Origin of the sequence: Methylobacterium fujisawaense (assembly GCF_014138435.1) — a bacterium.
Classification (GTDB): Bacteria; Pseudomonadota; Alphaproteobacteria; order Rhizobiales; family Beijerinckiaceae; genus Methylobacterium; species Methylobacterium fujisawaense.
In genome coordinates this window covers 449,025-506,232 of the sequence record NZ_JACJIM010000004.1, presented here as the reverse complement: position 1 = coordinate 506,232, position 57,208 = coordinate 449,025, and the positions used below count along the sequence as shown (strand labels likewise).

Sequence of the window (57,208 nt, the reverse complement as noted above, 5' to 3'; positions counted from 1 at the left end):
GCGCACCTCCTGCCGGTCGAGAGACAGGAGGACGCGGCAGGAGAGGAAGGGTTGCATGCGTCCCGCCCGCCGCGGTGGACCTCACAGCGGCGGGAGTCCCGGTGCCGGCCGCTTGCGCACCTGGCCGTCGAAGCCGACATGGAGCTGCTGCTCGCGCCCGTCCCGGTCCTTGGCGGCCACCTCCAGATGACGCGGACCGCGGCCCGTGACCCGCACGTCGCTGTAGCCCGCCGCCTGGACCGATGCGGTCAGGGCGGCGGTGTCGAGCTTCGGCCCGAGACCGAGCCGGTCCTTGGCCCAGTCCAGGCTCCCCGTCGGCGGACCGCCCGCCGGCCCGAGCAGCAGCGTGCGCCCGTCCCCGTGGGTCAGGATCCGGGCATGCAGGAAGCCGGTCTCGAAACGGCCCTGCACCGTCACGGTCTCGCCCTTGGCGACGAGGCCGCCGTCCTCGCCCTCGCGACCCGTCTCCACGAGCGCGCGCCCGGTCCCGTCCTGCACCACGAACTTGTTGCCGAAGATCTCCGCGACCTCGCCCTTGATGGCCGTCGCGCCCGAGGGGGCCAGGGCCTGGATCGCCACCGGCGCGACCGGCGTCGGCTGGAACGGCGTTCCCTGCGCCAGGGACAGGCCGACGGCGCCGAGCGCCAGCGGCAGCGCCACCGCGCCGACCACCCAGGTCCGTCGCGGGATCGCCTTCGACGCCGGCGCGGCGGCTTCGGTCTCGCGGATCTCCCGCGCGGTCCCGTCGATGGTCTTGTCGTCGCTCATGATCTCATCCTCTGAAAGGGTCCGGATCCGCTCGATCCGATGCCCCTTCGTAAGGCGCCGCCGGCAATCCGATCTGAACCGCGCGGTTCAGGCCCGGTTAAACGCGCCGCCCTAGAGCGCCTCGTGTGGAACCCGTGCGCGTTCAAAGGCTTGGCAGCGGGCGCTGATGCGGGCCGGCAGCTCGGCGCCCGCGTGGCCGTCCCGGCGGCCCAGGTGAGACAACGGCCCTAAGTCCTGGCGGCGGCAGGGTTCGCGGCCGCGGCCGCGGGTGAAATCAGCCGGATGCCCGGCGCATCGCTCCGGCGGCGGTCGAAACCGGCCATCGGGGGCCAGACGGGGAGATCAGACGCGTGAAGATCCTGCTGGTGGAGGACGACGCGGCCCTCGCGGCGGAGGTCGCCAAGGTCCTGCGCGCCGAGAATTTCGTGCTCGACCACGCCGCCACCGGCGAGGACGCCCAGCATCTCGGCGAGACCGAGGGCTACGATGCCGTCGTGCTCGATCTCGGCCTGCCGAAGGGCGACGGCGTCTCGGTGCTGCGGGCCTGGCGCGGGGCCGGGCGGACCCTGCCGGTGCTGGTGCTCACCGCCCGGGACGGCTGGAGCGACAAGGTCGCGGCCTTCAAGGCGGGGGCGGACGATTACCTCGTCAAGCCGGTCCGGGTGGAGGAGCTGGTGATCCGCCTGCGCGCCCTCGTCCGCCGGTCCCAGGGCGGCGGGGCGAGCCGGATCACCTGCGGCCCCCTGAGCTTCGATCCGGGGCTCGGCGCCTTCGAGCACGAGGGCCTGCCGCTCAAGCTCACCGGCCTGGAATGGCGGGTCCTCTCCTGCCTGATGCTGAACCGCGAGACCGTGGTGCCGCGCCTGCACCTGATCGAGCGGGTCTACGAGGGCGACGCGGACGTGGACTCGAACTCCGTCGAGGTGATCATCACGCGGCTGCGCCGGAAGATCGCGCCGGCCCGGATCGAGAGCGTGCGCGGCCACGGCTACCGCCTGCACGCGGAACCCGCCTGATGGCGGAGGCGACGCAGCGGCGCTCGCTCCGCACACGCCTGCTGACCGCGGCCCTGGTGCTGGTGCTGGCCGCCCTGGTGGTGGCGGGCCTCGCCATCGGGGTCATCCTGCACCGGTTCGTGCGCGGGCAGCTCGACGGCCGCCTCGACGCGCAGATCGTGGCCCTGCGCGCGGGGCTCGAGGCCGGGATCCTCCCGCAGACGCTCGACGCACCGCCCTTCGACCGGCCCGGCCCCGGCTGGGCCTGGGAGGTGCGCCGGGGCCCCGAGACGATTCGCTCCGGCTCCCTGCGGGGCGGCGACATCCGCCTGTCCGACCCCGGTCCGGACGACGATCCGGGCCGGCCGCATCCGGCATCCGGCACGGGGCCGCACGGCGAGCCCCTCATCGCCCGGGTGCTGGTCGTGCCAGGGCCCGAGCCCGCGACGATCGTGGCGGCGGCGCCGGAGGGAGAACTGCGCGGGCCGCTGCGCGAGGCGCTGACCAGCCTCGCGGTGGCGCTGGGCATCCTCGGCCTGTGCCTGCTCGCCGGTCTGGCGGTCCAGGTACGCCTCGGCCTCGCGCCGCTGACGCGCCTGCGCGCGGACCTCGCGTCGGTCCGGGCGGGGCGGCGCGAGCGCGTGCCGGCGGACCAGCCCGCCGAGATCGCGCCGGTGGTGGCGGAACTCAACGCCCTCCTCGATCAGAACGCGCAGAACCTCGAACGCGCCCGCGGCCACGTCGCCAACCTCGCCCACGCCCTCAAGACGCCGCTCGCCACCCTGTCGATGGCGCTCGCGGAGCCCGCCCGCGACCCGGACGGGGCCCTGCGCCGGCAGGTGGACGACATGGACCGGCGGGTGCGGCACCACCTCCGGCGCGCCCGGGCCGCGGCCCTGGCGGGATCGGCCCGGGGCCGCACGGCCCTGGCGCCCCGGCTGTCGGACCTGCGGGCTGCGCTCACGCGCATCTATGCCGAGAAGGGCGTGGCGATCGACCTCGACGTCCCGGAGGCCCTGTCGGTCCCCTGCGAGGGCCAGGATCTCGACGAGATGCTCGGCAACCTCGTGGACAATGCCTGCCGCTGGTGCCGGAGCCGCGTGCGGGTCTCCGCGACGGCGCGCGACGGCGGTGTGTCCCTGTCGGTGGAGGATGACGGGCCCGGCCTCGACCCGGCGGCGGCCTCCGCCGTCATGGCGCGGGGCCGCCGCCTCGACGAGGGCGTGCCGGGCCACGGCTTCGGGCTGCCGATCACCCTGGAACTCGCCGAACTCTACGGCGGCGGCCTGAGCCTCGGACGGTCCGAACTCGGCGGCCTGCGGGCGGACCTGGTTCTCCCGGCCTGACCGGGAACGCTCAGCCCAGCGCCTCCCGCAGGATCGGGCGGATCCGCGGATCGGCGCAATGGGCGACGTTGAAGCGCATGTAGCCGTTCCAGGCATCCGACAGGCTGAACGAGGTTCCCGGCGCCAGCACCATGCCGCGGGCGAGCGCCCGGCGGGCGACATCGGCCCCGTCGCGCCCGTCCGGCAGGCGCATCCACAGGAAGAAGCCGCCCCGGGGCTGCGCCCAGGTCTCCAGGCCGCAGGCGCGCAGCTCCGCGGCGGCCTGCACCATCGCGCCGGCGAGCCGGCGGCGGGTCTCGGCGAGGTGCCGCCGGTAGGCGCCCTCGGTGATGAGCGCATGCACCAGCGCGGCCGTGATGTGTCCGTTGCCGAGGCTGAGGGCCAGCTTGAGGTCGACCAGCGGCTCGACCCAGTCGGCCCGGAGCGCGATCCAGCCGCAGCGCGCCGCCGCCGACAGGGTCTTGGAGAAGCTGCCGATCTGGATCACCCGCTCCAGCCCGTCGAAGCCCGCGAGCCGCGGGGCCGCCTCGGGTTCGAGGTCGCCGAAGATCTCGTCCTCCACGATCAGCGTGTCGTGGGCCTCGCACAGCTTCAGCAGGCGGTGCGCCACGGTGGGCGCGAGGCTCGCCCCCGTCGGGTTCTGAAGGGCGGCGTTGGTCAGGTAGAAGCGCGGCCGGTGCTGCTCCAGCAGGGTCGCGAGCGCCCGCAGGTCCGGCCCCTCCGGCGTGATCGGCACGCCGACCACCGCGACGCGCTGTGCGCGCAGCAGCGCCAGGAAGTTGAAATAGCAGGGATCGTCCACCAGCACGGTGTCGCCGGGCTGGAGCAGGAAGCGGCAGACGAGGTCCAGCGCCTGCGTGGCCGATTCGACCAGCACGATCTGGTCCGGCTCGGCGCCGACGCCCTTCTCGCCGATCTTGCGGGCGATCTGGTGGCGCAGGGGCGCGTAGCCCAGGGGCCGGTCGTAATTGGTCATCTCGGCGAGGTCGGCCCGGGCCACCCGGCGCAGGCCCCGGCGGATCGCCTCGTGGGGCATCCAGGAATCGGGCAACCAGCCGGCCCCGGGCTTCAGCTGATCCGAGCCGGCCTGCTGCGCCTGCCGGGTGATCCAGAGCGGGTCGACGATCCGGTCGAGCCGCGGCCCCATCGCCTGGAGCGAGAGCGGCCGCGTCTTGCCAGCGACGTAGAAGCCAGAGCCCGGCCGCGCCACCACGGCGCCCTCGGCGGCGAGGCGCTCGTAGGCTTCCACGACCGTGGATTTCGAGACGCCCATCGTCTCCGCAAAGGCCCGCACCGACGGGATCCGCACGCCCGGAACCAGCCGCCGCGCCGCGATCCGCTCCCGGATCTCGCCGACCACGGCCTCGACGCGCGTCCCGGGACTTCTGACTGCGACCGCCATCCGTACTGCTCTTTCGTCCGGACAATTCTTCTGAACCGTACCGAAGTGTTCCTGTCGCCGCCAGCCCCGCGGCGCCAGGATCGCCCCGCCCCAGAACGATGGAGGAGGGGATCCATGAACCCGTGCATGACCGAAACCGCCACCCTCGAGGCCCGGACCGGGCGGCTCGCCCGGATGGCCGGAACCGTCCTCGCCCTCGCCGCCGAGATCCGCGCCGGCCTGTCGCGGGCGGCCATGAACCGCCGCGTGCTCCACCGCCTGTCGACCCTGTCGGACCGGGAGCTGAAGGATATCGGGTTGACGCGCCAGGACGTGGCGGATGCCTGCGTCCCGGGCACCGGCGACGCGATCCATCGGCTGATCGGCCGCCGCGACGAGCGCCGCCAGGCACGGGGGGCGGCGCGGCGGTGGTGACGCGGCCGCGTGCGGCGTAGGATCCGCCCATGACGCTGCGCGACGGGCTCGCCGCAATCCTGGTGGTCACGATCCTCGGGCTGGCCTTCGTGGCCATCAAGGCCGGCCTCGAGACGGTGCCGCCGCTGATGCTGTGTGCCCTACGCTTCGGCTTCGCGGCCCTGCCGGCGGCGCTGGTAATCCGGCCGCCCCGGGCCCCCATGGCCCTGGTGGCCGGATTCGGGCTCGCCCTCGGGGTCGGCCAGTTCGGGCTGCTCATGACCGCCATCCGCTTCGGGATGCCGGCCGGGCTGTCGTCGCTGCTGATCCAGGTCCAAGTGCCGCTCACCGTGGCGCTCGCCTGGGCGGTGCAGAAGGAGCGCCCGCGCGGCCTTCAGGTGGTGGGGGGCGGGATCGCGCTCCTCGGCGTCGCCGCGGTGGCGCTCGAGCGGAGCGGGGGCGCCCCGCCGGGCCCATTGCTCCTGGTCGTCGGCGCGGCCCTGTCCTGGGCCTGCGCGAACGTCATCGTGAAGCGGATCGGCCGGGTCGACATGCTGGCGCTGATGGTCTGGGGCAGCCTCGCCACCACGCCGCCGCTGCTGATCCTGTCGCTGATCATCGAGGGACCGGGCGCCCTGGCGGCGCTGGCACATCCGAATTGGGCGGCGGTCGGATCGGTCGCGTTCCAGGCCTACCCGACGACGCTCCTCGCCTTCGGCCTCTGGAACGGGCTCCTGACCCGCTACCCGGCGGCCGCGGTGACGCCCTTCGCCCTGCTGGTGCCGGTGGCCGGCATCCTGAGCACACATCTCGTCCTGGGCGAGCCGCTGAGCGCCGACATCCTGGTCGGTGGCAGCCTCATCCTGGTCGGGATCGCGTTGAGTCTCAGGGGCGGCCGGTCCGCCGTCCGGTCCTCGGGGCGGGACGCCCTCGGCCCCGCGGCGGATGCTCCGCAGCCCTGACGCCAAAGTCCCGCCGCATGCGCCGCGCAGACCTGCCGCTCATGGCAGGCGTGCTCGCTCTTGCGAGATCGGACCGACAAATGTTGAAGAAGGGACGTGGCGCGGGCGACGGGGCTCGAACCCGCGACCTCCGGCGTGACAGGCCGGCACTCTAACCAACTGAGCTACGCCCGCACGGCGTGGTCGCTTCGGAGGGGGCGTTTTGCCCGGCGACGGGGCGGGGTTTATGGGGCGCTTCGGGCCCTGTCAAGCGCATCCGGCGCGGATTCGCATGCGCGTCGACTGAGGAACGCGGCGAGGCACCCCGACTCGGGGCCTGCGCGCTTCCGCCGTGTTGCGCCAGCGCCGCGCAAGCCCATCTTGGACATGACTGACAAGACGGCTGACAGCGCGCTTTGTGCGACGCGACAAGCCATTGTCACGGGCCGGCGGCTCGACTAAGCCTCCGGCCGCGCGCATCCTGGCATAAGAACAATTCCACGGGCGGATCCGGGTCGGCGTCGCACCGCGGTTTCACTCCTCTCGCGAGGCCCTGGCATGACCGGATTGTTGGCGGATTACCTGCCGCTCATCGTGTTCATCGGCGTGGCGCTGTTCATCGCCATCGCGCTGCTGGTCGTCCCCTTCCTGGTCGCCTTCAAGAGCCCCGATCCCGAGAAGCTTTCGGCCTACGAGTGCGGCTTCAACGCGTTCGACGACGCCCGCATGAAGTTCGACGTGCGCTTCTACCTTGTCGCCATCCTGTTCATCATCTTCGACCTCGAGGTCGCGTTCCTCTTCCCCTGGGCGATCACCTTCGGGGATCTGGGCTGGTTCGGCTTCTGGTCGATGATCGTCTTCCTGGGCGTGTTGACCGTCGGCTTCGTCTACGAGTGGCGCAAGGGCGCCCTCGAATGGGATTGATGCCCCGCCGCTCGCCGCCCGCACTGCATTCCTGAGTCGCCGATGGCCCTGATCACCGACACGAACCGCGCCCTGTCCCGCGCCCCCGCGATCGCGCCCCAGCCGAAGGGGATCATCGATCCCAACACCGGCCGTCCGATCGGCGCGGACGATCCGACCTTCCTGTCGATCAGCGACGAGTTGGCCGATCGGGGCTTCCTGCTGACCACCACGGACGAGCTGATCAACTGGGCCCGCACCGGCTCGCTGATGTGGATGACCTTCGGCCTCGCCTGCTGCGCGGTCGAGATGATGCAGATGTCGATGCCGCGCTACGATTGCGAGCGGTTCGGCTTCGCGCCCCGCGGCTCGCCCCGCCAGTCCGACGTGATGATCGTCGCCGGCACGCTGACCAACAAGATGGCCCCGGCGCTGCGCAAGGTCTACGACCAGATGCCGGAGCCCCGCTACGTCATCTCCATGGGTTCCTGCGCCAACGGCGGCGGCTACTACCACTATTCCTATTCGGTGGTGCGCGGCTGCGACCGGGTGGTGCCGGTGGACATCTACGTGCCCGGCTGCCCGCCCACCGCCGAGGCGCTGCTCTACGGCGTGCTGCTGCTGCAGAAGAAGATCCGCCGGACCGGCACGATCGAGCGCTGAGGAGCGGCCATGACGAACGGCATCTCGATCCTGCCCCATACCCAGCCGGCCTACGGCGCCGATGCCGTCGCGGCCTTGGCCGAGCGGGTCACCGGCGCCCTCGGGCCCGCGGTGGTGTCCCACACCATCGCGTTCGGCGAGCTGACGCTGGTGGTCCAGGCCTCCGACATCGTCTACGCGCTGACCTACCTGCGCGATGATCCGGCCTGCGCCTTCCGCAACTTCATCGACATTTGCGGCGTGGACTATCCGCAGCGCGAGAAGCGCTTCGACGTGGTCTATCACCTGCTCTCCCTGCGCCATAACCTGCGCATCCGGGTGAAGGTGCAGACCGACGAGGTGACCCCCGTCCCGTCGGTGATCGAGGTGTTCCCCGCCGCCAACTGGTACGAGCGCGAGACCTACGACCTCTACGGGATCCTGTTCTCGGGCCATCCCGACCTGCGCCGCCTGCTCACCGATTACGGCTTCGAGGGGCACCCCCTGCGCAAGGACTTCCCGCTGACCGGCTTCGTCGAGGTCCGCTACGACCAGGACCAGGCGCGGGTGGTCTACGAGCCGGTCCAGCTGACGCAGGAATTCCGGAACTTCGACTTCTTGTCCCCGTGGGAAGGCACCGACTACGTGCTGCCGGGCGACGAGAAGACGTCGGCATGAGCCGCGGAGACCGCCCGTGACCGAACACAACATCCGCAACTTTGCGATCAACTTCGGCCCGCAGCACCCGGCCGCGCACGGCGTGCTGCGCCTCGTGCTGGAACTCGACGGCGAGGTGGTCGAGCGGGTCGATCCGCATATCGGGCTGCTCCACCGCGGCACCGAGAAGCTCATCGAGTACAAGACCTACCTGCAGGCGACGCCCTATTTCGACCGGCTCGACTACGTGTCGCCGATGAACCAGGAGCACGCCTTCTGCCTGGCGATCGAGAGGCTCGCCGGGATCGAGGTGCCGCGCCGCGCGCAGCTGATCCGCGTGCTGTTCTGCGAGATCGGCCGCCTGCTGTCGCACCTCCTCAACGTCACCACGCAGGCGATGGATGTCGGCGCCCTCACGCCCCCGCTCTGGGGCTTCGAGGAGCGCGAGAAGCTGATGATCTTCTACGAGCGGGCCTCCGGCGCCCGGCTCCACGCCAACTACTTCCGGCCCGGCGGCGTCCACCAGGACCTGCCGCCGAAGCTGATCGACGACATCGACGCGTTCTGCGACCCGTTCCTGCAGGTCGTCCAGGATCTCGACGACCTCGTCATGGCCAACCGCATCTTCAAGCAGCGCAACGTCGATATCGGCATCGTGTCGGTGGACGAGGCGATGGAGTGGGGCTTTTCGGGCGTGATGGTGCGCGGCTCAGGGATTCCCTGGGACCTGCGCAAGGCGCAGCCCTACGAGTGCTACGAGGAGATGGAGTTCGACATCCCCGTCGGAAAGAACGGCGACACCTACGATCGCCAGGTGATCCGCATGGAGGAGATGCGCCAGTCCGTGCGCATCATGAAGCAATGCGTCGCCAAGCTGCGCCAGCCCGCCGGCCAGGGGCCGATCGCCTCGGTCGACGGCAAGTTCGCCCCGCCGCCGCGCCGGGAGATGAAGCGCTCGATGGAGGCGCTCATCCACCACTTCAAGCTCTACACCGAGGGCTTCCACGTGCCCGAGGGCGAGGTCTACGCCGCCGTGGAAGCGCCGAAGGGCGAGTTCGGCGTCTATCTCGTGTCGGATGGAACCAACAAGCCGTATCGCTGCAAGATCCGCGCGCCGGGCTTCGCGCATCTTCAGGCGATGGACTGGATGTGCCGCGGGCACCTGCTGGCCGACGTGTCCTGCGTGCTCGGCACGCTCGACATCGTGTTCGGCGAAGTGGATCGGTAAGTTAGAGCGATGGCAAACCGCAGACTCGCCCCCGCCTCGGAGCAGCCCGAGAGCTTCGCGTTCTCCCCCGAGAACGCCGAGTGGGCCAAGACCCAGATCGCCAAGTACCCGGAAGGCCGTCAGGCCTCCGCGGTGATCTCGCTCCTGTGGCGGGCGCAGGAGCAGAACGGCGGCTGGCTGCCGCGGGCGGCCATCGAGGCGGTGGCGGCCGAGCTCGGCATGCCGAACATCCGCGTGCTGGAGGTGGCCACCTTCTACACGATGTTCGCTCTCGAGCCCGTGGGTCGCTTCTGGATCCAGGTCTGCGGCACGGTGCCGTGCGATTCCTGCGGTGCGCGGGGTCTCAAGGAGATGCTGCAGGCCCGGCTCGGCCCCCCCGGCCACGTCTCGGCGGACGGCACCTTCTCGTGGCTCGAGGTCGAGTGCCTGGGTGCCTGCTGCAACGCGCCGATGGTGCAGATCAATCAGGACTACTACGAGGACCTGACGCCCGAATCCCTCGGCCAGCTGATGGACGACCTCGCCGCCGGACGGCCCGTGAAGGTCGGCTCGCAGACCGGGCGCGTCTCGTCCGAGCCCCAGGGCGCCGTGAACACGCTCACCGACCCGACCCTGTTCGACGGCTCGCGCGTCGGCGCGTGGCGCAAGCGCTTCGAGGAGGCCGGAAAGGTCGAGACGCCGGCCGCCCAGACCGGCGAGGCGGCCTCCGGAACGCAGCAGGCCGCCGAGAACCCGAAGCCGGCGCGGCCCGATGTCGGCCGGCCGATCGAGCGTCCGGCATCCGACGCGCCGGCCCAGCGCGCCGCCAACGGCGAGACGCCGGTCAAGGCGGAGGATCGCGCCGACGCGGCCGAGCGCGGCCGGTCCACCGCGAAGCACGGCTCCGCCCGGCCGGGCGACGCGGACGTGCTCGATTCGCCGGCCAAGCGTGTCGCCGAGGGCGAGCCCGCCGCCGGCGACCAGGGCCATCAGGACGTGCCGGCGCGCGACGCCGTCCCGCAGCAGCCGGAAGCGTCGGGCGCCAGCGCGGGCGAAGTCGCGGCCGAGGCCGAGGAAGCCCGCATCGCCGGCGCCCTCGCGGCCCTGCCGAAGGATGCGAGCCCGGAGCGGAAGGCCGACGCCGTGGGCAAGCGCCCGCCGGGCCTCGACGCCGCCCGCGTCGGGAAGCCGGACGATCTGACGCGCATCACGGGCGTCGGCCCGGGCAACAGCCAGCGCCTGAACGGGCTCGGCATCTACCATTTCGACCAGATCGCCGCGTGGTCCCGCGACGAGATCACCTGGGTCGGCACCTACCTCGCGTTCCCGGGTCGCATCGACCGGGAGAACTGGGTGGGGCAGGCCAAGGCCCTGTCGGCGCCGGCTCAGTGAGGACCTGACATGCTGTCGGATCAGGATCGCATCTTCACCAACCTCTACGGGCTCCACTCGCCGGGCCTGGACGCCGCCAAGAAGCGTGGCGCCTGGGACGGGACCAAGTTCCTGCTGGAACAGGGCCGCGACTGGATCATCGAGGAGATGAAGGCCTCGGGCCTGCGCGGCCGCGGCGGCGCGGGCTTCCCCACCGGCCTCAAATGGTCGTTCATGCCCAAGAAGTCCGACGGGCGCCCGCACTACCTCGTGGTCAATGCCGACGAGTCGGAGCCGGGCACCTGCAAGGACCGGGAGATCATGCGGCACGACCCGCATCTCCTGATCGAGGGCTGCATGCTGGCCTGCTTCGCGATGAACGCGCATGCCTGCTACGTCTACATCCGCGGCGAGTACGTCGCCGAGAAGCACGCCCTCCAAAAGGCCGTGGACGAGGCCTACGCGGCCCGCCTCGTCGGCCAGTCGAACGTGCACGACTACCCGTTCGACATCTACGTCCACCACGGCGCCGGCGCCTATATCTGCGGCGAGGAGACCGCGCTCATCGAGAGCCTGGAGGGCAAGAAGGGGATGCCGCGGCTGAAGCCGCCGTTCCCGGCCAATATGGGCCTCTACGGCTGCCCCACGACGGTGAACAACGTCGAGTCGATCGCGGTCGCCGGCACGATCCTGCGCCGGGGCGGCGCGTGGTTCGCGGGCCTGGGCGGCAAGAACAACACCGGCACCAAGCTCTTCTGCGTCTCCGGGCACGTCAACAAACCGTGCAACGTCGAGGAGGAGCTGGGCATCACCTTCCGGGAGCTGATCGACCGTCATTGCGGCGGCATGCGCGGCGGCTGGGACAATCTTTTGTGTTCCATCCCGGGCGGATCCTCAGTCCCCCTTGTTCTCGCGGAACAAATCATCGACGCGAAGATGGATTTCGACACCCTGCGCAACCTCGGCTCCGGCCTGGGCACGGCAGCGGTGATCGTGCTCGACAAGTCCACCGACATCGTCGCGGCGATCACCCGGATCTCGTACTTCTACAAGCACGAATCCTGCGGCCAGTGCACGCCGTGCCGGGAGGGCACGGGCTGGATGTGGCGGGTGATGCAGCGCATGACCGAGGGCCGCGCCCAGAAGCGCGAGATCGACATGCTGTTCGAGGTGACCAAGCAGATCGAGGGTCACACGATCTGTGCGCTCGGCGACGCGGCGGCCTGGCCGATCCAGGGCCTGATCCGGCACTTCCGCCCCGAGATCGAGAAGCGCATCGACCGCTACACCGCGAACCCGCACAGCGAGCCTGTGCCGATGGCTGCGGAGTAAAGGCGCTATGCCGGTGTCCAACCCACAGCCTCAGCCTGAGATGCCCGCGTCGGCGGGCCTCGCGGGAGGCCTCCCGAGATCGCGAGGCGGGCTGGACATCTCCTTCGAGGCTCGGCTGCGCCTCGCACCTCAGGATGAGGGTGCGGGTGGGATCCGGCCTCGTGCGTTTGGGCCAGTTTACGAGACGATCCGATGACAAAAATCCTCGTCGACGGCACCGAGGTTGACGTCCCCGCCGATTACACGCTGCTCCAGGCCTGCGAGGCCGCGGGGGCCGAGATCCCGCGCTTCTGCTTCCACGAGCGCCTGTCGATCGCCGGCAATTGCCGCATGTGCCTCGTCGAGCTGAAGGGCGCGCCCAAGCCCGTGGCCTCTTGCGCCTACGCGGTGAAGGATTGCCGCCCCGGCCCGAACGGCGAGCCGCCGGAGGTGCTGACCCGCTCGCAGGGGACCAAGAAGGCCCGCGAGGGGGTGATGGAGTTCCTCCTCATCAACCACCCCCTCGACTGCCCGATCTGCGACCAGGGCGGCCATTGCGACCTGCAGGACCAGGCCATGGCCTACGGGGTCGATTCGACCCGCTACACGGAGAACAAGCGGGCGGTCGAGGAGAAGCATATCGGCCCGCTGGTGCGGACCGCGATGAACCGCTGCATCCACTGCACCCGCTGCGTGCGCTTCCTCGCCGAGGTGGCGGGCGTGCCCGACCTCGGCGCCATCGGCCGCGGCGAGGACATGGAGATCACGAGTTACCTCGAGCAGTCGATGGCCTCGGAGCTTCAGGGCAACGTCGCCGATCTCTGCCCGGTGGGCGCGCTCGTGCACCGGCCGCAGAGCTACAACGTCCGGCCGTGGGAGCTGAACAAGACCGAGTCGGTCGACGTGATGGACGCGGTCGGCTCGGCGATCCGCATCGACACCCGCGGCCGCGAGGTCATGCAGATCGAGCCGCGGATCAGCGAGGAGATCAACGAGGAGTGGATCTCCGACAAGACCCGCTACCACATCGACGGGCTGCGGATGCAGCGCCTCGACCGGCCGTACCTGCGCGAGAACGGCCGGCTGCGGCCCGCCTCCTGGGGTGAGGCGTTCCAGGCCATCGCCGCCAAGGTGAAGGGCGCGGATCCGAAGCGCATCGGCGCCGTGGTCGGCGATCTCGCGGGCGTCGAGGAGATGTTCGCGCTCCGCGAGCTGATCAAGAGCCTCGGCACGCCGAATCTCGATTGCCGCCAGACCGATGCCGGGCTCGACCCGGCGCTCGGCCGCGCCTCCTACATCTTCAACCCGACCATTCCGGGCATCGAGGCGGCGGACGCGATCCTGATCGTCGATGCCAACCCGCGCACCGAGGCCTCGCTGCTCAATGTCCGCATCCGCAAGCGCTGGCGCATGGCGCCGCTGGCGGTGGGCGTGATCGGGGAGCCGGTCGATCTGACCTATCCGAGCCATTATATCGGCGCCGGCCCCGACTCGCTGGCGGCGCTGTCCCGGGGCGAGCACAGCTTCCTCGACGTCCTCAAGGAAGCCAAGGCGCCGCTCGTCCTCGTCGGCGCCCATGCCGAGCCGGGCGTCCTGGCCGCGGCGGCGTCGCTGGCGAAGTCGATCGGCGCGATCTCGGCCGAGTGGAACGGCTTCGGCGTGCTGCACACGGCCGCGGCCCGCGTCGGCGCGCTCGATCTCGGCTTCGTGCCGGGGGAGGGCGGCCTGACCTTCGCGCAGATGCTGGAGCCGGGCGCGCTGGACGTCCTGTTCAACCTCGGCGCCGACGAGCGCGACGTCGCCCCGGGCGCCTTCGTGATCTACCAGGGCAGCCATGGCGACCGCGGCGCCTCCCGCGCCGACGTGATCCTGCCGGGGGCCGCCTACAGCGAGAAGTCGGCGACCTGGGTGAACACGGAAGGCCGGGTCCAGATGGGCAACCGCGCCGCGTTCCCGCCGGGCGACGCCCGCGAGGACTGGGCGATCCTGCGCGCCCTGTCGGACGTCCTCGGCAAGCGCCTGCCCTTCGATTCGCTCACCGCGCTCCGCCGGGCGCTCTATGCCGCCCACCCGCATTTCGCGGCGATCGGCGCCGTGGAGCCGGGCGACGTCGTGGAGGCGGCGGAGAAGCTGATCCGTCTCGGCACCGCGACCGGCGGGCCGGCCTTCGCTTCGCCCGTGACCGACTTCTACCTCACCAACCCGATCGCCCGCGCCTCGCGGATCCTCGCCGAGTGCTCGCGCCTTGCCCGGGAGCGCGCCGCCGAGGCGCAGCCCCTCGCAGCGGCCGAGTAGGAGCCCACCGATGACGTCGCTCGAAATCCTCGGGACCGTGCTCCTGATCGTGCTGAAGAGCTTCGTGCTGCTCTCGGCGCTCCTCGTCTTCATCGCCTATGCGCTGCTCGCCGACCGGAAGATCTGGGCGGCGGTGCAGCTTCGGCGCGGGCCGAACGTGGTCGGACCCTTCGGCCTGTTTCAGTCCTTCGCCGACCTGATCAAGTTCGTGCTCAAGGAGCCGGTGATCCCGGCCGGGGCCAACAAGGCGATCTACCTGCTGGCGCCGCTGGTCTTCGCGATGCTCGCCCTGTCGAGCTGGGCGGTGATTCCGCTCGCCGACGGCTGGGCGATCGCCGACATCAATGTCGGCATCACCTACATCTTCGCGATCTCGTCGCTCGGGGTCTACGGCGTCATCATGGGCGGCTGGGCGTCGAACTCGAAATACGCCTTCCTCGGGGCGCTCCGCTCGGCGGCGCAGATGATCTCCTACGAGGTCTCCCTCGGCTTCGTGATCATCTGCGTGCTGCTCTGCGCCGGCTCGCTCAACCTCTCCCGCATCGTGATGGCGCAGGACACGAGCCTCGGGATCCTCGGCTGGTACTGGCTGTGGCTGTTCCCGATGTTCGTGGTGTTCTTCATCTCGGCGCTCGCCGAGACGAACCGCCCGCCCTTCGACCTGCCGGAGGCCGAATCGGAACTCGTGGCCGGCTACATGGTCGAGTATTCCTCGACCCCGTACCTGCTGTTCATGCTGGGCGAGTACGTCGCCATCATGAGCATGTGCGCGCTCGGAACCATCCTGTTCCTGGGCGGCTGGCTCTCGCCGATCCCCTTCGCGCCCTTCACCTGGGTTCCCGGCGTGATCTGGTTCGTCCTGAAGGCGAGCTTCCTGTTCTTTCTGTTCGCGATGGTGAAATCCATCGTCCCCCGCTACCGCTACGATCAGCTCATGCGCCTCGGCTGGAAGGTCTTCCTGCCGATATCGCTGGTCTCGGTCGTCGTCGTCGCCTTCGTGCTCAAGCTGACCGGCCTCGCGCCGGGCGCCTGAGCCCACCCGCCGAATCGGAGATCCGGGCATGAAGCTCGATCAGGTCGCCAAGAGCCTTCTGCTGAAAGAGTTCGTGTCGGGGATGGTCCTCGGCATGCGCTACTTCTTCAAGCCGAAGGCCACGATCAACTACCCCTTCGAGATGGGCCATCGCGGCCCGCGCTTCCGGGGTGAGCATGCCCTGCGCCGCTATCCCAACGGCGAGGAGCGCTGCATCGCCTGCAAGCTCTGCGAGGCGATCTGCCCGGCGCAGGCCATCACCATCGAGGCGGGCCCCCGCCGGAACGACGGCACCCGCCGCACGACGCGCTACGACATCGATATGGTGAAGTGCATCTATTGCGGCATGTGCCAGGAGGCCTGCCCGGTGGATGCGATCGTCGAGGGGCCGAATTTCGAGTTCTCGGTCGAGACCCGTGAGGAACTGCTCTACGACAAGCAGAAGCTCCTGCTGAACGGTGACCGTTGGGAACGCGAGATCGCCCGCAACATCGCGATGGACGCACCGTATCGCTGACGCATCGTCCCGAAAGGCGGCCACCTGCTTTCGGAAGAAGGCGGTGAGTCGCAAGGGGATGGCGCAACGTCCCGGTCCCGTTGTCCATGACGATGCGCGAGACATGACGGAGGCGCTGTTGTGCCCCCGCCGACCGGGTTCTATAGACGGGCCGCCCGCTGCGGACCGTTTCAACGCACGGCAGAAGGGGCCGCTCCGGCGGCCGATCCCGATCAGCGCATGACCGCAGCAGCCGCCTTCTTCTACCTGTTCGCGAGCGTCACGGTCGCGTCGGGCTTCATGGTGATCGCCTCGCGCAATCCCGTAGCCTCGGTGCTGTTCCTGATCCTCGCCTTCGTGAACGCCGCCGGGCTGTTCGTCCTGATGGGCGCCGAGTTCCTCGCGATGATCCTCGTAGTCGTCTACGTGGGCGCGGTGGCGGTGCTGTTCCTGTTCGTGGTGATGATGCTCGACGTCGATTTCGCCGAGCTGCGCCAGGGCTTCCAGCAATACCTGCCGATCGGCGGCCTGATCGGGGCGATCTTCCTCGTGGAGCTGTTGCTGGTGGTGGGCTCCTGGAGCATCGATCCGGGCCTCGTCCAGGCGCCCCTCGGCAACGTCGCGTCGGCCGAGAACCTCACCAACGCCCAGGCGCTCGGCCGGGTGCTCTACACCGACTACGCCTACTTCTTTCAGCTCGCCGGCCTGATCCTGCTGGTGGCGATGATCGGCGCCATCGTGCTGACGCTCCGCGACCGGCCGGGCGTGAAGCGCCAGGACATCGCGGTCCAGAACGCCCGCACCCAGGCCATGGCTGTGGAGACCCGCAAGGTCCCGTCGCGCCAGGGTGTCGAGGTCTGATGTCCGCCGGAGGTTTCGAACGATGATCGGCCTGAGCCACTACCTCACCGTCGCGGCGATCCTGTTCACGCTCGGCGTGCTCGGCATCTTCATCAACCGCAAGAACATCATCGTCATCCTGATGTCGATCGAGCTGATCCTGCTCTCGGTCAACATCAACCTCGTCGCCTTCTCGACGCAGCTCAACGACATCACCGGACAGGTCTTCGCCCTGTTCGTGCTGACCGTGGCGGCCGCCGAATCGGCGATCGGCCTCGCCATCCTCGTGGTGTTCTTCCGCAACCGCGGGTCGATCGCGGTGGAAGACGTCAGCATGATGAAGGGCTAGGGCCTTCTTCTTCGCGCGCCCCGAGTGACATCCGGACGCCGCCGCCCCGCGGTCGGCCCGGAGGACGGACTGCAAGAGAGCGATGTATCACGCGATCGTCTTCTTCCCGCTCATCGGCTTCCTGATCGCCGGCCTGTTCGGCCGGTACATCGGGGCGCGGGCCTGTGAGTACATCACCACGTCCTTCCTCGCCTTCACGGCGCTGATCGCCTGGGGCGTGTTCATCGACGGCGGTCCGGCCGAGCGCGTGCAGGTCGCCTCCTGGTTCGCGGCCGGCGACCTCCAGGTCGACTGGGCCTTCAAGGTCGACACCCTGACGCGGGTGATGCTGGTGGTGGTCACCACCGTCTCGACCCTCGTGCACCTCTACTCCGTGGGCTACATGGAGGAGGACCCGCACCGGCCGCGCTTCTTCGCCTACCTGTCGCTGTTCACCTTCGCCATGCTGATGCTGGTGACGGCCGACAACCTCGTGCAGATGTTCTTCGGCTGGGAGGGCGTGGGCCTCGCCTCCTACCTGCTGATCGGCTTCTGGTACGAGAAGCCCTCGGCCAACGCCGCCGCCATGAAGGCGTTCATCGTCAACCGCGTGGGCGATTTCGGCTTCTCGCTGGGCATCTTCCTGACCTTCGTCCTCACCGGCTCGGTGGCGTTCGACGCGATCTTCGACAAGGTCGACGCGATCAAGACGCTCTCCTTCCACTTCCTCGGCTACGACTGGAACGCCCTGACGCTCGCCTGCCTGCTCCTGTTCATGGGCGCCATGGGCAAGTCGGCGCAGTTCCTGCTCCACACGTGGCTGCCCGACGCCATGGAGGGCCCGACCCCGGTCTCGGCGCTGATCCATGCCGCCACCATGGTCACCGCCGGCGTCTTCATGGTCGCCCGCCTGTCGCCGCTCTTCGAGGAAGCGCCGAACGCGCTCATCGTCGTGACGGTGATCGGCGGCATCACGGCGTTCTTCGCGGCAACGATCGGCCTCGTGCAGAACGACATCAAGCGGGTGATCGCCTACTCGACCTGCTCGCAGCTCGGCTACATGTTCGTGGCGCTCGGCGTCGGCGCCTATTCGGCCGGCGTGTTCCACCTGTTCACCCACGCCTTCTTCAAGGCGCTGCTGTTCCTCGGGGCCGGCTCGGTCATCCACGCGATGCACCACGAGCAGGACATGCGGAACATGGGCGGCCTGCGCCGTTACATCCCCTATACCAGCGCCATGATGGCGATCGGCTCCCTCGCGCTGATCGGCTTCCCCTACACGGCCGGCTACTACTCGAAGGACGCGATCATCGAGGCCGCCTACGCCTCGACCCGGCCGGGCCACACGCTCGCCTTCCTGTGCGTCGTGGTGGCGGCGTTCTTCACCTCGTTCTACTCCTGGCGCCTGTTCTTCATGACATTCGAGGGACCGGCCCGCTGGGGTGCGCATGCCGCGCACGACCATCACGACGCTCCCGCGGTGGCGCATTCCACCCTGGCGCACGAGGCCGACGGCCTGCCCGGTCACACCGAGGGCGCGGCCCACGACGACCACGGCCACGACATCGAGCCGGCCCACAGGAGCGACCTCGTCGCCGACGACCATCACGGGCACGGCCACCACGGTGACCACACGCCCCACGAGAGCCCGCTGGTGATGACGATCCCGCTGGCGATCCTCGCCTTCGGCGCGCTGTTCGCCGGGATCATCTTCCACGACCGCTTCATCGGCGAGGGGATGGACGCGTTCTGGGGCCACGCCCTGGCGCACGGGCCGAACAACCACATCATGCACGAGATCCACGAGGTTCCGGCGCTGGTCTCCTACTCCCCGTTGATCATGCTGATCCTCGGCTTCGTCCTGGCCTACTGGATGTACATCCGCCGGCCGGAGCTGCCCGGCGAGCTCGCCGCGCAGCAGCCGTCGCTGTACCGGTTCCTGCTCAACAAGTGGTACTTCGACGAGATCTACGACCGGATCTTCGTCCGCCCGGCCAAGGATTTCGGCCTGTTCCTCTGGAAGCAGGGCGACGGTCGGATCATCGACGGCCTCGGGCCGAACGGCATCGCGGCGCGCGTCGTGGACGTGACCCGCGGCGTGGTCCGGCTCCAGACCGGCTACGTCTACCACTACGCCTTCGTGATGCTCATCGGCGTCGCCGGCCTGATCAGCTGGTACCTGATGTCCGGCCTGCCCAAGGGGGCTCACTGACATGCTCGGCCTCGGCATCCTCTCCGGCCTGCTGATCGTCCCGCTCTGCGGCGCGGCCTTCATCCTGACGCTGAACGGCGACGAGGAATCGGTCGCGCGCAACAGCCGCTGGGCCGCCCTCGCGACGACAATCGTCACCTTCCTGCTCTCCCTGGTGGCCTGGAACCGCTACGACGCCGCCTCGTCGAGCTTCCAGCTGGTGGAGAGCCACGCGTGGCTCACCGAGACGATCCGGTTCAAGCTCGGCGTCGACGGCTTCTCGATGCCGCTGATCCTGCTGACCACCTTCCTGATGCCGTTCTGCATCGGCGCGTCGTGGCACTCGATCCACTTCCGGGTGAAGGAGTACTTCGTCGCCTTCCTCGTCCTCGAGACGACGATGATCGGCGTGTTCGCCTCTCTCGACCTGCTGCTGTTCTACCTGTTCTTCGAGGCCGGCCTGATCCCGATGTTCCTGATCATCGGCATCTGGGGCGGCGCGCGCCGGATCTACGCGAGCTTCAAGTTCTTCCTCTACACCCTGCTCGGCTCGGTGCTGATGCTGCTGGCCGTGATGGCGATGTACTGGCAGGCCGGCACCACCGACATCCCGACCCTGCTGCAGTACCGCTTCCCGGTGCAGATGCAGACATGGCTGTGGCTCGCCTTCTTCGCCTCCTTCGCGGTGAAGATGCCGATGTGGCCGGTCCATACCTGGCTGCCCGACGCCCACGTGGAGGCGCCCACGGCCGGCTCGGTCATCCTGGCCGGCATCCTCCTGAAGATGGGCGGCTACGGCTTCATCCGGATCTCCCTCCCGATGCTGCCGGTGGCGAGCCACGACTTCGCACCCTTCGTCTTCGCCCTGTCGGTGATCGCGATCATCTTCACCTCGCTCACCGCGATGATGCAGACCGACATCAAGAAGCTGATCGCCTATTCGTCGGTGGCGCATATGGGCTTCGTGACGCTCGGCCTGTTCACCCTGAACGAGCAGGGCATCCAGGGCGCGCTGTTCCTGATGATCTCGCACGGCATCGTGTCGGGGGCGCTCTTCCTATGCGTCGGCGTGGTCTACGACCGGATGCACACCCGCGAGATCGCCGCCTATGGCGGCCTCGTGAAGCGGATGCCGCTCTACGCGGTGGCCATGCTGATCTTCACCATGGCCAATGTCGGCCTGCCCGGCACCTCCGGCTTCGTGGGCGAGTTCCTGGCGATGCTCGGCGCCTTCAAGGCGAACCCGAATGTGGCCTTCTTCTCGACCTTCGGCATCATCCTGTCGGCGGCCTATGCCCTGTGGCTCTACGCCCGGGTGGTCTACGGCAAGCTGGAGAAGCCCAACCTCCAGGGCATCCTGGATCTGGATACCCGCGAAAAGATCATCCTGGCGCCGCTGGTGGTGCTGACGATCTACTATGGGGTGCACCCGGCTCCCGTGCTCGACGTGTTCGCGCCCTCCACGGATGCGCTGATGGCGAGCATGAAGGCCGCCCTCTCGAACACCCAGACGGCCGCCGCGGCGCTGCCGATCCCGCGCTGAGGCGGACACCATGACAACCGTCCACTCCGTCCTGCCCTCACTGGCGCCGCTCCTGCCCGAGCTGATCCTCGGCGTCGGCGTCATGGTCCTGATCCTCTACGGCGCCTGGCGCGGCGAACGCTCCGCCGAGACCGTGAGCATCGGCGCCCTGGTCCTGCTCCTCGTCGCCCTGTCGGTGGTGATCTCCCAGCCGGCCCAAGGTCGGGTGACCACCCTGTCGGGCGCGTTCGTGTCGGATGCCTTCTCCAAGGTGATGAAGTCGCTGGTGCTGCTCGGCTCCTCGGCGACGATCCTGCTGGCGCACGACTTCTTCAAGCGCGAGCGCATCGACCGGTTCGAGTTCCCCGTGCTGATCGTGCTCTGCACCATCGGCATGATGGTGATGGTCTCGGCCAACGACCTGATCGCGCTGTATCTCGGCCTCGAGCTTCAGTCGCTCGCCGCCTACGTGATCGCCGCCTTCCACCGGGACGACGTCAAGTCCACCGAGGCTGGCCTCAAGTACTTCGTGCTCGGCGCGCTCTCCTCCGGCATGCTGCTCTACGGCGCCTCGCTGGTCTACGGCTTCACCGGCACCGTCTCGTTCCCCGGCATCGTCTCGGCGCTCACCGAGAATGCCGGCTTCGGCATCGTGCTGGGTATCGTGTTCCTGGCGGCCGGCGTGTGCTTCAAGCTGGCGGCCGTGCCGTTCCACATGTGGACGCCCGACGTCTACGAGGGCTCGCCGACCCCGGTGACGGCCTTCTTCGCCTCGGCGCCCAAGATGGCCGCCGTGGCGATGACCGTGCGGGTGTTCATCGGCGCCATGCCGGACGTGACGGCGATCTGGCAGCAGATCTTCATCTTCGTCTCGATCGCGTCGATGGCGCTCGGCTCCTTCGCGGCCATCGGCCAGACGTCGATCAAGCGCCTGATGGCCTACTCGTCGATCGCCAATATCGGCTACGCGCTGATCGGGCTCGCCTCCGGCTCGGAGGAGGGGATCAGCGGGCTCGTCATATACATGATCATCTACCTCGCGATGACCCTCGGCACCTTCGCGATCATCCTGTCGCTCCGGCGCAGGGAGGTGATGTTCGAGAAGATCGACGATCTGTCGGGTCTGTCGCGGACGCATCCGTGGCTGGCCTTCTGCCTCGCCGCGATGATGTTCTCGCTGGCCGGCATCCCGCCGCTGGCCGGGTTCTTCGCGAAGTTCTACGTCTTCGCCGCCGCGATCAAGGCGGGCCTGGTCACCCTGGCGGTGATCGGCGTCGTCACCAGCGTCGTCGGCGCCTACTACTACCTGCGGCTGGTCAAGATCATGTATTTCGACGAGCCCCGGGAGCCCTACGAGACGATGGCGCCGGGCCTGCGCGTGGTGCTCGCCCTCTCGAGCGTCGTGGTGGTGCTGTTCTTCCTCCTGCCCGGGCCGCTGGTCGGCGCCGCAGGCCGGGCCGCCCGGTCTCTGTTCTAGGACAGCCTTGCCCTACCGACTGGGGTCCGCGGCGCGCGCTGAGGGCCATCGCCTGCATGTCCACGAGACCCTCGGCTCCACCAACACGGAGGCGATGGCTCGGGCGCGCGCGGGCGAGACCGGCCCCCTCTGGGTGGTGACCCACCGTCAGGAGGCGGGCCGCGGCCGGCGCGGCAACAGCTGGGCCTCGCTGCCGGGCAACCTCGCGGCGAGCGTGCTGTGGCCCATCGCCGGGGTAGCGCCAGACCACCTCGCCGAACTCGGCTTCGTGGCCGGCCTCGCGCTGATCGAGGCGCTGGAGGCGACCTGCGGCACCCTGCCGGATACCGGATCCGGCAGCGCCGCCCGATCTCTGCAGCTCAAGTGGCCGAACGACGTCCTGCTCGGCGGCGCCAAGCTCGCCGGCCTGCTTCTGGAGGCCGAGACGCTGCCGGGCGGCCGGCGCGCCGCGGTGATCGGCTTCGGCGTCAACGTCGCGGCGGCCCCGGACGGGCTCGCCGCAATGAGCTTGGCGGCGGCGGGTTACGCCGGGGGCGCCGAGGCGCTACTGGAACATCTCTCGGACCGGATGGCCGCGCAGGCGCGCGCCTGGGACCGGGGACGGAATTTCGCTGACCTGCGCGCGGCTTGGCTCGCGCGGGCCGCGGGTCTCGGAACCGAGATCGCGGTGCGCAGCGGCGGGCACATCCTGCGGGGCGTGTTCGAGACGATCGACGAGGGGGGGCGGCTCGTGATCCTCGCCCCCGATGGGAATCGGCATACCGTGACGGCGGGCGAGGTGCATTTCGGAACGGCCGCGACGGCGGCCTGAGTTTGGACGACGACAGATGGCAATGGGACAGGAGGAGCTGGTCTTCCTGCCGCTCGGCGGCGTGGGCGAGATCGGAATGAATGCGGCGCTCTACGGGTTCGGCCCGGAGAAGGGCCGGAAATGGATCATGGTCGATTGCGGCATGGGCTTCGCCGGCGAAGAGCAGATGCCGGGGGTGGACCTGATGTTCCCCGACCTCTCCTTCATCGAGGAGCGGCGCAAGGACCTGCTGGGGATCTTCATCACCCACGCGCACGAGGACCATATCGGGGCGATCTCGGAGCTGTGGCCCCGGCTCAAGGTCCCGGTCTACGCGACCCGTTTCGCCAAGAACCTGCTGGAGACCCGGCGCCTCTCCGAGCCCGGCGCCCCGAAGGTCGAGCTGCGTGAGGTCAAGCCCGGCCGGCGTGTGACCGTCGGACCGTTCGAGCTCGAGTATGTGCCGGTCTCGCACTCGATCCCGGAATCGAACGCCATCGCGATCCGCACCGCCGCGGGCCTCGTGCTCCACACCGGCGACTGGAAGATCGACCCGACCCCGGTGGCCGGCTCGGTCACCTCGCCGGAGGCGTTCACGGCGCTCGGCGACGAGGGTATCCTCGCCATCGTCTGCGACTCGACCAACGTCGTGCGCGAGGGCTTCTCGCCCAGCGAGAAGACCGTGGCCGAGACCCTCAAGACGCTGATCGCGGACGCCCCCCACCGGGTCGCGGTGACCACCTTCGCGTCGAACGTCGCCCGCATCCGCGCGGTCGCCGAAGCCGCCGTCGCCTGCGGCCGCGAGGTCATCGCAGTCGGCCGCGCCATGGACCGGGTGATCGATGTGGCCCGCGAATGCGGCTACCTCGACGGCCTGCCGGAATTCCGCCGCGCCGATTCCTGGAAGAGCCTGCCGCGGGAGCGGGTCGTGGCCCTGCTCACCGGATCGCAGGGCGAGCCGCGGGCGGCGTTGGCCCGGGTCTCCCGCCGGGACCATCCGGATATCAGCCTCACCGCCGGTGATCAGGTGATCTTCTCCTCGCGCGCCATTCCCGGCAACGAGCGCGATGTCGGATCGATCATCAACGACCTGATCGAGCAGGGCGTCGAGGTGATCACCGACCGCACCGACCTCGTCCACGTCTCCGGCCACCCGCGCCGGGACGAGATGGTCGAGATGTACAAGTGGACCCGTCCCGGCACGGCGATCCCGGTCCACGGCGAGGCCCTGCACCTCGACGAGCATGCCCGCTTCGCCCGGGCGCAGGGCGTGCAGAACGTGGTCAAGGCCCGCAACGGCAGCCTGATCCGCCTGAGCCCCGGCACGCCGGCGGTGGTCGACCACGTGAAGGCCGGCCGGCTGTTCAAGGACGGCGACGTCCTGATCGACGAGAAGGACCGGGCGATCCCGGAACGGCGCAAGCTCATGCAGGCCGGCCTGGTCTCGGTGGCGATCGCCATCGACGAGGACGGCGTGGTTCTCGGCGAGCCGGCGGTGGACATCATCGGCCTGCCGAACCGCGGCCGGTCCGGCGAGCCGTTGATCGAAACAGTCGTGGATGCGGTCTCCCGCACCCTGTCGGGGATGTCGCGGGGCAAGCTGAAGGACTCGGAGAGCGTCGAGAAGACGGTCGACCGGGCGGTGCGCACCGCGGTCAACGAGGTCTGGGGCAAGAAGCCCGCCTGCCACGTGCAGGTGGTCGAAGTTTAAGTTACGACAACAGACGAACGGACCACGGCAGGTCCGGTCCAGACCCTCATCCTGAGACCCCTGCACAGGGGGTCTCAGGGGCGCCCTCCAGCGGGACGCGCGATCCTTGGCGCGTTCCTCGGGGCCTTCCTCGGGGCGTTCCTTGGCGGGCGCCTTCGCGGCGGCCCGCGCAGGCCCCGAGGATGAGGGTGCGCCTGGAAGCAGCGGCCTGCCGATCGGTACGCGAACGGGGAGGAAGCAACATGATCGGCCGTCTCAATCACGTGGCCATCGCCGTACAGGATCTCGACGCCGCCTGCGCGGTCTATCGCGACACGCTCGGCGCCACGATCACCCCGCCGCTCCCGCAGCCGGAGCACGGTGTCACGGTCGTGTTCGTCGAGTTGCCGAACAGCAAGATCGAGCTGATGTCCCCCCTCGGGGAGGGCTCGCCGATCGAAGCCTTCGTGGCCCGCAACCCGGGCGGTGGAATCCACCACGTCTGCTACGAGGTCGACGACATCCTGGCCGCCCGCGACAAGCTCAAGGCCCAGGGCGCCCGGGTCCTCGGCACCGGCGAGCCGCGGATCGGAGCCCACGGCAAGCCGGTCCTGTTCCTTCACCCCAAGGACTTCCTGGGAACCCTGGTCGAGCTGGAGCAGGTGTGAGCCGGATGATGCACAGCCTGGCCCGCTCGACGCCGGTAACCCTGGCGGTGATCACCGTGCTGATCGCCGCCTTCGTGGCCGCGGCGGTGAGCCTGTTCAAGCTGACGGTGGGCGGCGCGATCGCCCTCTACTTCGTGGTCTGGTGGACGCTGCTCTTCGCGGTCCTGCCCCTGCGCAACCAGCCCGAGACGCGGCCCACCCACGTGGTCCCGGGCCAGGATCCCGGCGCTCCGGCGGCGCCGCGGCTGCGCGAGAAGGCCATCTGGACGACGCTGGTCGCAGGGGCCGCCTTCCTGATCGCCCTGGCGGTGTTCCCCCTGGCCGGGCTGTAGGACGGCTCAGAGCCGGGGTTTCTCCGAGCTCGCCGTAAGACAGGCCCATGCCCGGGCTCACGTCTCCGGGCGATGCGTGCGGGACGTCATCGGAGGGATAGGCCCGCCGCACGCAGCGGTCTGACGGCGACCATTTGTCTCCCGGGGGTCGAAGGGTCGGGACCCGCCCGGCTCTCGGTGCTGAACGGATCGCCTCCGGCGGCCTTCAGCGCTGTCCCTCGACAAGCGCCCGGTGGACGGGGCAACGCAGCCCGCCGCCAAGAATAAAAAAAGCAAGGCCCGAGGCCTTGCTTTCAAGCTTCAATGGCTCGACCTTTGAATATCCCACGCATTGGCTGCGGAGCGGTCGCTTTTCCTCCCGAGACTCGGACCTTGCGCCACCTCTTCCGGGCGTCGCAAACATCGCCGGACGCTTATAGGAACAACAATTCGTGTTGTCACCGGGTCTGCGAGAAAAATCTGCGCTTTCTTGCCGGCAAATGGGCATACCGCTTTCCGCCTAGGCAGCGGCCCAACCGCGGCCGGGCCGCCGCCTCCGGTTCGCCGCGATTACGCCCCGCCGTGGTCGCGCAGTGCTTGTAATTTGCGTCTCCGGCGTGTTGTGTGCCGGCGCGCCGCGGCTCCTCCCGGCCGATCCTCTTCCAAGACTCTGACGACATGCGTCTCTCCCGCTATTTCATGCCGACCTTGCGCGAGACGCCCAAGGAAGCCGAGATCGTCTCGCATCGGCTGATGCTGCGCGCCGGCCTGGTGCGTCAGGAGTCGGCCGGCATCTACGCGTGGCTGCCGCTCGGCCTGCGGGTGCTGGAGCGGGTCTGCGCGGTGATCCGGCGGGAGCAGGACCGTTCCGGCGCCATCGAGATCCTGATGCCGACGGTGCAATCCGCCGAGCTGTGGCGGGAATCCGGCCGCTACGACGCCTACGGCAAGGAGATGCTGCGCCTGAAGGACCGGCACGAGCGCGAGATGCTCTACGGCCCCACCGCCGAGGAGATGGTCACCGAGATCTTCCGGGCGAGCGTGCGCTCGTACAAGGACCTGCCCAAGAACCTCTACCAGATCTCGTGGAAGTTCCGCGACGAGGTGCGGCCGCGCTTCGGCACGATGCGCTCCCGCGAGTTCCTGATGAAGGACGCCTACTCGTTCGATTTCGACCAGGCCGGCGCCCGCCACGCCTACAACCGGATGTTCGTCGCCTACCTGCGCACCTTCGCCGGGCTCGGCCTCAAGGCGATCCCGATGCGCGCCGATACCGGCCCCATCGGCGGCGACCTGTCCCACGAATTCATCATCCTGGCCAAGACCGGCGAGAGCGAGGTCTTCTGCGACAAGGCCTATCTCGACTTCGACATTCCGCCGGAGACCGTGGATTTCGACGACGTCGCCGCCCTCCAGGGCATCGTCGATGCCTGGACCTCGCACTACGCGGCCACCGAGGAGATGCACGAGCCGGAGGCCTTTGCGGAGGTTGCGGAGGACAGCCGCCTCGCGGCACGCGGCATCGAGGTCGGGCACATCTTCTATTTCGGCACCAAGTATTCCGAGCCGATGGGCGCCAAGGTCGCCGGGCCGGACGGGATCGAGCGGCCGGTCCATATGGGCTCCTACGGCATCGGTCCGAGCCGGCTGGTGGCGGCGATCATCGAGGCGAGCCACGACGAGGCCGGCATCATCTGGCCGGATTCGGTCGCGCCGTTCGACGTGGCCCTGATCAATCTGAAGGTCGGCGATGCCGGCACCGATGCCGCCTGCGCGCAGATCCAGTCGGATCTCGAGACCGCCGGCCTGTCGGTGCTCTACGACGACCGCGACGAGCGCCCCGGCGCCAAGTTTGCCACCGCGGACCTGATCGGCCTGCCCTGGCAGGTGATCGTCGGGCCGAAGGGCTTGGCGGAGGGCAAGGTCGAGCTGAAGCGGCGTGCCGGGGGCGAGCGCGAGAGCCTCGCCATCGTCGATCTGCTGGCACGCATCCGGCGCGTCTGAGGCGTGCCGATGGCGGCATCAGCGGCGCTGGACCGGGTCAGGACCTTCGCGGCGTCGTTCCGTGCGGGCACCACTGCCCCGTTCGCACCGTTCGAGTGGATCCTCGCCGGCCGCTACCTGCGCGCCCGCCGACGGGGCGGCGGCGTCTCGGTGGTGGCGTTCTTCTCGGTACTGGGCATCGCGCTAGGTGTCGCCACGCTGATCATCGTCCTGTCGGTGATGAACGGCTTCCGGGCGGAGCTGCTCTCGAAGATCGTGGGCATCAACGGTCACCTGTTCGCCACCCCGATCGACCGGCCGTTCAACGATTGGACCGACCTGTCGGAGCGCCTGTCGAAGGTCGCGGGCGTGCGCGCCGCGGTGCCGCTGGTGGAGGGCCAGGCCTTCGCGTCGTCGCAATATGGCGGCTCCGGCGTGATCATCCGCGGCGTGCGGGCCGCCGACCTCGACGCCCTGGCGGCGGTATCCTCGGCGATCCGCGGGGGCACCCTGGAGGGCTTCGACGACGGCACGGGCGTGCTGATCGGCCGGCGGCTCGCCGACACCCTCGGCCTGCAGGCCGGAGATACGATCACGCTGGTGACGCCCAAGGGCTCTTCGACGCCCTTCGGAACGGCGCCACGGACCAAGAGCTACACGGTCAAGGCGGTGTTCGAGGTCGGCATGACCGAGTTCGACCAGACCTTCGTGTTCATGCCCCTGGCCGAGGCGCAGGCGTTCTTCAACAGGGACGGCGACGTCAGCATGATCGAGATCTATGTCGACGATCCCGATCATGTCGGCGACATGCGCGAGCCCCTGGAGATGGCGGCCGAGCGCCCGATCCTGCTCACCGACTGGCGCCAGCGCAACCGGACCTTCTTCGGGGCCCTGGAGGTGGAGCGGAACGTGATGTTCCTGATCCTCAGCCTGATCGTCGTGGTGGCGACGCTCAACATCGTCTCCGGCCTGATCCTGCTGGTGCGCGACAAATCGAGCGACATCGCGATTCTGCGGACCATGGGGGCGACGCCCGGCACGATCATGCGGGTGTTCCTCATCAACGGCGCCCTGATCGGCGTCGTCGGAACGCTGAGCGGGCTGGCGCTGGGCGTCCTGATCACCCTGAACATCAAGCCGATCCAGCACGTGCTGTTTCCCGGCGCCTGGGATCCGACCGTGCGATTCCTCGCCGAGATCCCGGCCCAGATGAATCCGAAGGAGATCACCGCCGTGGTGATCACGTCCCTGCTGCTGTCGCTCGCGGCGACGCTGTATCCCTCCTGGCGCGCCGCCCGGCTCGATCCGGTGCAGGCCCTCCGCTACGGCTGACGGGCCGCATCCGATGAGTGAGTCGAGCCAGACAACCGGCGACCAGCCGGTCCCGGCCCTGTTCTTTTCCCGCGTCGAGCGGCGCTATCCCCAGGCCGAAGGTGCCCTGGAGATCCTGCGCGGGGCTGACCTCGCGATCTGGCCGGGGGAACTGGTGGCGCTGGTGGCGCCGTCGGGCGCCGGCAAATCGACCCTGCTGCATCTGGCCGGCCTTCTGGAGCGGCCGGATGGGGGCGAGATCTTTATCGGCGGCCATCCCACCGCGGCGATGGCCGATGCCGAGCGCACCCGTCTGCGGCGCGAGGAGATGGGCTTCGTCTACCAGTTCCATCATCTCCTGCCGGAATTCTCCGCCCTGGAGAACGTGGTGATGCCGCAGCTCATCCGCGGTCTGAAGGGTCCGGAGGCGAAGGCCCGCGCCACGGAACTCCTGAGCTTCCTGGGCCTCAAGGAACGGCTCCCACACCGCCCGGCCGAGCTGTCGGGCGGCGAGCAGCAGCGCGTCGCCATCGCGCGGGCGGTGGCCAACGGCCCGCGCCTCCTGCTGGCCGACGAGCCCACCGGCAATCTCGACCCCGGGACGGCAGGCCATGTCTTCTCGGTCCTGATGGCGCTGGTCCGCGCCTCGGGCCTCGCCGCTCTGGTCGCAACCCACAACCTCGAGCTGGCCGCCCGGATGGACCGGCGGGTGACCATCCGCGACGGGCTGATCACGCAGCTCGACTGAGTCCGGCGACGCGTCCGCACGGACCGTCCCGTGTGTCCGCGGATCGGCGCGCGCGGCGCCGCGCGCATCGACGCGGACGGGCTCGGCTCAAGATCGCTTCCGGTCAAGGCGGCGGCGGACTTCGTGCGCCCGGACGTCACCCCCAACGCGCCATGCGGGCGGTCCTTCAACCCCGCGGTTCGCCCCGCCCGCGCCGTCGGCGAAGTCCATGCCTGGCTTCACGCGTCCATAAATGCACACGATTTTTAATCCGTCCCGTCGCGTGCGGCGAGTCACGTCACGGAAGACACCGGCTCCCTATCTTATCATCACGCTAGATAAAACAGAGCCGAACAACCGGCCTGTACTGCGTGATCTCTGGAGCCCTGCCATGAAGACCCGTATCGCCGCCGCCGTCACTGCTCTTGTTCTTGGTGCCGCTCCGATCTCGTCCGCTCTGGCGGAGAACGGCGCGCGCTGGACCGGCTTCGCTCCCTACGAGGTTGAGACGACCGGCTCCCTCGGCCTCGGTGTCCACGACAATCCCAACTACGTGGGCTGCCCGATGAGCTCGGCCGCCGAAGGCAACGCCGATCAGCAGACCCGGCCGGTGAAGCAGTACGGCCAGACCGCCGGCGGTTACCGCTGCTGATCCGACGCGAGGACAGATGAAGCTGAAGGCTCTCTCCTACGTCATGATCGGTGCCTTCGTGAGCGGCCTGCTCATGACGCTCGTCGGCTCGGCCACGACTCTGCTCGGCCAGTAACCGGACGGCGCCGCCCCCCCCCCGGGGCGGCGCCGCTCGCGTTCGGGCCGCCCCGCGCGACCGGTGCGGTCAGGGAGCGACGGAGGGGCCGGAACCGGCCTCGGTCGGCATCAGCCTCTCGACGTAGTCGCAGGCGTCGATGATGGCGTCGGAGCTCCCCGCCATCCGTGCCCGGGCCGCCGCGCAGGCCCGCGCCACGGCGGGATCGGCGAGCAGCCGGCCCAGCACCCGCGCCGCCCGTGCGGGACGGAAGGCGCGGCGGCTCAAGGTGGCGCCGAGATCGCGGTCCTTCAGCCGCCGCCCCTCGTCGAAATGGTCGAAAGCCACGGGCACCACGAGCTGCGGGATCCCCGCGGCCAAAGCCTGCGCCACCGTGCCGACGCCCCCGTGATGGACCAGGGCCGCGCTGCGCGGCAACAGGGCGCTCAGGGGCGCGTAGGGCAGGTGGATGATCCCGGCCGGAAGCGGCTTCGGGATCTGGCCGCCCTGGGGAGCGAGCAGGACGCCGCGCCGGTTCATCCGCCGGCACAGCCGCACCGCGGTGGCAAAGAAGCCGGCCCCCTGGCGCATGGCCGAGCCGTAGGTGAACACGATCGGCGGGTCGCCCGCCGCGAGGAACGCCTCCAGCTCCGGCGGCATGGCCGCCACGTCGCCGAACCGGTCGACCAGCGGGAAGCCGAGCTGCACCGCCTGACCCGGCCAGTCGGCCTGCGGCTCCGCGTACCAGTCGGGGAACATGAGGAGCATGCCGGTCGGGCTGTTCCACCAGTGACGCAGCCGGTAGACCGGATCGAGGCCGAGGCGGGCCCGCAGGGCGTTGAGCGGCGGCAGCGTGAACGGGCCGACCGCCACCTTGTCGACGCCGAGATTCACGTAGGCCCGCAGGGAGGCCGGCAGGACGCGCGGCAGCGGCAGGCCCGGCAGACGCGGCGGATCGTACCGGCTCTCGATCAGGAACGGCATGACGTGCAGCGTCGCGGTCGGGAGATCGTACAGATCCTGCGCGAGCCGGGCGCCCCAACCCAGCGGCGAGGCGACCACCCGCAGGTCGATCCCCCGGGCGCGGGTCGCACCGAGCCACAGGCAGGCCGGCTCGGCCACCTGCAGGGCGTAATCGAACATCGGGCGGAAGCCCTGCTGCGGGTGCCACAGATCCGGCTGGCGGATCACCGCCTCGTAATCCGCGACCGTACCCAGGGGCTGGAAGGCGAGTCCGGCCCGGCGGGCCATCGCCTCGAAGGGCGCCGGGGCCGCCAGCGAGACGCCGTGACCGCGCTTCAGGAGTTCGTGACCCAGCGCGATGAACGGCAGCACGTCACCGTGCGTGCCGACGGCCACGAGGGCGACGTCGAACCGTTCGACCGTCCGGTGCGCGGGAATGGCTTACTCCTTCGAACCCCCCAAGCGGTGACGAGCTCGTCTCGAAGGCGGGGCATGCCAGCCCGCCCGATCCGCATCAAGACACTTTTTACTGTACCGATAAGCGGGCGCCGGTTTGTGGCCCGCACGCCCTTTCATTGGAACAAAACATGAACATACTAGGACCGGAACACGGGAGGCAGGTCGATGCTGAAGCGGTTGGTCCTGACCGGGATGGTCGAGTTCATGGCGTTCGGGCTGTTGTTCGCGGCGGTCGGCGCCTGGGCGATAGCCTTGGCACCGGTTCGTTAGCCGGATTTTTCCAAGGCGCCCCCGGTTCCTGCGATGGGCGGGTTATGCACAGGCGATCCGCCCGGCGCGGCCGATAATCCACAGGCTTGGCCCGAACTGGTGCTTCCGGGGCACGACCGGTGGATATCGCCTCTCGTCGGCCCGGCACACGTCGACTTGGAGCCGGCGAGCGGGGATGCTGGCCGACCCCGGAACAAGGTCGGCCATGCCACGCCAGCTCAAGGAGGTCGGATTCGTCCACCTCCACGTCCACTCGTCCTATTCCCTGCTCGAAGGGGCGCTGAAGGTCGGCTCCCTGGTCAAGGCCGCGGTCGCCGACCGGCAGCCCGCCCTGGCGCTGACCGACACCAACAACCTGTTCGGGGCGCTCGAATTCTCCGAGAAGGCGGCCGGCGAGGGCGTCCAGCCGATCGCCGGCATCCAGCTCTCGGTGGCGTTCGAGGCCGCTGATCCGCACCAGCGCCAGGCGCCGACGCACCATGGCATCGTGCTCCTGGCCCAGGACGAGGCCGGCTACGCCAACCTGCTGCGGCTGGCGAGCCGCGCCTATTTCGACACGGCGCTCGGCGAAGCGCCGCGCCTGGACGCCGCGGCCCTCGTCGGAGCCTCGGAGGGACTGATCGCCCTCACCGGCGGCCTGTCGGGGCCCCTCGATGCCGCCTTCCGGGCCGGGCGGCCGGAACTGGCCCTCGGCCGCCTGCAGCGGCTCAAGGAGGCATTCGGCGAGGACCGGCTCTACGTCGAGTTGCAGCGCCACGGCCTGCCCGAAGAGGGACGGGTCGAGACCGCACTTCTCGACCTTGCCGGCCGCCACGGCCTCGGGATCGTCGCCACCAACGAGCCCTACTTCGCCAAGCCCGACGATTACGACGCCCACGATGCCCTGCTGGCCATCGCGGAGGGTCGCGTCGTCTCCGACGAGCGCCGCCGCCGGCTGACGCCGAGCCACGCCTTCAAGACCCGCGCCGAGATGGCCGCGCTGTTCCGCGACCTGCCGGACGCGCTCCAGGCCACCGTCGAGATCGCCATGCGCTGCGCCGTGCGGGCGCGGACCCGCAAGCCGATCCTGCCGAATTTCGGCGCCGTGGCGGCGGGCGAGACGCCCCCCATGGCGGAGGCCCTGGCGGAGGCGGCGGACACGGGCGTGCAGGCGGTCTCGGCCGACGAGCCGACCGAGTTGCGCCGGCAGGCCGAGGCCGGGCTGGAGCTGCGCCTGAAGCAGCACGGCACGGCGCCGGGCTTCTCGGAGGAGGATTACCGCAAGCGCCTCGCCTTCGAACTCGACGTCATCGTGTCGATGAAGTTCCCGGGCTACTTCCTGATCGTCTCGGACTTCATCAAGTGGGCCAAGGACCACGACATCCCCGTCGGTCCGGGCCGCGGCTCCGGCGCCGGCTCGCTGGTGGCGTGGTCGCTGCTGATCACCGACCTCGACCCGCTGCGCTTCGGCCTGCTGTTCGAGCGCTTCCTCAACCCCGAGCGCGTCTCGATGCCGGATTTCGACATCGACTTCTGCGTCGAGGGCCGCGAGCGGGTGATCCGCTACGTGCAGCAGCGCTACGGCGAGGGGCAGGTCGGGCAGATCATCACCTTCGGCACCCTGCTCGCCCGCGGCGTGCTGCGCGATGTCGGCCGCGTGCTGGAGATGCCCTACGGGCAGGTCGACAAGCTGACCAAGCTGGTGCCGCAGAACCCCGCCAACCCGGTGACCCTCGCCCAGGCGATCGAGGGCGAGCCCAAGCTCCAGCAGGCCATGGAGGAGGAGCCCATCGTCGGCCGGCTCATCGACATCGCCAAGAAGCTGGAGGGCCTGCACCGGCACGCCTCGACCCACGCGGCCGGCGTGGTGATCGGCGACCGGCCCCTGGAGGAGCTGGTCCCGCTCTACCGAGACCCCAAGACCGGGATGCGGGTGACCCAGTTCAACATGAAGTGGGTCGAGCAGGCCGGGCTGGTGAAGTTCGACTTCCTGGGCCTCAAAACCCTGACCATGCTGCGCTGCTGCACCGATCTCCTGAAGCAGCGCGGCATCGAGATCGACCTCGCGTCGCTGCCGCTCGACGATCCGAACACCTACGGGCCGATGGGTCGGGGCGAGACGGTCGGCGTGTTCCAGGTGGAATCGGCCGGCATGCGCAAGGCGCTCTGCGAGATGCAGGCCGACCGGCTGGAGGACATCATCGCGCTGGTGGCCCTCTACCGCCCGGGCCCAATGGCCAACATCCCGGTCTATTGCGAGCGCAAGCTCGGCCGCGACGCCGGCAACGAGGCGTCCTGGTACCCGGATCCGAAGCTGGAGCCGATGCTGAAGGAGACCTTCGGCATCATCGTCTACCAGGAACAGGTGATGGAGATCGCCAAGGTCCTGGCGGGCTACTCGCTCGGCGAGGCCGACATGCTCCGGCGCGCCATGGGCAAGAAGATCCGCGCCGAGATGGACGCGCAGCGCGACCGGTTCCTGAAGGGCTGCACCGAGCGCGGGCTGACCAAGGCCAAGGCCAACGAGATCTTCGACCTTCTGGCGAAGTTCGCCGATTACGGCTTCAACAAGAGCCACGCGGCGGCCTACGCGCTGCTGACCTACCAGACCGCCTATCTCAAGGCGAACTTCCCGGTCGAGTTCCTGGCCGCCGCCATGACCCTCGACATCGACAACACCGACAAGCTCGCCGAATTCCGCCAGGACGCCCAGCGCCTCAAGATCACGGTGGAGCCGCCCTCGATCAACACCTCCGGCGAGGTGTTCGAGGTGCGCGACGGCAAGATCTTCTACGCGCTCGCCGCCATCAAGGGCGTCGGCCGGGAGGCGGTGCGGGCGCTGGTGGAGGCCCGCGGCGACCGGCCGTTCAAGGACCTGGCCTGCCTCGCCCGCCGCCTCAACCCGCGGCAGATCAACAAGCGCACCCTGGAGAGCCTCGTCCAGGCCGGGGCGCTCGACTGCATCGAGCCGGACCGGGCGCGCGCCTTCGCGGCGGTGGAGCCGATGATGAAGCTCGCCGCCAGCGCGGCGGAGGCGGAATCGGCCGGCGTCACCGACATGTTCGGCGGCGTGGTGGCGGACGACGTGTCCCTGCGAATCCCGCCCCACGAGATCTGGCCGATGGCCGACACGTTGAAGCGGGAATACGCGGCGATCGGGTTCTTCATCTCCGGTCATCCGCTGGATGAGTACGGCGACCTGCTCGACAAGCTGCGGGTGCAGAGCTGGACCGATTTCTGCCGCGCGGTGCGGGCTGGGACCTCCAGCGTCGGCCGGGTGGCGGCCTCCGTGCTCGACCGGGCGGAGCGGCGCACCAAGACCGGCAACAAGATGGGCATCGTCACGCTCTCGGACCGGACCGCGCATTTCGAGGCGATCATCTTCTCCGAGGGGCTCGGCCAGTACCGCGACATCCTGGAGCCGGGCCGCCCGCTGGTGCTGCAGCTCCAGGCGAATTTGGAGGGCGAGGATGTCCGCGCCCGGATCCTCACCGCGGAGCCCCTCGACCAGGCGGTGGCCCGCCACCAGAAGGGGATCCGCATCCACCTGAGCGACCCGCGCGGCGTCGCCCCCGTGCAGCAGCGCCTGTCGATGCGCGGCGAGAGCGAGGTGTCGCTGATCCTCAAGCTCGATGGCGGCAGCCGCGAGGTGGAGATCCGGCTGCCCGGCAAATTCCAGGCGACGCCGACGCTCGCCGGCCAGCTCCGGACCGTGCCGGGGGTGGTGCAGGTGGAGGTGAGCTAGAACGGGGCCGCCAGGCAGCCGGTGAGGGCGCCCTTCAGCGCGGCGGCGTCGCTCTCCGCCACCGTGAACACCGCCGTCAGGGCCGGATCGCCGGAGCGCGGGCTCGCCTGCGTCCAGGTGAGCTTGGTGCCGGGCTGGGTGAGCGCCACGGCGAGGCCGCGCAGCGGATCCTCGCCGCGGCGGGCGCCCGTCACCGTCAGGGTGAAGCCCGAATCCGCCCCGGTCGCCGCGCCCTGCACGGGCATCCGCATGGAGCGCACGCTGCCGGCACTGGAGACGAGGATGCCGGTGAGCGGCGTCGCGCTGCCGGAGCCTTCGAGCCCGGCGAAGTCGAAGCGCGGCGCCAGCTCGGCGAAGCGCGGCACCGTCAGCGCCGCCGACAGGCCGGTCCCGCCCGGATCACAGGCGAGGTAAAGGGTCGCCGGACGCTGATCCGTCCCCAGGTCGGCGGTGCCGGTGAGGTTCGCGCCGCCACCGGGCGCCCGGGTGCCGCCGGCGAGCAGCGGCGTCCGCCCGGTGAGGATGTCGGACAGCCTGTCGCCGCGGCTCAGCGGCCCCGCCAGGAGAGCCACGGCGGCGATGCCGACGACCGCCAGGGCTACGCCGATCCGGAGCCGCATCTCATCCTCCACCTGTGGACATCCCGGGCCGGCGGCATAGACGATCGCGGCCGGCCCGCAACCCTTCCTTCACCACGTCCGCAGGAACCGGGCCGCGATCCCGTCCGTGTGCACCGCAGCAACTCCTTAAAAAGCGATCGATCCTATGCACCGGCGCTCAAGCCTGAGCGTCGCCATGCGCACGAAGATCCTGCTCGCCCTCACCCTGCTGGTCTACGTCACCACCGGCCGCGCCCCCGGGATCCGGGAGCCGCGCAATCCGGATGCCGAGCATGCGGGCGGACGTGTCGCCGTGGTGATGAAGCGGGCCTGGACCTGAACCTCACGCCCCCGGAGCACAGGCCCTGAGCCGCGCGGCCACAAGGGCCTGGAGATTCCAGAGATGGCGGTCGCGGATGCCGAGGCGCTCGCAGGCGTCCACGGTCCGGAACAGGTATTCGGCGCTCGGTCCCTTGTGCCCGCAGGCGGCGGCGATCTTTTCCGCGATTTCGGCGTCCGAGAGGCGGCCGGCGTAGCGGTCGCTGGCGCGGTTGGCCAGGAAGGTCAGCGCCGACACGGTTCCGGTCTCGGTGGCGACCGGCAGCCAGCGGGCGACGTAGCCCCGGCCCCGCATCTCCCGGCGCCAGACCGGCATCAGCGCCTCGCGGATCTCCATCCCGGGCAGGCGGAACACGACGCCCCGGCAGAGGCCGCCGCGGTCCAGCGCCAGGACGAAGCCCGGCCGCTCCGGCGTGCCGCGGAACCGGCGCTGCAGCAGGCAGAACCGGCGGTGGAAGCCGCGCACCGTTCCGATCCGGCGCTCGGCGACCTCGAATTCCGGATTCCACATCAGCGAGCCGTAGGCGAAGACCCAGAGATCGCAGCCCTCGCGCCCGGCGACGATCGCCTCCAGGCCCGGGCGCAACTCCGAATCCGACAGCACGTCGAGGGCGCTCGGGTCGTCGGGGACCGGGACGGAATGCGCGCGGGCGATCAGGTCGAGGCTGAGGTCGAGGGTGCGGGCGGGCGCGCAGGGCATGGCCCTCAACGCAGCGGCCTCACGGCTTGTTGCCCAGCGCGTCGAGTTCGGGGAAGGGCCGGGTGCGGTGGCCGGTGCAGACCTCGTCGTCGTCGAGCACCGTGAGTCGGTCGGCCTCGTAGAGCAACGTCACCTTCGGGCGCTCGGGCTTGCCGAAGGTCCGGCCGTACATCCGGCCCGACACGCAGTAGATCACTCGGCCGCCCTCCGCGATCGGCCCGGCGATCCGGCTGCCCTCGAACCGCACCGGCAGCAGCGAGACCGAACCGAAGGCGACCTGCTTGAGCGCCAGGGCGGCGATCCGCTGGAGGAGGGCCGGGGAGGGCACGTCCTCGGCCGCGGGCTTCGGTTTGCGCGGCCCGGCCTGCGCGCCGGCGGAGGCGAGGGCGAAGATGATGGCAAGAGCGGCGCGGGGCGGCATCGGCCCTCGCTAACCGGCCAAGGCTGCCTGAGGCTGGACAGCGCCGAAGGCTGCGGGTCCCTATATGAGGAGAACGAGCGGCACGCGCCCGTCGCGCGCCGCGCCCCTTTCACCTCACGACGCGACGTTCGATGCAATGGACCGACGACGCCCTGGTGCTCGGCCTGCGCCGGCACGGGGAGACCGGCGTCATCCTGGAGGCGATGACCGAGGCCCATGGACGCCATCTCGGCCTCGTCCATGGCGGACGCTCGCGGCGGATGCAGCCGGTGCTCCAGCCCGGCAACCGGGTCCGGCTGACCTGGCGGGCGCGCCTCGACGAGGGCCTCGGCGCCTACGTGGTGGAGCCCCTCGAGTCGCAGGTCTCCCGGCTGATCGGATCGAGCCTGGCCCTATACGGCATCGGACACCTCGCGGCGCTGCTGCGCCTCCTCCCCGAGCGCGACCCGCATCCGGCGCTCTACGCGGCGGCGGGGATCCTCGTCGAGCACCTCGACGACCCCGCCATCGCGCCGCCCCTGATGGTGCGGTTCGAGTTGGCCATCCTGTCGGAGCTCGGTTTCGGCCTGGACCTGACAGCCTGCGCCGCCACCGGCGGCAACGACGCCCTCGCCTACGTCTCGCCGAAGAGCGGCCGGGCGGTCAGCGCCTCGGCGGGCGAGCCCTATCGGGACCGTCTTCTCGCGCTTCCAACCTTCCTGCTCGCCGGCGGATCCCCGGGTCCGGACGGCGTTGCCCAAGGGTTTACCTTGACGGGGTACTTCCTCGACCGGCACGTCTGGGGCCCGCGGGGCCTCGCGCCGTCCGAGGAGCGGGCGCGATTCGTTGCGCTCGGCCGCGAGGCCGGGTAATGTTCGCGCTATGTTCTAATCGCGCCCGGGTCTGAGCGCGGCTCAACCCGGGCTGTGTCATCCCGTCGTTTCGGGGCCGCGAAGCGGAGCCCGGAATCCAGAATCGCTCGGCCCGCAAGGTTCGTCCGCCTCCTCGGACAGGGTCGGTGGTTCTGGATTCCGGGCTCGCCTTCGGTGCCCCGGACTGACGAACCATCCGGAAAGGCGGCGCTGCCGGTCGGCGGCCCCGCCCTGAGACAGGAGCCGTCATGGGCCAGCCCTTCGAGCCGCCGTCCGGCGACGGGATCGAGAGCGTCGAGCTGAAATCCGCGCTGGAAGAGCGCTACCTCGCCTATGCGCTGTCCACGATCATGCACCGGGCGCTGCCGGATGCCCGCGACGGGCTGAAGCCCGTGCATCGGCGCATCCTCTACGGGATGCGGCTGCTGCGCCTCGACCCCAACACCGCGCACAAGAAATGCGCCAAGATCGTCGGCGACGTGATGGGTGACTTCCACCCGCACGGCGACCAGGCGATCTACGACGCCCTGGTGCGGCTTTCCCAGGACTTCGCCCAGCGCTACCCGCTGGTCGACGGGCAGGGCAATTTCGGCAACATCGACGGCGACGGTCCGGCCGCCTATCGCTACACCGAGGCGCGGCTCACCGAGGTCGCCCGCCTCCTGCTCGACGGGATCGACGAGGACACCGTCGATTTCCGGCCGTCCTACAACGGCGAGAAGGAGGAGCCGATCGTCCTGCCGGCGGCCTTCCCGAACCTGCTCGCCAACGGCAGCCAGGGCATCGCGGTCGGCATGGCGACCTCGATCCCGCCGCACAACGCCGCCGAGCTGTGCGACGCGGCGCTCTACCTGATCAACCATCCCGAGGCGACGTCCGGGCAGCTCGCGAAGTTCGTGCAGGGGCCGGACTTCCCGACCGGCGGCATCCTGGTGGATTCGGCCGAGTCGATCGCCGAGGCCTACCGCACCGGCCGCGGTGCCTTCCGGGTCCGCGCCCGCTGGACCAAGGAGGATCTCGGCCGCGGCACCTGGAACATCGTCGTCACCGAGATCCCCTACGGCATCCCGAAGGGCCGGCTGATCGAGAAGATGGCCGAGCTGCTGCAGGAGAAGAAGCTGCCGCTGCTCGCCGACGTGCGCGATGAATCCGCCGAGGACGTGCGTGTCGTGCTGGAGCCGCGCTCGCGCACGGTGGATCCGGTGATCCTGATGGAATCGCTGTTCCGGCTCACCGAGCTGGAGGCGCGGATCCCGCTCAACCTCAACGTCCTGGTCGGCGGCCTCGTGCCGAAGGTGATCGGGCTCGCCGAGTGCCTGCGGGAATGGGTCGACCACCGCCGCGTCGTCCTGCAGCGCCGCTCGCGCTACCGCCTCGGCCAGATCGACCGCCGCCTGGAGATCCTGGGCGGGTTGCTCATCGTCTATCTCGACCTCGACGAGGTGATCCGCATCATCCGCGAGGAGGACGAGCCGAAGGCCGCCCTCATGGCCCGGTTCGAGCTGACCGAGATCCAGGCCAACGCGATCCTCGACACCCGCCTGCGGTCCTTGCGCAAGCTGGAGGAGATGGAGCTGAAGCGCGAGTTCGACGCGCTCACCGCCGAGAAGGCCGAAATCGATGCCCTGCTGGCCTCCGAGCCGGCACAATGGAAGGCGATCCAGGCGCAGATCCGCGCCGTGAAGAAGACGTTTGGGCCCGAGACGAAGCTGGGCAAGCGCCGCACGACGCTAGCGAGCCCGCCGGATGTCGGCGGCATCGACTTCACCGCGGCCCTGGTCGAGCGCGAGCCGATCACCGTGATCGTCTCCACCAAGGGCTGGATCCGGGCGCTCAAAGGCCACGTCGCCGACCTCTCGGGCGTTGCGTTCAAGGGCGACGACACCCTGAAGATCGCCTTCCCCACCGAGACCACCCAGAAGATCCTGCTGCTCGCCACGAACGGCAAGGTGTTCACGCTGGAAGCCTCGAAGCTACCGGGCGGGCGCGGCTTCGGCGACCCGGTGCGGCTGATGGCCGACCTCGACGACGGCACCGAGATCGTGGCGGCGCTGCCCTACCGGCCCGAGACCAAGCTGCTGATCGCGGGCTCGGACGGGCGCGGCTTCGTGGCGCCCGCCGACGCGCTGGTGGCCAACACCCGCAAGGGCAAGAACGTTCTGGGCCTCGACGGCGACGCCACCGCGGCGGTGCTGGTGCCGGCCGAGGGCGACCACGTCGCGGTGGTCAACACGGAAAAGCTGCTGCTGATCTTCCCGATCTCCGAGGTGGCCGAACTCGCCCGCGGCAAGGGCGTGCGCCTCCAGCGCTGCCGCAGCGGCGGGCTGCTCGACGCGCACGTGTTCAAGCTGGCGGACGGCCTGCCCTGGCAGGACGGCTCACCGGAGGGCCGGCTCGCCAACGCGTCGGTGCTGGAGAAGTGGCTCGGCCACCGCGCCGAGGTCGGGCTGATGATGGCGCGCAGCTTCCCGAAATTCGAGCGGTTCGGGCGCTGAAGGGGGGCCGACTGAAAGAGGACGGCCATACGCACGTCCGTTCATGTAGGCGCGACAGGCTCCCTCTCCCGTTCGGGAGAGGGTTGGGGTGAGGGTCGAAAAGGATCAGAATAGAGCCCGCCATCGACGCGCGTTTGGGTCGCGCCTCCTCCGGATCGTTCTCATCCCTCACCCTGTCCCTCTCCCGCTCGGGAGAGGGGACCCGCACCTCGTTCGGAGACGGTCTCAGCGCGAACGCTGATCGAGCCAGAGCGCGCCAAGGGCCACCACGCCGCCGATCGGAACCGCCAGAAGAAAGAGCTGGGCTGTCGTCACGGGCAAAGGGTCCGTGGTGCGTGCCACCCGCCCCCTGTAGGGCGCCATCCATGGCCCCACAACGACCATGGGGGCACCGGGTCGACCAGCCCCTCCGTCATCGCGAGCACAGCGAAGTGACTCAGGGCCAGCGGCATACGTTAGCGTGGTGCCGACTGGATTGCTTCGCTCCGCTCGCAAGGACGGCGGCGCCGAAGCGACGGGTTAGCACCCCTATCACCGCGCCTTCACAGCCGCCTCGTCCGCCGCCCAGAGGTGCTGCGCCGCGTAAGCCCGGAACGGGCGCCACGCCTCGGCCCGGGCCAGGAGCGCCGCCGGGCTCGGACGCCCGGTGCGGCTCTCCAGCGCCCGCAGCAGGCCGACATCGCCCACCGGCAGGGCGTCGGGCAGCTTGAGCGCCCGCATGGCGATGTACTGCGCCGTCCAGGGACCGATCCCGCGGATCGCCGTGAAGCGGAGCACCGCGGCCTCCAGCGACTCCGCCGGGGCGAACAGGTCCGGATCGGCCAAAGCCGCCGCGGCCAGCGCCCGGATCGCCGCGCCGCGGGCCCGCGGCATGTTGAGCGCCAGGGCGATATCCGCCTCGACCAGATCCGCCGGCGTGGGAAAGACGTGGGTCAGCCCGCCCATCGGCTCCGCGAGGGGCTTCCCGAACGCCGCCACCAGCTTGCCCGCGAGCCCGATCGCGGCCGCCACAGAGACCTGCTGACCGAGGATCGCCCGGCAGCCGGTCTCGAACGGGTCCCAGGCCCCGGGGAGGCGCAATCCCGGCCGCGCGGCGACGAGCGGGGCCAGGACCGGATCGCCGACAAGGCAGGCCGCGATGGCGCCGGGATCGGCGTCGCAGTCGAAGAGGCGGCGCAGGCGCCCCGCGACCGCCTCGGCGTGCCCGGCCTCGACACCGCGCAGCGCGACGTGCAGGCAATCCGCGCCGGGCGCCACCGTCAGGAGCCCGTGCCGCCCCGCGATGCTGATCGTGCGGGCGTAGGCCGCCGCGGGATCGGCCGCCTCGACGCCCGGGATCGCCCGCTTGGCGAGGAACGCGCGGATCGCCGCCCAGTCGTAGGGCGGCCGGACGGGCAGGCGGCGTTCGATCGCCCCCGCAAACACGAAGGGCGGCCTCTCGGCCGCCCCGTCGCTCGCGTCACAGGACAGGTGGTCCTGCCTCAGCCGCGCTGGTCGACCGGCACGTAGTCGCGCTGGGTCGGACCGACGTAGAGCTGGCGGGGACGGCCGATCTTCTGCGACGGATCCTCGATCATCTCGGCCCACTGGGCGATCCAGCCGACCGTGCGGGCCACGGCGAACAGCACCGTGAACATGTCGGTCGGGAAGCCCATCGCCTTGAGGGTGATGCCCGAATAGAAATCGATGTTCGGGTAGAGCTTCTTCTCGATGAAGTACTCGTCCTTGAGGGCGATCTGCTCCAGCTCCATGGCGACGTGGAGCAGCGGATCGTCGGTCTTGCCGAGCTCCTTCAGCACCTGATGGGTGGTGCTCTGCATGATCCGGGCGCGCGGGTCGTAGTTCTTGTAGACCCGGTGGCCGAAGCCCATCAGGCGGAACGGGTCGTTCTTGTCCTTGGCCTTGGCGACGTACTTGCCGACGTTCTCCGGGGTGCCGATCTCCATCAGCATCTTGAGCGCCGCCTCGTTGGCGCCGCCATGGGCCGGGCCCCACAGGCAGGCGATGCCGGCCGCGATGCAGGCGAAGGGGTTGGCGCCCGAGGAGCCGGCGAGCCGCACCGTCGAGGTCGAGGCGTTCTGCTCGTGGTCGGCGTGCAGGATGAAGATCTTGTCGAGCGCCCGGGCGAAGACCGGGTTCACCTCGTATTCCTCGCACGGCACCGCGTAGCACATGCGCAGGAAGTTCGAGGTATAGTCGAGGTCGTTCTTCGGGTACACGAACGGCTGGCCGATCGAGTACTTGTAAGCCATCGCGGCGAGCGTCGGCATCTTGGCGATCATGCGGATCGACGCGATCAGCCGCTGGCTCTCGTCCGTGATGTCGGTCGAGTCGTGGTAGAAGGCCGAGAGGGCGCCCACCGAGGCGACCATCACGGCCATCGGGTGCGCGTCGCGGCGGAAGCCGGTGAAGAACCGGTTCATCTGGTCGTGCACCATGGTGTGGCGCGTGACCCGGTACTCGAAATCGGCCCGCTGGGCGGCGGTCGGCAGGGCGCCGAACAGCATCAGGTAGCAGGTCTCGAGGAAGTCGCCCTTCTCGGCGAGCTGCTCGATCGGGTAGCCGCGATAGAGCAGCACGCCCTCGTCGCCGTCGATATAGGTGATCTTCGATTCGCAGGACGCCGTCGAGGTGAAGCCCGGGTCGAAGGTGAAGGCGCCGGTCTGGGCGTAGAGCTTGCCGATATCGATCACGTCCGGCCCGATCGTGCCGGATTTCACCGGCAGCTCGATCGACTTGCCGTCCACGGTGATGGTGCTGGGTGCGCTCATGGATCGTGGACCCTTCTCTGGCGACGTGGCGGATGCCGGGCTCGGGCTGCCCGAGTCGGTCCCGGGGGCCTGAGCACACGCATTATGCTGCGGGTGCTCACAGGCATGGGTTACCCAAACGGCACTGCAGCAGCAACGGGGTCGGTGACAACCCGACCCCGACGCCAAGCAAATTCCACCAAGCGCAATTCGAGCCGGGGCCGGCAGTTCCCCGGCTACGCCCGGTGGCTTCAGACCTGCGGCACCTGATCGCTCAGGCGGGCGAGGGTTTCCTCCCGACCGAGCACCGCCATCACGTCGAACAGGGGCGGGGAGGTGGTGCGGCCGGTCAGCGCCGCGCGCAGGGGCTGGGCCACCTGTCCGAGCTTGCAGCCGGCGTCCTCCGCGTACTGGCGGACAGCCCCCTCGGTCGAGGCCGCATTCCAGTCCGGCAGCGCCTCGAGCACCGGCCGCACCCCGGCGAGGCGGGCGCGGCCCTCGTCGGAGAGGAGGGCGCGGGCCTTGTCGTCCAGCGCCAGCGGCCGCTGGGCGTAGAGGTAATAGGCGCTGTCGAGGAGCTCGATCAGCGTCTTGGCCCGCTCCTTCAGGCCCGGCATGGCCTGGGTGAGCTTGTCCTTGAGGTCGGGCTGCAGCGGCGCCGACAGGCCGCGCCCGGGACCGACATTGGGCAGGATCGTCTCGATCGCCGCGACGAGATCGGCATCGGCGCTCGTGCGGATGTAGAGGCCGTTGAGGTTGGCGAGCTTGGCGAAGTCGAACCGCGCCGCGGAGCGCCCCACCGCGCCGAGGTCGAAGGCCGCGACCATCTCCTCGGTGGAGAAGACCTCCTGGTCGCCGTGGCTCCAGCCGAGCCGCACGAGGTAGTTGCGCAGGGCCGCCGGCAGGTAGCCGAGATCGCGATAGGCCTCGACGCCGAGCGCCCCGTGGCGCTTCGAGAGCTTGGCTCCGTCCGCCCCGTGGATCAGCGGGATATGGGCCATCCGGGGAATGTCCCAGCCCAAGGCGGAAAAGATCTGGCTCTGGCGCGCCGCGTTGGTGAGGTGGTCGTCGCCGCGGATGATCTGCGTGACGCCCATGTCGTGGTCGTCGACCACCACGGCCAGCATGTAGGTCGGCGTCCCGTCCGAACGCAGCAGGACGAGGTCGTCGAGGTCCTTGTTGGCCCAGGTCACGCGGCCCTGGACGGCGTCCTCGACGACGGTCTCGCCCTCGGTCGGCGCGCGCAGGCGGATCACCGGCTTGACCCCCGCGGGGGCCTCGGACGGGTCGCGGTCGCGCCAGCGGCCGTCGTAGCGGGGGGCGCGGCCCTCGGCCCGGGCGGTCTCCCGCATCGAGGTCAGCTCCTCGGCGGTGGCATAGCAATGGTAGGCACGGCCGGCCGCCAGCAGCTCCTCGGCCACGGCCCGGTGGCGCTCGGCCCGGGCGAACTGGAACACCACGTCCCCGTCCCAGTCGAGGCCGAGCCAGGACAGGCCTTCGAGGATCGCGTCGATCGCGCCCTTGGTGGAGCGCTCCCGGTCGGTATCCTCGATGCGCAGCAGCATCTTGCCGCCGGTGTGGCGGGCGTAGAGCCAGTTGAACAACGCCGTGCGGGCCCCGCCGATATGCAGGTAGCCGGTGGGCGAGGGGGCGAAGCGCGTGACGACGGCTGAGGACATCGGTCCGGTATGTTCCGGGGCTGGTCGCGGACGGAGCGCGACGGACGGCGAAGGGGCGGCGGAGCGGCGAGGGGCTCGACAGGGCGCCCGTAGCACGAAGCACCGGCTGTAGCACGAGCCGGAGGATGCGTTAAGAATCGCCCGCAGAATCGCCCGGCCCCGAGACAGGTCGCGCGGAACGGGGCGGCGGCGATGCGGCGGATCGGCGCGAGGCTGGCGGGCGGCGCGGTGGCGCTGGCCGGCCCCCGCGCGCCCGCCCTCCCGGTCATCCGCCACTGGGTGGCCGAAGGCCTCGCCCGGGACGCCGAGCAGCGCCGGCTGTTCCCCTGGCTGGCGGTGGCCTTCGGCGGGGGTATCCTGGTCTATTTCGCGGCGACCGACGGCGCGCCGAGCCTGGCCGCGCCCCTTGTCGCCGCCGCCCTTGCCCTGGCGCCGATCCCGCTCCTCGGCGCGCGCCCGGCGGCGCTGGCGGCGGTGCTCGCGGTGGCGGCCGCGTTCCTCGGCTTCGCGGCGGCGGCCTGGCGGGTCTCGGAGGTCGCCGCCCCGGTCCTCACCCGCACCACCATCGGCCCCCTCATCGGAACGGTCGAGGCCCTGGACGAGCGCGAGGTCGGTGCCCGGCTGCTGATCCGGGTGGAGAGCTTCGCCGGCCTCGCGCCGGAGGCGCGGCCCGCCCGGGTGCGGGTGTCATTCCGCAAGACGCCGACCCCGCTTCCCGGGGACGTCGTCGCCGCCACCGCCCGGTTGTTGCCACCCCCGGAGGCGGCCCGGCCCGGAGGCTACGATTTCGCCCGAGACGCCTACTTCCAGGGGATCGGCGCGGTGGGCTCGCTGGTCGGGGCGGTCACGATCCGGGCGCCGACCGAGCCGCTGCCCCTCCGCCTGCGGCTCGCCGCCACGCTCGACGCGGCCCGGAACGGGCTCACCCGCCGGATCGCGGAGGCCGCCGGCGGCCAGGCGGGCGCGGTGGCGGCGGCCCTGGTGACCGGCAAGCGCGGCCTCATCGGCCCGGCGACCAACGATGCGCTGCGCGCCGCCGGAATCTACCACGTTGTGTCGATCTCGGGCCTCCACATGGTGCTGGCCGCCGGCGTGGTGTTCTGGCTGGTGCGGGCGCTGCTCGCGCTGGTCCCCCATTGCGCGCTCCTCTGGCCGATCAAGAAGATCGCGGCCGGCTTCGCCATGGTCGGCGTCACCGCCTACTGCGCCTTTTCGGGCTGGGACATCGCCGCCGAGCGCTCGCTGATCATGACCCTGATCATGCTGGGCGCGATCCTGGTGGACCGGCCCGCCCTGTCCATGCGCAACCTCGCCCTCGCGGCGCTGATCGCCCTGGCCCGGGAGCCGGAGGGCCTGCTCGGCCCGAGCTTCCAGATGTCCTTCGGCGCCGTGGCCGGGCTGATCGCTTGCGCGCGGCTGATCGACGGGCGGCTGTTCGTGCGCCCCGGGGCGGGCCGGCTCGGTCGGCTCGTCGGCACCGGCCTCTCGGCGGTCACCGGGACCCTGGCCACGACCCTGGTGGCGCAGGTCGCGACCGCACCCTTCGCCACCTACCATTTCCAGACGATCCAGCCCTTCGGCCTCGTCGGCAACGCCCTGACCCTGCCGCTCGTCTCCCTCGTGGTGATGCCCTCCGCGGTGATCGGGATCCTCGCCTATCCCTTCGCCCTCGACCGCCCGATCTGGTGGCTGATGGGTCAGGCGGTGGGGGGCATGCTCGCCGTCTCCCAGTGGATCGCCGGGTTCGAGCGGGCCATCGTGGTCGTACCGGCCTTCGGCACCGCGGCGCTGTTCCTGCTGACCGCGGGCCTGCTGCTCGCGACGTTACCGGCCTCCCGCCTGCGCTGGCTCGCCGTGCCGCCGATCCTGCTCGGACTCGTCGTCGCGGCCCGACCCGACCGCTACGACCTCTATGTCGATCGGCAGGGTGCGGGGGCCGCGGTGCGGGGGCCGGACGGACGGCTCGCGGCCCTCGGCAGCCCGTCCGGCTTCGTCCTCGAACAATGGCTGAAGGCGGACGGCGACGGACGGGGAGCCGGGGGACTGATCGTCCGATCGGGCAGCGGCCGCTGTGATCGGCTCGGATGCACCGCGCGCCTGCCGGACGGACGGGCGGTCGCCCTGGTCCGGGACCGGCGGGCCTTCCCGGAGGATTGCGCCCGCGCCGCGGTGCTGATCACGGGTCTCGTGGCCCCACCGACCTGCACCGGCCCCCTGGTGATCGACCGGCGCGTCCTGTCCGCCCAGGGCGCCGTCGCCCTCAGGTCCGACGGCGAGAGCTTCGTCGCCCGTCACGCCCGGGCCGATGGCCGCGCCGTGCCCTGGCGACCACGCTCGGAACACGGGCCGGGATCACCACAACCGGTCACCGCGCCCTCCGCGGAGGCCCGCGCCTCTGACGACGGGGCGACAACGCCTCCGGAAACCGATGCGTCGGGCGGGGACCTCGCCCCCGGCGACGCGCCGGCCGAGCCGCTTCAGTAGCGGCGGACGAGGCTGACGAGGCGGCCCTGGATCCGGACCCGGTCGGGCCCGAGGACACGCGTCTCGTAGGCCGGGTTGGCGGCCTCCAGGGCGATCGAGGAGCCGCGGCGGCGCAGACGCTTGAGCGTCGCCTCCTCGTCGTCGATCAGCGCCACGATGATGTCGCCGGTATTGGCCGTGTCCTGCTTGCGGATCACCACGAGGTCGCCGTCGAGGATGCCGGCCTCGACCATCGAGTCGCCGCGCACCTCCAGGGCGTAGTGCTCGCCGCCGGCCACGAAGTCCGGCGACAGGGTGATGGCATGGCTCTGGTTCTGGATCGCCGAGACCGGCGTACCGGCGGCGATCCGGCCCATCACCGGGATCGAAATGGCACGACCGGCGTCGTCGATCATCCGCGTGCTGGCCGGGGCCGGCGGATGCTTGGACTTGCCGCCCTCGACCACGCTCGGGGTGAAACGGCGCGGCTCGGCCGGGGCCGAAGATGGGGCCGAAGATGGGACCGTCTGGCTCAGGCTCTCGGGAATGCGGATCACCTCGATGGCGCGCGCCCGATTCGGCAGGCGCCGGAGGAAGCCGCGCTCCTCCAGGGCCGTGATCAGCCGGTGGATGCCGGATTTCGACTTGAGGTCGAGGGCGTCCTTCATCTCGTCGAAGGACGGCGGGACGCCGCATTCCTGCATCCGGCTCTGGATGAAACGCAGGAGGTCCAGCTGCTTGCGCGTGAGCATCGAAGGGGGACTCGCGGCTTGGCAGACCGCCCCGTGACGGTCTCTGAAACAAATCACGAACAGGTTAAACGTTCCGCAAGTGTTCCGCAAGGGCGGCACCGCTACGCTTGGCGCGTCGCTCCGCGCTCGCGGGAGCAAGGTCGAGAAACGCATTGACGGCGCAAGCGGAGCCGTTTCAATGCACCGCGGCGCCCCGCCGGGAAGGCGGCGGATCCGGGCCGCGGGCTGGGACCCTCTTGGGATGACGAGGATGCGACGACCCGCAGCTCTGCTGCCCCTCGGCCTCGCCGCCCTCGGCCTCGCCGGCTGCACCACCGGGTTCTCCTACATCTCGCGGAACTACGTGGCGCTCACCCCCCAGGTGGTGACGATCGGCTGCAAGGAGCCCTACGAGGTCTACGACAACCGGCAGATGCGCCGGATGCTGATCGTCTCGAACGCCCTGCGCGAATATACCGGCTGCAACCTGAGCGAGGCCCGGATCGATCCGGAGCCGGACGCCACCCGGGTGAAGCGCTTCCGCACCGCCGCCCGGGCCTATCTCGACGAGACCGTGCGCGAGGATTGCCGGATCACCGGCGAGACCGTGTTCGATCCGCTGAAGACCGAGTTCGCCTACGCCTGCGACACGCCGATCGAGAAGCGTGGCACCGTGGTCCCCCGCCTGCCCGGCCGCAATCCCGGTCTCGCCCGCTGACCGACCGGCGGCGCGCCGTCAGGCGCCCGGCTTCGGGAAGGTCCGTTCCGCCGCGTCGCCGGCGGCGGCGAGCAGGGCGCGTGCGAAGGCCCGGGCTTCCGCCCGGTCGAGAACGATCGCGGCGGTGACCGGCGCGCCGCCGAGGTCGGCCAGGGCGAGTTCCAGGCGCACCCCGTCGGGCACGGCGGTCGCCTGCAGGCTCCAGCCGGAGCCCCGATCCGTGCTCTCCGCCATCACATGTCCCTCCCGCCTGCCCCGGGAAAACGCCGCAGGCGCCCGCCGGAACCGCCCGTGCGCGGGACTGTTCCCGAGCCGTGCCCAGCGCTTCCCTGCCTCGCCTGTCCGCTTACCTCAAGGCCGCAGGCCCCGGACTCGTGGTGATGCTGGCCGATACGGATGTCGGAAGCCTCATCACGGCGGCCCAGAGCGGGGCGCGCTGGGGCTATTCGCTCCTGCTCCTCCAGATCCTGCTGGTGCCGATCCTGTACGTCGTCCAGGAGCTGACGGTGCGGCTCGGGACCGCCACCGGACGCGGCCACGGCGCGCTGATCCGGGAGCGCTACGGGCCGGCCTGGGCCTGGATCTCGTACGGCGGCCTCGTGGTCGCCGGCATCGGCGCCATCGTCACGGAATTCTCCGGCATCGCCGGCATCGGGGACCTGTTCGGGGTGCCGCGGCTCGTGAGCCTCGGCCTGCCGGCCTGCCTGCTCCTGGGGCTCGTCTTCACCGGGAGCTACCGGCGCGTCGAGGTCGTGGCGATCGTGGTCGGCCTGTTCGAGCTGGTCTTCGTCGGGCTCGCCGTCGCGGCGCGGCCGAACCTGCCCGAGATCGTCGCCTCCTTCGGGCACATGCCGCTGGGCGACGGCCAGTTCCGGGTGCTGATCGCGGCCAATATCGGCGCGGTGATCATGCCGTGGATGATCTTCTACCAGCAGTCGGCGATCGTCGATAAGGGCCTGGGCTGGGAGCACGCGCGGCGCTCGCGGCTCGACACACTCGTGGGTGCGGTGGTCTCGCAATGCGTGATGGGCGCGATCCTCGTCGCCGCCGCCGCCACGATCGGCAAGGCCGGGCAGGGCAGCGCGAAGGGGCTGGAGACCGTCGGCGATCTCGCGGGCGCCTTCACGCCGGCCCTGGGGCCGTGGCTCGGGCAGGTGGTGTTCGGGGTGGGCATCATCGCGGCGGCCTTCGTGGCGCTCAACGTCGTGGCCCTGGCGCTGGCCTGGGGGTTTGGCGACGTGACCGGCCGGCCGCACTCCCTGGAGCAGTCGCCCCGGGAGGCTCCGGCCTTCTACGGCGCCTTCGCGCTCGCGGTCGCGACCGGCGCGGTCGCCGTGCAGCTCGTGCCGGATCTCGTGGCGCTCAACATCGCCGTGGAGGTGATGAACGCGCTGCTCCTGCCGCTCGCGCTCGGCCTGCTGATCCTCCTCGCCACCCGGGCCCTGCCCGAGGGGCAGCGCGTGGCGGGCGTCTACAAGGGGGTGGTCTACGCGGTGTCGGGGATCACGATCGCGTTCGCGATGGTCGGCGTCCTGGACGGGGTGGGCCTGCTCTGACGCGATTGACGCGGGGCCTCCGATGATGTCTCCCGCGGGCTCCGATCAGGTGGAGTTCGAACATGCAAGAGATCTGGTTCCGCACGGGCGAGGCCACGGTGCTGGCGGCCGAGGGCCAGTACACCGACGCCATGCCGGAGGTGCTGATCGGCTCGGTGCGCGGTCCGGTCGGCCAGGCCTTCGCGTCGATGATGGGGCAGGTCCAGGGCCACACGCGGATGTTCGTGGTCCGCGACCTCAACCAGCTCGTGCGCCCCGCCACGATGATGACCACCAAGGTCACGATCCACACGGCCGAGTATGCCGAGCTCCTCGGCGGCGTGGTCCAGGCCGCCACCGGCGACGCGATCGTGGACTGCATCATCGAGGGCATCCTGCCCAAGGACGGGCTCGACGAGCTGTGCATGATCATCATGATCTGGCTCGATCAGCGCTGCGCCGAGGACGACAACCTCGACCAGAAGGACCTCTACCGGACCAACTACGAGGCGACGAAGCTCGCCATCGCCCGCGCCCTCAAGGGCGAGCCGACGGTGGACGAGCTGATCGCCAACCGGAAGACCGTGAAGCACTACGCCCTGGACGGCGTGATCGAGTACTGATCGGCCCCTTCGCGCGCATCCTGCCGGGGTCGATATCGCATCACCCCGGCGGGATGCGCCCCACCGAGCACAGGGTCCGCATCGCGGTGCTGCCCGGGTCGGTGTAGCAGGAGGCAGACCAGCCGTTCTGCTGGATGAACGACTTGCGCCGCTCCGACAGCGCGGTCCGGTAGGCGCTGGCGATGATCGGCTCGACGGTCGCGGCCGGCTCGCCGACCAGGATCTCGGAGGCCACCGACAGGTCGCGGAAGAAGGTCGCCGAGGGGGCGGGCTCGGCCGAGGTCGCCTGCACGATCGGCTCGGCCCGGCAGGTCACGTCGAACTTGATCGGACCGGCCATGCGGATGTCGATGCTGGGGCCCGCCCGCTTGCCGACCTTGCCGCCGATGGCGCCGGCGATCTGGCGGGTGAGGTCGTCGCAGCTGTCGGCCCGGGCGGCCTCCGCCCAGAGGGGGAGGGCCGCGCAGGCGGCGAGGCAGGCGGCGAGGAGGAGGCGCGGAACGGCGAAGCTCGACATGGCCGCACTCTACGCGCGGCGCGGGGCCTGTCGAGGGGCGTTCCTCAGTGGAAATCCCGGCTGCGATACACGCGCCGATCCGGGGGCACGCCGAAATCCGTGTTCTCGGGGGGCAGCTTCATCCCGGCCTCGCGCAGATCGCGCAGGGACGCGGTGAGATCGCGAAACCCCTCGGCCACGAGATGGACCACCCCGTCCGCCCGCTGGATCCGGCCGCGCACGGCGAGGAACCGGGCCTGCATGGCGATCCGGCGGTTGGCCTCGAACACCGTCTTCCAGACGATCACGTTGGCGATACCGGTCTCGTCCTCCAAGGTCAGGAACACCACGCCCTTGGCGGTGCCGGGCCGCTGGCGGATCAGCACGAGGCCCGCCACCGTGACCCGCGCCCCCTGGGGCAAGGCGGGATCGAGATGCGCCCGGGCCGGGATCGCGCCGATCCGGGCGAGCCGCCCCCGGAAGAAGGCGACCGGGTGCCCCTGCAGCGACAGGCCGGTGGCGGCGTAATCCTCGGCCACCGCCTCGGACGGGGCCAGGGACGGCAGGTCCACGGCCGGCTCGTGCCGGAACAGTCCGTCATCGGCGTGCCAGGCGAAGAGCGGCAGGGGCGCGTCGAGGAGATGGGCCCGGCGCGCGCTCGGGTCGGCCTTGGCGGCCTTGCGCGCCGAGGTCCCCTCCAGGGTGCGGACCATCCAGAGGGCGGCGCGCCGGTCGAGGCCCAGCGAGCGGAACGCGTCCGCCTCGGCCAGCCGCTCCAGGGTGTTGCGGGGCAGGGCGAGGGCGGCCTGCAGGCCCTCGATGCTGGCATAGCCGTTGGCCCGCAGCCGCACGAGCCGGCGCATGGCGGCCTCGGGCAGGCCGCGCACCACCCGCAGGCCGATCCGCACGGCGTGCAGCGCGGGATTTCCGGCCGGCTCCAGGGTGCAGTCCCAGTCGCTGGCGTTGACGCAGACGCCCCGCACCTCGACCCCGTGGGCGCGGGCGTCGCGCACCAGCTGGGCCGGCTGGTAGAAGCCCATGGGCTGGGCGTTGAGGATCGCGGCCAGGAAGACGTCGGGGTGCCGGCACTTCATCCAGGCCGAGGCGTAGACGAGGAGCGCGAAGCTCGCCGCGTGGCTCTCCGGGAATCCGTAGGTGGAGAAGCCGCGGATCTGCGCGAAGCAGCGCTCGGCGAAGTCCTGCGGGTAGCCCCGCCGGGTCATGCCGCCGACGAACTTGTCCGCGAAGCCGCCGATCGAGCCGACATGGCGGAAGGTCGCCATCGCCCGGCGCAGGCCGTCGGCCTCGGCCGGGGTGAAGCCCGCCGCCGTGATGGCGATCTGCATGGCATGCTCCTGGAACAGCGGCACCCCGTAGGTCTTCTGCAGGACCTCCTTCAGTTCGTCCGCCGGCCCGTGGTCCGGGTGCGGGGCGGGGTACTCCACCGGGTCGATCCCGGAGCGGCGCCGCAGGTAGGGATGGACCATGTCGCCCTGGATGGGACCGGGGCGCACGATCGCCACCTGCACGACGAGGTCGTAGAATTCCTTGGGCTTCAGGCGCGGCAGCATCGACATCTGCGCCCGGCTCTCGACCTGGAACACGCCGACGGAATCGGCCTTCGCCAGCATCGCGTAGGTGGCGGGATCCTCCTGCGGCAGGTCGGCCAGCGTCTCGTAGAAGGTATTGTGGTCCTTCTCCAGAAACGCGAGGCCGCGCTTGAGGCAGGTCAGCATGCCGAGCGCCAGAACGTCGACCTTCATCAGGCCGATCGCGTCGATGTCGTCCTTGTCCCACTCGATGAAGGTGCGGTCCGCCATGGCGCCGTTGCCCACCGGCACGGTCTCGTCGAGGCGCCCGCGGGTCAGCACGAAGCCGCCGACATGCTGGGACAGGTGGCGGGGGAAGCCGATCAGCTGATGGGCGAGGTCCAGCGCCTGCCGGATCGCCGGGTTCCCCGGATCGAGGCCGGCCTCGCGCACATGCTGGTCCGGCATCCCGGTGCCCCAGGAGCCCCAGACCGTGTCGGCGATCGCCGAGGTCACGTCCTCGGTGAGCCCGAGGACCTTGCCGACCTCGCGGATCGCCATGCGCGGACGGTAGTGGATCACCGTGGCGCAGAGGGCGGCCCGCTCCCGGCCGTAGCGGGCGTAGAGGTGCTGGATCACCTCCTCGCGGCGCTCGTGCTCGAAATCGACGTCGATGTCGGGGGGCTCGCCCCGGTTCTCCGAGATGAAGCGGGCGAAGAGCAGCCGGTGCTTGGACGGGTCCACCGCGGTGATGCCGAGGCAGAAGCACACGGCGGAATTGGCCGCCGAGCCGCGGCCCTGGCAGAGGATCCCCTTGCCGCGGGCGAACTCGACCACGTCGAACAGGGTCAGGAAGTAACGGGCATAGTCCATCTTGGCGATGAGCCGCAGCTCCTCGCGGAGCGTCGCCGCGACGGCGGAGGGAATATCGCCGCCGTAGCGCCAGTGCGCCCGCTCGAAGGTCTTCTCCTCCAGGTATTCCTGCGGCGTGCGCCCGGGGGGCACCGGCTCGTCGGGATATTCGTAGCGCAGCTGGGACAGGCAGAAGCCGCAGGCCTCGGCGATCTCGACGGTGCGGGCCACCGCCTCCGGGTGGTCGGCGAACAGCCGCGCCATCTCGGCGGGGGGCTTCAGGTGGCGCTCGGCATTGGCCTCCAGCCGGTAGCCCGCCTCGCCGATCCGGCAGCCCGCGCGGATGCACGTCACCACGTCCTGGAGCGGGCGCCGCTCGGGATGGTGGTAGAGCGCGTCCGAGACCGCGACCATCGGCGCGCGGGCGGCCGCGCCCAGCTCGGCGAGCAGACCGAGGCGGCGCCGCTCGTCGCCCCGGCGCGTATGGCTCGCCCCGAGGAAGGTCCGGCCCGGGGCCGCGGCGGCGAGCGCCTCCAGACGCGACCGGAAGCCCTCCGGCAGGCGCCGGGCCGGCGGCATGGCGATGAACATCTGCCCCTCCGCGGCCTCCAGCATCTCGGCGAAGGCGAAGCGGCATTCCCCCTTGCGGACGCGCCGGTTGCCCAGGGTGAGCAGCCGGCAGAGGCGCCCCCAGGCCGCCCGGTCCATCGGGTAGGTGACGGCCTCGAACCCCTCCTCGGTGACGAGGCGCACGCCGGGCAGGATCCGGATCTTCGTGCCCTCCGCTTCGAGCGCCCGCGCCGCCGCATGCGCCCGGACCACGCCGGCCACGGTGTTGCGGTCGGCGATGCCGATCGCCGAGAGGCCGTAGGCCGCCGCCTGCACGACGTAGTCCTGCGGGTGCGCGGCGCCGTGGAGGAACGAGAAGTTCGTGGTGACGGCGAGTTCGGCGAAAGGGATCTCGGGGCGGCTCACGCGAACAGCCCGTGGACGTACCACGCGGCCGGCTGCCCGGGGGCGTGCGGCCCGTCGCGGTAGAGCCAGAGCCGGTGACCGGCCTCGCATTCGATGCGGTAATAGTCGCGCTCCGCGCCGGGCGCGCACCACCATTCGGCGGAAATCCGCTCCGGCCCCTCGGCATGGGCGACGCGGTGAACCTGCGCGCGCCAGCGGAAGCGCCGGGGCGGCCCCTCCGGGACGGCGGAGAGCACGTCGCACGCGGCTTCGCCCCGGGGGAACAGCACCAGGGGGCGGGGCGGGAGGTGATCGGGCCAGGGGATGGAGCAGGGGACGGAGATGGGAAAGGCCCGCGCCCTCACGCCCCCCTCTGCGGGGGAGGTTGGCTCCTGCTTCAGAAGGGGCCGGGAGAAGGAAAAGCCGCTTCCGGAAGGATCGCGCGCTTCATGATGGCCACGGCCGGACCCTGCACCCTCGCCCCCCCCGTGCGGGACTTCGTGCCGACTCGTCCCCCTTCGGGGGGCATCCTCCTCCGCAGAGGGGAGAGGGCGATGCGCGCGCGTCCGGCCGATGTCCTTGTCCGCTGACGATCCGTGCCCCTCTCCGGCAACCCAGGGACCGCTCCGATCAGCCCGTTCCGGCAGGTGACTCGCCCGTGGCTCCAGGCGCAGCAACCCCCGCCCGAGGCGCTGCGCCAGGGCATCGGCCAGGACGGCGACCCCATCGCCGGAGGCGTCCGCCCCGAGATCGGTCTGGCGGGCCGGCATGGCGCCGGTCACCGTCACGGCGAGCGCCACGGTCTCGAAGCCGAACCCGGCCTCGAGGGCGGAGCCCAACCGGTCGAGGCGCAGGGAAACCAGGGCCGCGACCCGCTCGGGGTGACGCTCGGGGCGCGACAGACCGAGATCGAGGGCCCGCACCACCCCGTCGACCCGGTGCAGGGCGAGGCGCAGGGCACAGGCACCGAGCCCGTCCCGCTCCAGACGGGGGGCGATCTCGGCCATCAGGTCGCGGGCGGTCCGGACGATGTCCGACTGCCGCCCGATCGGGTCGAGGAAGCCGCGGGCGGCGGCGTATTCGGCGGCCTCCGACAGGGGCGCCAGCGGCTCGGGACGGCGTGCCAGGGCCTGATCGAGGCGCAACAGCAACGCCTCGCCGAAGCGACGGGCGAGGGGCCCCCGGGGGAGGGCATCGAGTTCGCCCATCCGGCGCAGGCCGAGCCGCTTCAGCCCCGAGACCGTGCCGGGATCCAGCCGCAGGGCCTCCACGGGCAGACCCCGCAGAGCCTCGGCCGCCCCGCCCGGCGGCACGACGATCCGGTCGACCCCGCCGTGGCTGGCCAGCGCGAAGGCGGCCCCGGGTGTGTCGGCAAGGGCGATCCGGGCGGGGATATGTCCCCGCGCGAGACGGTCTGCCAGATCGTCGACGAGACTCGCCTCGCCGCCGCGCAGGTGACTGGCCCCGGCGACGTCGATGTAGAGCCCGTCCCCCGCCTCGGCCGGCCCGAACGGCGCCACGAGGGGCGCGTAGCCGCCCGCCCAGCGGCAGAGCCGCAGCAGAGCGTCCCGGTCGGCGGTCGGGTCGGCGGGATAGACCTGGAGCGGCACACCGATCCGCGCCCGGACCCGGCCCAGGGGCTCGCCGGGTTGGAGGCCCAGGGCGCGGGCCTCCGGGTCGAGGGCCACGAGCCGCAGGCCGCCGGGGCCCTCG

At 70.4% G+C, this 57,208-nt stretch carries 49 protein-coding genes and 1 tRNA gene (2 of these 50 only partly in view); 34 read left to right on the top strand and 16 right to left on the bottom strand.

Annotated features, from left to right (window positions below):
- Both GGQ91_RS15005 and GGQ91_RS15000 read right to left on the bottom strand, forming a co-directional pair.
- A protein-coding gene (locus GGQ91_RS15005; protein WP_236952929.1) for a hypothetical protein crosses the window boundary here: on the bottom strand, nt 1-57 show its beginning. It extends 321 nt beyond the left edge of the window; only the first 57 of its 378 coding nucleotides appear in the window; it begins with the start codon at nt 55-57; the stop codon falls past the left edge of the window.
- Nucleotides 58-81: 24 nt separating this feature from the next.
- Nucleotides 82-768 (bottom strand): DNA-binding protein, encoded by a 687-nt coding sequence (locus GGQ91_RS15000; protein ID WP_182592286.1) that lies wholly within the window; start codon nt 766-768, stop codon nt 82-84.
- A gap of 350 nt (nt 769-1,118) precedes the next feature.
- On the opposite strand from GGQ91_RS15000, the gene GGQ91_RS14995 reads away from it, so the two are divergent.
- A complete protein-coding gene (locus GGQ91_RS14995; protein ID WP_043381882.1) occupies nt 1,119-1,784 on the top strand; it encodes a response regulator transcription factor in 666 nt (221 codons plus the stop codon).
- Nucleotides 1,784-3,109: a sensor histidine kinase gene (locus tag GGQ91_RS14990; RefSeq protein WP_075380180.1), complete on the top strand. Its 1,326-nt coding sequence runs from the start codon at nt 1,784-1,786 to the stop codon at nt 3,107-3,109. Before GGQ91_RS14995 ends, GGQ91_RS14990 begins: the two co-directional genes overlap by 1 nt.
- 10 nt (nt 3,110-3,119) lie before the next feature.
- Here GGQ91_RS14990 and GGQ91_RS14985 read toward each other — a convergent pair whose 3' ends face one another.
- A complete protein-coding gene (locus tag GGQ91_RS14985) occupies nt 3,120-4,511 on the bottom strand; it encodes an aminotransferase-like domain-containing protein (protein ID WP_043381887.1) in 1,392 nt (463 codons plus the stop codon).
- Between the two features lie 126 nt (nt 4,512-4,637).
- On the opposite strand from GGQ91_RS14985, the gene GGQ91_RS14980 reads away from it, so the two are divergent.
- A complete protein-coding gene (locus GGQ91_RS14980; protein WP_342030099.1) occupies nt 4,638-4,925 on the top strand; it encodes a DUF1127 domain-containing protein in 288 nt (95 codons plus the stop codon).
- 29 nt (nt 4,926-4,954) lie between these two features.
- Nucleotides 4,955-5,866 (top strand): EamA family transporter, encoded by a 912-nt coding sequence (locus GGQ91_RS14975; protein ID WP_182592285.1) that lies wholly within the window; start codon nt 4,955-4,957, stop codon nt 5,864-5,866.
- A gap of 97 nt (nt 5,867-5,963) precedes the next feature.
- Here GGQ91_RS14975 and GGQ91_RS14970 read toward each other — a convergent pair.
- Nucleotides 5,964-6,040 (bottom strand) — tRNA-Asp (locus GGQ91_RS14970).
- A 363-nt stretch (nt 6,041-6,403) separates the two neighbouring features.
- On the opposite strand from GGQ91_RS14970, the gene GGQ91_RS14965 reads away from it, so the two are divergent.
- The 22 genes from GGQ91_RS14965 (at nt 6,404) to GGQ91_RS14860 (ending at nt 30,250) form a co-directional block, all read left to right on the top strand.
- Nucleotides 6,404-6,769 carry an NADH-quinone oxidoreductase subunit A gene (locus GGQ91_RS14965; RefSeq protein WP_182592284.1) on the top strand — a complete coding sequence of 122 codons (366 nt, stop codon included), beginning with the start codon at nt 6,404-6,406 and terminating at the stop codon, nt 6,767-6,769.
- A 42-nt stretch (nt 6,770-6,811) separates the two neighbouring features.
- A complete protein-coding gene (locus GGQ91_RS14960) occupies nt 6,812-7,411 on the top strand; it encodes a NuoB/complex I 20 kDa subunit family protein (RefSeq protein WP_043353985.1) in 600 nt (199 codons plus the stop codon).
- A gap of 9 nt (nt 7,412-7,420) precedes the next feature.
- Nucleotides 7,421-8,068, top strand: a complete 648-nt coding sequence (locus GGQ91_RS14955; RefSeq protein ID WP_043381896.1) for an NADH-quinone oxidoreductase subunit C — start codon at nt 7,421-7,423, stop codon at nt 8,066-8,068.
- Nucleotides 8,069-8,084: 16 nt separating this feature from the next.
- Nucleotides 8,085-9,275, top strand: coding sequence for an NADH-quinone oxidoreductase subunit D (locus GGQ91_RS14950; RefSeq protein ID WP_182592283.1), 1,191 nt, complete (start codon nt 8,085-8,087; stop codon nt 9,273-9,275).
- Between the two features lie 9 nt (nt 9,276-9,284).
- A complete protein-coding gene (gene nuoE / locus GGQ91_RS14945) occupies nt 9,285-10,646 on the top strand; it encodes an NADH-quinone oxidoreductase subunit NuoE (RefSeq protein ID WP_182592282.1) in 1,362 nt (453 codons plus the stop codon).
- Between the two features lie 9 nt (nt 10,647-10,655).
- Nucleotides 10,656-11,957 carry an NADH-quinone oxidoreductase subunit NuoF gene (gene nuoF, locus GGQ91_RS14940; protein WP_182592281.1) on the top strand — a complete coding sequence of 434 codons (1,302 nt, stop codon included), beginning with the start codon at nt 10,656-10,658 and terminating at the stop codon, nt 11,955-11,957.
- Between the two features lie 192 nt (nt 11,958-12,149).
- On the top strand, nt 12,150-14,231 hold the full coding sequence (nuoG, locus tag GGQ91_RS14935; RefSeq protein WP_182592280.1) for an NADH-quinone oxidoreductase subunit NuoG: 2,082 nt from the start codon (nt 12,150-12,152) through the stop codon (nt 14,229-14,231).
- 10 nt (nt 14,232-14,241) lie between these two features.
- Nucleotides 14,242-15,264, top strand: a complete 1,023-nt coding sequence (gene nuoH / locus GGQ91_RS14930) for an NADH-quinone oxidoreductase subunit NuoH (protein ID WP_182592279.1) — start codon at nt 14,242-14,244, stop codon at nt 15,262-15,264.
- Nucleotides 15,265-15,292: 28 nt separating this feature from the next.
- On the top strand, nt 15,293-15,781 hold the full coding sequence (gene nuoI, locus GGQ91_RS14925) for an NADH-quinone oxidoreductase subunit NuoI (RefSeq protein ID WP_043354217.1): 489 nt from the start codon (nt 15,293-15,295) through the stop codon (nt 15,779-15,781).
- A 219-nt stretch (nt 15,782-16,000) separates the two neighbouring features.
- Nucleotides 16,001-16,621 (top strand): NADH-quinone oxidoreductase subunit J, encoded by a 621-nt coding sequence (locus tag GGQ91_RS14920; RefSeq protein ID WP_043354219.1) that lies wholly within the window; start codon nt 16,001-16,003, stop codon nt 16,619-16,621.
- Nucleotides 16,622-16,643: 22 nt separating this feature from the next.
- The gene (gene nuoK / locus GGQ91_RS14915) at nt 16,644-16,949 is read left to right on the top strand and encodes an NADH-quinone oxidoreductase subunit NuoK (RefSeq protein ID WP_043351891.1); all 306 of its coding nucleotides are present in this window, start codon (nt 16,644-16,646) and stop codon (nt 16,947-16,949) included.
- Nucleotides 16,950-17,031: 82 nt separating this feature from the next.
- A complete protein-coding gene (nuoL, locus tag GGQ91_RS14910; protein WP_043381907.1) occupies nt 17,032-19,140 on the top strand; it encodes an NADH-quinone oxidoreductase subunit L in 2,109 nt (702 codons plus the stop codon).
- Nucleotide 19,141: 1 nt separating this feature from the next.
- Nucleotides 19,142-20,662, top strand: a complete 1,521-nt coding sequence (locus tag GGQ91_RS14905) for an NADH-quinone oxidoreductase subunit M (protein WP_043354224.1) — start codon at nt 19,142-19,144, stop codon at nt 20,660-20,662.
- Between the two features lie 10 nt (nt 20,663-20,672).
- Nucleotides 20,673-22,118, top strand: a complete 1,446-nt coding sequence (gene nuoN / locus GGQ91_RS14900; RefSeq protein ID WP_043354226.1) for an NADH-quinone oxidoreductase subunit NuoN — start codon at nt 20,673-20,675, stop codon at nt 22,116-22,118.
- Between the two features lie 7 nt (nt 22,119-22,125).
- On the top strand, nt 22,126-22,929 hold the full coding sequence (locus tag GGQ91_RS14895) for a biotin--[acetyl-CoA-carboxylase] ligase (RefSeq protein WP_182592278.1): 804 nt from the start codon (nt 22,126-22,128) through the stop codon (nt 22,927-22,929).
- A gap of 16 nt (nt 22,930-22,945) precedes the next feature.
- Nucleotides 22,946-24,619, top strand: coding sequence for a ribonuclease J (locus tag GGQ91_RS14890; protein WP_043354241.1), 1,674 nt, complete (start codon nt 22,946-22,948; stop codon nt 24,617-24,619).
- A gap of 242 nt (nt 24,620-24,861) precedes the next feature.
- On the top strand, nt 24,862-25,266 hold the full coding sequence (gene mce, locus GGQ91_RS14885) for a methylmalonyl-CoA epimerase (RefSeq protein ID WP_043381911.1): 405 nt from the start codon (nt 24,862-24,864) through the stop codon (nt 25,264-25,266).
- Nucleotides 25,267-25,271: 5 nt separating this feature from the next.
- A complete protein-coding gene (locus GGQ91_RS14880; RefSeq protein ID WP_043381913.1) occupies nt 25,272-25,598 on the top strand; it encodes a DUF1467 family protein in 327 nt (108 codons plus the stop codon).
- 657 nt (nt 25,599-26,255) lie between these two features.
- Complete coding sequence (gene proS, locus GGQ91_RS14875) at nt 26,256-27,581, top strand: proline--tRNA ligase (RefSeq protein WP_043381915.1); 1,326 nt, start codon at nt 26,256-26,258, stop codon at nt 27,579-27,581.
- A gap of 9 nt (nt 27,582-27,590) precedes the next feature.
- The gene (locus GGQ91_RS14870) at nt 27,591-28,892 is read left to right on the top strand and encodes a lipoprotein-releasing ABC transporter permease subunit (protein ID WP_043381918.1); all 1,302 of its coding nucleotides are present in this window, start codon (nt 27,591-27,593) and stop codon (nt 28,890-28,892) included.
- Between the two features lie 13 nt (nt 28,893-28,905).
- On the top strand, nt 28,906-29,619 hold the full coding sequence (locus GGQ91_RS14865; RefSeq protein ID WP_043354253.1) for an ABC transporter ATP-binding protein: 714 nt from the start codon (nt 28,906-28,908) through the stop codon (nt 29,617-29,619).
- A gap of 370 nt (nt 29,620-29,989) precedes the next feature.
- Nucleotides 29,990-30,250, top strand: a complete 261-nt coding sequence (locus GGQ91_RS14860) for a hypothetical protein (RefSeq protein ID WP_043354255.1) — start codon at nt 29,990-29,992, stop codon at nt 30,248-30,250.
- A 184-nt stretch (nt 30,251-30,434) separates the two neighbouring features.
- Here GGQ91_RS14860 and GGQ91_RS14855 read toward each other — a convergent pair whose 3' ends face one another.
- Nucleotides 30,435-31,703, bottom strand: coding sequence for a glycosyltransferase (locus GGQ91_RS14855; protein ID WP_043354256.1), 1,269 nt, complete (start codon nt 31,701-31,703; stop codon nt 30,435-30,437).
- A 538-nt stretch (nt 31,704-32,241) separates the two neighbouring features.
- Between GGQ91_RS14855 and dnaE the strand changes: the two genes are divergently transcribed.
- Nucleotides 32,242-35,760 (top strand): DNA polymerase III subunit alpha, encoded by a 3,519-nt coding sequence (dnaE, locus tag GGQ91_RS14850; protein WP_182592277.1) that lies wholly within the window; start codon nt 32,242-32,244, stop codon nt 35,758-35,760.
- Here dnaE and GGQ91_RS14845 read toward each other — a convergent pair.
- Nucleotides 35,757-36,380, bottom strand: a complete 624-nt coding sequence (locus tag GGQ91_RS14845; RefSeq protein WP_043349609.1) for a hypothetical protein — start codon at nt 36,378-36,380, stop codon at nt 35,757-35,759. The genes dnaE and GGQ91_RS14845 overlap by 4 nt on opposite strands.
- Nucleotides 36,381-36,555: 175 nt before the next feature.
- Here GGQ91_RS14845 and GGQ91_RS14840 point away from each other — a divergent pair, with 175 nt between their 5' ends.
- Complete coding sequence (locus tag GGQ91_RS14840) at nt 36,556-36,699, top strand: hypothetical protein (RefSeq protein WP_164706385.1); 144 nt, start codon at nt 36,556-36,558, stop codon at nt 36,697-36,699.
- A 3-nt stretch (nt 36,700-36,702) separates the two neighbouring features.
- Here the strand turns inward: GGQ91_RS14840 and GGQ91_RS14835 are convergent, their stop codons facing one another.
- Nucleotides 36,703-37,398, bottom strand: coding sequence for a gamma-glutamylcyclotransferase (locus GGQ91_RS14835; protein ID WP_043757238.1), 696 nt, complete (start codon nt 37,396-37,398; stop codon nt 36,703-36,705).
- 19 nt (nt 37,399-37,417) lie between these two features.
- Entirely contained in the window at nt 37,418-37,819 is a 402-nt protein-coding gene (locus GGQ91_RS14830) for a hypothetical protein (protein ID WP_043349603.1), read from the bottom strand.
- Between the two features lie 131 nt (nt 37,820-37,950).
- Here GGQ91_RS14830 and recO point away from each other — a divergent pair, with 131 nt between their 5' ends.
- Complete coding sequence (recO, locus tag GGQ91_RS14825) at nt 37,951-38,670, top strand: DNA repair protein RecO (RefSeq protein WP_075380173.1); 720 nt, start codon at nt 37,951-37,953, stop codon at nt 38,668-38,670.
- A gap of 248 nt (nt 38,671-38,918) precedes the next feature.
- Nucleotides 38,919-41,165 (top strand): DNA topoisomerase IV subunit A, encoded by a 2,247-nt coding sequence (gene parC, locus GGQ91_RS14820; RefSeq protein ID WP_182592276.1) that lies wholly within the window; start codon nt 38,919-38,921, stop codon nt 41,163-41,165.
- Between the two features lie 531 nt (nt 41,166-41,696).
- On the opposite strand, the gene GGQ91_RS14815 is transcribed toward parC, so the two are convergent.
- The 3 genes from GGQ91_RS14815 to gltX form a co-directional block, all read right to left on the bottom strand.
- Nucleotides 41,697-42,590: a DNA-3-methyladenine glycosylase family protein gene (locus tag GGQ91_RS14815; RefSeq protein ID WP_075380172.1), complete on the bottom strand. Its 894-nt coding sequence runs from the start codon at nt 42,588-42,590 to the stop codon at nt 41,697-41,699.
- Between the two features lie 56 nt (nt 42,591-42,646).
- Nucleotides 42,647-43,936: a citrate synthase gene (gltA, locus tag GGQ91_RS14810; RefSeq protein ID WP_012319002.1), complete on the bottom strand. Its 1,290-nt coding sequence runs from the start codon at nt 43,934-43,936 to the stop codon at nt 42,647-42,649.
- Between the two features lie 230 nt (nt 43,937-44,166).
- A complete protein-coding gene (gltX, locus tag GGQ91_RS14805; RefSeq protein ID WP_182592275.1) occupies nt 44,167-45,594 on the bottom strand; it encodes a glutamate--tRNA ligase in 1,428 nt (475 codons plus the stop codon).
- Between the two features lie 192 nt (nt 45,595-45,786).
- Here gltX and GGQ91_RS14800 point away from each other — a divergent pair, with 192 nt between their 5' ends.
- Entirely contained in the window at nt 45,787-48,078 is a 2,292-nt protein-coding gene (locus GGQ91_RS14800; protein ID WP_182592274.1) for a ComEC/Rec2 family competence protein, read from the top strand.
- Here the strand turns inward: GGQ91_RS14800 and lexA are convergent.
- Nucleotides 48,072-48,809, bottom strand: a complete 738-nt coding sequence (gene lexA, locus GGQ91_RS14795) for a transcriptional repressor LexA (protein WP_053608492.1) — start codon at nt 48,807-48,809, stop codon at nt 48,072-48,074. The genes GGQ91_RS14800 and lexA overlap by 7 nt on opposite strands.
- Nucleotides 48,810-49,059: 250 nt before the next feature.
- Here lexA and GGQ91_RS14790 point away from each other — a divergent pair, with 250 nt between their 5' ends.
- Nucleotides 49,060-49,506: a hypothetical protein gene (locus tag GGQ91_RS14790; protein WP_043349584.1), complete on the top strand. Its 447-nt coding sequence runs from the start codon at nt 49,060-49,062 to the stop codon at nt 49,504-49,506.
- An 18-nt stretch (nt 49,507-49,524) separates the two neighbouring features.
- Here GGQ91_RS14790 and GGQ91_RS14785 read toward each other — a convergent pair whose 3' ends face one another.
- A complete protein-coding gene (locus tag GGQ91_RS14785; RefSeq protein ID WP_043349581.1) occupies nt 49,525-49,740 on the bottom strand; it encodes a hypothetical protein in 216 nt (71 codons plus the stop codon).
- 80 nt (nt 49,741-49,820) lie between these two features.
- On the opposite strand from GGQ91_RS14785, the gene GGQ91_RS14780 reads away from it, so the two are divergent.
- Both GGQ91_RS14780 and fae read left to right on the top strand, forming a co-directional pair.
- On the top strand, nt 49,821-51,062 hold the full coding sequence (locus GGQ91_RS14780; RefSeq protein ID WP_043381939.1) for an NRAMP family divalent metal transporter: 1,242 nt from the start codon (nt 49,821-49,823) through the stop codon (nt 51,060-51,062).
- A 62-nt stretch (nt 51,063-51,124) separates the two neighbouring features.
- Entirely contained in the window at nt 51,125-51,664 is a 540-nt protein-coding gene (gene fae, locus GGQ91_RS14775; protein ID WP_020092273.1) for a formaldehyde-activating enzyme, read from the top strand.
- Nucleotides 51,665-51,704: 40 nt separating this feature from the next.
- On the opposite strand, the gene GGQ91_RS14770 is transcribed toward fae, so the two are convergent.
- The 3 genes in view from GGQ91_RS14770 to GGQ91_RS14760 are tightly spaced (at most 44 nt apart) and all read right to left on the bottom strand, a layout consistent with a single transcriptional unit that may run on beyond the window.
- Nucleotides 51,705-52,181, bottom strand: coding sequence for a hypothetical protein (locus tag GGQ91_RS14770; protein WP_043381941.1), 477 nt, complete (start codon nt 52,179-52,181; stop codon nt 51,705-51,707).
- A gap of 44 nt (nt 52,182-52,225) precedes the next feature.
- The gene (locus GGQ91_RS14765) at nt 52,226-55,516 is read right to left on the bottom strand and encodes an error-prone DNA polymerase (RefSeq protein ID WP_182592273.1); all 3,291 of its coding nucleotides are present in this window, start codon (nt 55,514-55,516) and stop codon (nt 52,226-52,228) included.
- Nucleotides 55,513-57,208 carry the 3' portion of a Y-family DNA polymerase gene (locus GGQ91_RS14760; RefSeq protein WP_210281285.1) on the bottom strand. 98 nt of this gene lie beyond the right edge of the window, so only the last 1,696 of its 1,794 coding nucleotides appear in the window; its start codon lies beyond the right edge, outside the window; it ends in the stop codon at nt 55,513-55,515. Before GGQ91_RS14760 ends, GGQ91_RS14765 begins: the two co-directional genes overlap by 4 nt.

Coding starts and splice junctions, on each gene's coding strand:
- GGQ91_RS14860 (WP_043354255.1), top strand. CDS start 29,990: ATGAAGACCCGTATCGCCGCCGCCGTCACTGCTCTTGTTCTTGGTGCC.
- GGQ91_RS14785 (WP_043349581.1), bottom strand. CDS start 49,740: ATGGCGGAGAGCACGGATCGGGGCTCCGGCTGGAGCCTGCAGGCGACC.
- mce (WP_043381911.1), top strand. CDS start 24,862: ATGATCGGCCGTCTCAATCACGTGGCCATCGCCGTACAGGATCTCGAC.
- dnaE (WP_182592277.1), top strand. CDS start 32,242: ATGCCACGCCAGCTCAAGGAGGTCGGATTCGTCCACCTCCACGTCCAC.
- GGQ91_RS14890 (WP_043354241.1), top strand. CDS start 22,946: ATGGCAATGGGACAGGAGGAGCTGGTCTTCCTGCCGCTCGGCGGCGTG.
- lexA (WP_053608492.1), bottom strand. CDS start 48,809: ATGCTCACGCGCAAGCAGCTGGACCTCCTGCGTTTCATCCAGAGCCGG.
- GGQ91_RS14770 (WP_043381941.1), bottom strand. CDS start 52,181: ATGTCGAGCTTCGCCGTTCCGCGCCTCCTCCTCGCCGCCTGCCTCGCC.
- GGQ91_RS14965 (WP_182592284.1), top strand. CDS start 6,404: ATGACCGGATTGTTGGCGGATTACCTGCCGCTCATCGTGTTCATCGGC.
- GGQ91_RS14955 (WP_043381896.1), top strand. CDS start 7,421: ATGACGAACGGCATCTCGATCCTGCCCCATACCCAGCCGGCCTACGGC.
- nuoN (WP_043354226.1), top strand. CDS start 20,673: ATGACAACCGTCCACTCCGTCCTGCCCTCACTGGCGCCGCTCCTGCCC.
- nuoK (WP_043351891.1), top strand. CDS start 16,644: ATGATCGGCCTGAGCCACTACCTCACCGTCGCGGCGATCCTGTTCACG.
- parC (WP_182592276.1), top strand. CDS start 38,919: ATGGGCCAGCCCTTCGAGCCGCCGTCCGGCGACGGGATCGAGAGCGTC.
- proS (WP_043381915.1), top strand. CDS start 26,256: ATGCGTCTCTCCCGCTATTTCATGCCGACCTTGCGCGAGACGCCCAAG.
- gltA (WP_012319002.1), bottom strand. CDS start 43,936: ATGAGCGCACCCAGCACCATCACCGTGGACGGCAAGTCGATCGAGCTG.
- GGQ91_RS14835 (WP_043757238.1), bottom strand. CDS start 37,398: ATGCCCTGCGCGCCCGCCCGCACCCTCGACCTCAGCCTCGACCTGATC.
- nuoL (WP_043381907.1), top strand. CDS start 17,032: ATGTATCACGCGATCGTCTTCTTCCCGCTCATCGGCTTCCTGATCGCC.
- nuoE (WP_182592282.1), top strand. CDS start 9,285: ATGGCAAACCGCAGACTCGCCCCCGCCTCGGAGCAGCCCGAGAGCTTC.
- GGQ91_RS14960 (WP_043353985.1), top strand. CDS start 6,812: ATGGCCCTGATCACCGACACGAACCGCGCCCTGTCCCGCGCCCCCGCG.
- GGQ91_RS14840 (WP_164706385.1), top strand. CDS start 36,556: ATGCGCACGAAGATCCTGCTCGCCCTCACCCTGCTGGTCTACGTCACC.
- GGQ91_RS15000 (WP_182592286.1), bottom strand. CDS start 768: ATGAGCGACGACAAGACCATCGACGGGACCGCGCGGGAGATCCGCGAG.
- nuoH (WP_182592279.1), top strand. CDS start 14,242: ATGACGTCGCTCGAAATCCTCGGGACCGTGCTCCTGATCGTGCTGAAG.
- GGQ91_RS14980 (WP_342030099.1), top strand. CDS start 4,638: ATGACCGAAACCGCCACCCTCGAGGCCCGGACCGGGCGGCTCGCCCGG.
- nuoI (WP_043354217.1), top strand. CDS start 15,293: ATGAAGCTCGATCAGGTCGCCAAGAGCCTTCTGCTGAAAGAGTTCGTG.
- gltX (WP_182592275.1), bottom strand. CDS start 45,594: ATGTCCTCAGCCGTCGTCACGCGCTTCGCCCCCTCGCCCACCGGCTAC.
- fae (WP_020092273.1), top strand. CDS start 51,125: ATGCAAGAGATCTGGTTCCGCACGGGCGAGGCCACGGTGCTGGCGGCC.
- GGQ91_RS14870 (WP_043381918.1), top strand. CDS start 27,591: ATGGCGGCATCAGCGGCGCTGGACCGGGTCAGGACCTTCGCGGCGTCG.
- GGQ91_RS14920 (WP_043354219.1), top strand. CDS start 16,001: ATGACCGCAGCAGCCGCCTTCTTCTACCTGTTCGCGAGCGTCACGGTC.
- recO (WP_075380173.1), top strand. CDS start 37,951: ATGCAATGGACCGACGACGCCCTGGTGCTCGGCCTGCGCCGGCACGGG.
- GGQ91_RS14990 (WP_075380180.1), top strand. CDS start 1,784: ATGGCGGAGGCGACGCAGCGGCGCTCGCTCCGCACACGCCTGCTGACC.
- nuoG (WP_182592280.1), top strand. CDS start 12,150: ATGACAAAAATCCTCGTCGACGGCACCGAGGTTGACGTCCCCGCCGAT.
- GGQ91_RS14880 (WP_043381913.1), top strand. CDS start 25,272: ATGATGCACAGCCTGGCCCGCTCGACGCCGGTAACCCTGGCGGTGATC.
- GGQ91_RS14985 (WP_043381887.1), bottom strand. CDS start 4,511: ATGGCGGTCGCAGTCAGAAGTCCCGGGACGCGCGTCGAGGCCGTGGTC.
- GGQ91_RS14830 (WP_043349603.1), bottom strand. CDS start 37,819: ATGCCGCCCCGCGCCGCTCTTGCCATCATCTTCGCCCTCGCCTCCGCC.
- GGQ91_RS14800 (WP_182592274.1), top strand. CDS start 45,787: ATGCGGCGGATCGGCGCGAGGCTGGCGGGCGGCGCGGTGGCGCTGGCC.
- GGQ91_RS14975 (WP_182592285.1), top strand. CDS start 4,955: ATGACGCTGCGCGACGGGCTCGCCGCAATCCTGGTGGTCACGATCCTC.
- GGQ91_RS14790 (WP_043349584.1), top strand. CDS start 49,060: ATGCGACGACCCGCAGCTCTGCTGCCCCTCGGCCTCGCCGCCCTCGGC.
- GGQ91_RS14905 (WP_043354224.1), top strand. CDS start 19,142: ATGCTCGGCCTCGGCATCCTCTCCGGCCTGCTGATCGTCCCGCTCTGC.
- GGQ91_RS14865 (WP_043354253.1), top strand. CDS start 28,906: ATGAGTGAGTCGAGCCAGACAACCGGCGACCAGCCGGTCCCGGCCCTG.
- nuoF (WP_182592281.1), top strand. CDS start 10,656: ATGCTGTCGGATCAGGATCGCATCTTCACCAACCTCTACGGGCTCCAC.
- GGQ91_RS14845 (WP_043349609.1), bottom strand. CDS start 36,380: ATGCGGCTCCGGATCGGCGTAGCCCTGGCGGTCGTCGGCATCGCCGCC.